51 protein-coding genes (2 of these 51 only partly in view) are annotated in these 57671 nt (G+C 57.7%); 16 read left to right on the top strand and 35 right to left on the bottom strand.

Annotation, left to right across the window (positions count from 1 at the left end; translation table 11 throughout):
• The 6 genes from EDF81_RS09435 to EDF81_RS09415 form a co-directional block, all read right to left on the bottom strand.
• Positions 1-20, bottom strand: partial view of a sel1 repeat family protein gene (locus EDF81_RS09435; RefSeq protein ID WP_260232693.1) — the 5' portion only. Its footprint begins 967 nt before the window's first position; the window shows 20 of its 987 coding nt (coding positions 1-20); it begins with the start codon at positions 18-20; the stop codon falls past the left edge of the window.
• Positions 20-1855 carry a phospholipase D-like domain-containing protein gene (locus tag EDF81_RS09430; RefSeq protein WP_123347896.1) on the bottom strand — a complete coding sequence of 612 codons (1836 nt, stop codon included), beginning with the start codon at positions 1853-1855 and terminating at the stop codon, positions 20-22. The genes EDF81_RS09435 and EDF81_RS09430 overlap by 1 nt, the downstream gene beginning before the upstream one ends.
• Positions 1848-1979, bottom strand: a complete 132-nt coding sequence (locus tag EDF81_RS24225; protein WP_260232692.1) for a hypothetical protein — start codon at positions 1977-1979, stop codon at positions 1848-1850. The genes EDF81_RS09430 and EDF81_RS24225 overlap by 8 nt, the downstream gene beginning before the upstream one ends.
• A 129-nt stretch (positions 1980-2108) precedes the next feature.
• Positions 2109-3074, bottom strand: a complete 966-nt coding sequence (locus EDF81_RS09425) for a YbhN family protein (RefSeq protein WP_123347895.1) — start codon at positions 3072-3074, stop codon at positions 2109-2111.
• Entirely contained in the window at positions 3074-4315 is a 1242-nt protein-coding gene (gene clsB, locus EDF81_RS09420) for a cardiolipin synthase ClsB (protein ID WP_123347894.1), read from the bottom strand. The genes EDF81_RS09425 and clsB overlap by 1 nt, the downstream gene beginning before the upstream one ends.
• A complete protein-coding gene (locus EDF81_RS09415) occupies positions 4312-5061 on the bottom strand; it encodes an endonuclease/exonuclease/phosphatase family protein (protein ID WP_123347893.1) in 750 nt (249 codons plus the stop codon). Before EDF81_RS09415 ends, clsB begins: the two co-directional genes overlap by 4 nt.
• A 133-nt stretch (positions 5062-5194) precedes the next feature.
• Here EDF81_RS09415 and EDF81_RS09410 point away from each other — a divergent pair, with 133 nt between their 5' ends.
• Positions 5195-5596 (top strand): YbhQ family protein, encoded by a 402-nt coding sequence (locus EDF81_RS09410; protein WP_123347892.1) that lies wholly within the window; start codon positions 5195-5197, stop codon positions 5594-5596.
• Between the two features lie 11 nt (positions 5597-5607).
• On the opposite strand, the gene EDF81_RS09405 is transcribed toward EDF81_RS09410, so the two are convergent.
• From EDF81_RS09405 to cecR, 5 genes are read right to left on the bottom strand one after another with little or no spacing between them, the layout of a single operon-like run.
• Positions 5608-6714, bottom strand: a complete 1107-nt coding sequence (locus tag EDF81_RS09405) for an ABC transporter permease (RefSeq protein WP_123349019.1) — start codon at positions 6712-6714, stop codon at positions 5608-5610.
• 8 nt (positions 6715-6722) lie between these two features.
• Complete coding sequence (locus tag EDF81_RS09400) at positions 6723-7856, bottom strand: ABC transporter permease (RefSeq protein ID WP_123347891.1); 1134 nt, start codon at positions 7854-7856, stop codon at positions 6723-6725.
• Entirely contained in the window at positions 7846-9585 is a 1740-nt protein-coding gene (locus EDF81_RS09395) for an ATP-binding cassette domain-containing protein (protein ID WP_123347890.1), read from the bottom strand. The genes EDF81_RS09400 and EDF81_RS09395 overlap by 11 nt, the downstream gene beginning before the upstream one ends.
• Complete coding sequence (gene hlyD, locus EDF81_RS09390; protein WP_123347889.1) at positions 9578-10570, bottom strand: secretion protein HlyD; 993 nt, start codon at positions 10568-10570, stop codon at positions 9578-9580. The genes EDF81_RS09395 and hlyD overlap by 8 nt, the downstream gene beginning before the upstream one ends.
• A complete protein-coding gene (gene cecR, locus EDF81_RS09385; RefSeq protein WP_123347888.1) occupies positions 10567-11238 on the bottom strand; it encodes a transcriptional regulator CecR in 672 nt (223 codons plus the stop codon). Before cecR ends, hlyD begins: the two co-directional genes overlap by 4 nt.
• A 226-nt stretch (positions 11239-11464) precedes the next feature.
• On the opposite strand from cecR, the gene rhlE reads away from it, so the two are divergent.
• Complete coding sequence (gene rhlE, locus EDF81_RS09380; RefSeq protein WP_123347887.1) at positions 11465-12835, top strand: ATP-dependent RNA helicase RhlE; 1371 nt, start codon at positions 11465-11467, stop codon at positions 12833-12835.
• Between the two features lie 46 nt (positions 12836-12881).
• Here rhlE and EDF81_RS09375 read toward each other — a convergent pair whose 3' ends face one another.
• Positions 12882-14273 carry a glycoside hydrolase family 1 protein gene (locus EDF81_RS09375; RefSeq protein WP_123347886.1) on the bottom strand — a complete coding sequence of 464 codons (1392 nt, stop codon included), beginning with the start codon at positions 14271-14273 and terminating at the stop codon, positions 12882-12884.
• 26 nt (positions 14274-14299) lie between these two features.
• On the bottom strand, positions 14300-16135 hold the full coding sequence (locus EDF81_RS09370) for a beta-glucoside-specific PTS transporter subunit IIABC (RefSeq protein ID WP_123347885.1): 1836 nt from the start codon (positions 16133-16135) through the stop codon (positions 14300-14302).
• Positions 16136-16529: 394 nt separating this feature from the next.
• Between EDF81_RS09370 and dinG the strand changes: the two genes are divergently transcribed.
• On the top strand, positions 16530-18671 hold the full coding sequence (dinG, locus tag EDF81_RS09365; protein WP_123347884.1) for an ATP-dependent DNA helicase DinG: 2142 nt from the start codon (positions 16530-16532) through the stop codon (positions 18669-18671).
• 27 nt (positions 18672-18698) lie between these two features.
• Positions 18699-19670 carry a DNA-binding protein YbiB gene (ybiB, locus tag EDF81_RS09360; RefSeq protein ID WP_123347883.1) on the top strand — a complete coding sequence of 324 codons (972 nt, stop codon included), beginning with the start codon at positions 18699-18701 and terminating at the stop codon, positions 19668-19670.
• A 113-nt stretch (positions 19671-19783) separates the two neighbouring features.
• Here ybiB and ybiJ read toward each other — a convergent pair whose 3' ends face one another.
• The 3 genes from ybiJ to EDF81_RS09345 all read right to left on the bottom strand — a co-directional run bounded on the left by ybiJ (position 19784) and on the right by EDF81_RS09345 (position 21273).
• The gene (gene ybiJ, locus EDF81_RS09355; protein ID WP_123347882.1) at positions 19784-20044 is read right to left on the bottom strand and encodes a DUF1471 family protein YbiJ; all 261 of its coding nucleotides are present in this window, start codon (positions 20042-20044) and stop codon (positions 19784-19786) included.
• Positions 20045-20329: 285 nt separating this feature from the next.
• A complete protein-coding gene (locus EDF81_RS09350; RefSeq protein ID WP_123349018.1) occupies positions 20330-20596 on the bottom strand; it encodes a DksA/TraR family C4-type zinc finger protein in 267 nt (88 codons plus the stop codon).
• Positions 20597-20658: 62 nt separating this feature from the next.
• Positions 20659-21273 carry a flavin reductase family protein gene (locus EDF81_RS09345; RefSeq protein ID WP_123347881.1) on the bottom strand — a complete coding sequence of 205 codons (615 nt, stop codon included), beginning with the start codon at positions 21271-21273 and terminating at the stop codon, positions 20659-20661.
• Between the two features lie 97 nt (positions 21274-21370).
• On the opposite strand from EDF81_RS09345, the gene rlmF reads away from it, so the two are divergent.
• Positions 21371-22297 carry a 23S rRNA (adenine(1618)-N(6))-methyltransferase RlmF gene (rlmF, locus tag EDF81_RS09340; RefSeq protein ID WP_123347880.1) on the top strand — a complete coding sequence of 309 codons (927 nt, stop codon included), beginning with the start codon at positions 21371-21373 and terminating at the stop codon, positions 22295-22297.
• On the opposite strand, the gene ybiO is transcribed toward rlmF, so the two are convergent.
• The 6 genes from ybiO to rhtA all read right to left on the bottom strand — a co-directional run bounded on the left by ybiO (position 22294) and on the right by rhtA (position 28872).
• The gene (ybiO, locus tag EDF81_RS09335) at positions 22294-24504 is read right to left on the bottom strand and encodes a mechanosensitive channel protein (protein ID WP_123347879.1); all 2211 of its coding nucleotides are present in this window, start codon (positions 24502-24504) and stop codon (positions 22294-22296) included. The genes rlmF and ybiO overlap by 4 nt on opposite strands.
• Positions 24505-24631: 127 nt before the next feature.
• Positions 24632-25354: a glutamine ABC transporter ATP-binding protein GlnQ gene (gene glnQ / locus EDF81_RS09330; protein WP_123347878.1), complete on the bottom strand. Its 723-nt coding sequence runs from the start codon at positions 25352-25354 to the stop codon at positions 24632-24634.
• Entirely contained in the window at positions 25351-26010 is a 660-nt protein-coding gene (gene glnP / locus EDF81_RS09325; protein WP_123347877.1) for a glutamine ABC transporter permease GlnP, read from the bottom strand. The genes glnQ and glnP overlap by 4 nt, the downstream gene beginning before the upstream one ends.
• A gap of 80 nt (positions 26011-26090) precedes the next feature.
• Positions 26091-26834: a glutamine ABC transporter substrate-binding protein GlnH gene (glnH, locus tag EDF81_RS09320; protein ID WP_123347876.1), complete on the bottom strand. Its 744-nt coding sequence runs from the start codon at positions 26832-26834 to the stop codon at positions 26091-26093.
• Positions 26835-27196: 362 nt separating this feature from the next.
• Positions 27197-27700 (bottom strand): DNA starvation/stationary phase protection protein Dps, encoded by a 504-nt coding sequence (dps, locus tag EDF81_RS09315; protein ID WP_123347875.1) that lies wholly within the window; start codon positions 27698-27700, stop codon positions 27197-27199.
• A gap of 284 nt (positions 27701-27984) precedes the next feature.
• Positions 27985-28872 carry a threonine/homoserine exporter RhtA gene (rhtA, locus tag EDF81_RS09310; RefSeq protein ID WP_123347874.1) on the bottom strand — a complete coding sequence of 296 codons (888 nt, stop codon included), beginning with the start codon at positions 28870-28872 and terminating at the stop codon, positions 27985-27987.
• A gap of 353 nt (positions 28873-29225) precedes the next feature.
• On the opposite strand from rhtA, the gene ompX reads away from it, so the two are divergent.
• The gene (gene ompX, locus EDF81_RS09305) at positions 29226-29729 is read left to right on the top strand and encodes an outer membrane protein OmpX (protein WP_123347873.1); all 504 of its coding nucleotides are present in this window, start codon (positions 29226-29228) and stop codon (positions 29727-29729) included.
• Between the two features lie 56 nt (positions 29730-29785).
• Here the strand turns inward: ompX and EDF81_RS09300 are convergent, their stop codons facing one another.
• Positions 29786-31369 carry a phosphoethanolamine transferase gene (locus EDF81_RS09300; protein ID WP_123347872.1) on the bottom strand — a complete coding sequence of 528 codons (1584 nt, stop codon included), beginning with the start codon at positions 31367-31369 and terminating at the stop codon, positions 29786-29788.
• A 277-nt stretch (positions 31370-31646) separates the two neighbouring features.
• Positions 31647-31775 (bottom strand): manganase accumulation protein MntS, encoded by a 129-nt coding sequence (gene mntS / locus EDF81_RS09295; protein WP_123347871.1) that lies wholly within the window; start codon positions 31773-31775, stop codon positions 31647-31649.
• 185 nt (positions 31776-31960) lie between these two features.
• On the opposite strand from mntS, the gene mntR reads away from it, so the two are divergent.
• The 3 genes from mntR to EDF81_RS09280 all read left to right on the top strand — a co-directional run bounded on the left by mntR (position 31961) and on the right by EDF81_RS09280 (position 34695).
• On the top strand, positions 31961-32434 hold the full coding sequence (mntR, locus tag EDF81_RS09290; protein ID WP_123347870.1) for a manganese-binding transcriptional regulator MntR: 474 nt from the start codon (positions 31961-31963) through the stop codon (positions 32432-32434).
• The gene (locus EDF81_RS09285; RefSeq protein ID WP_123347869.1) at positions 32431-33543 is read left to right on the top strand and encodes an anion transporter; all 1113 of its coding nucleotides are present in this window, start codon (positions 32431-32433) and stop codon (positions 33541-33543) included. The genes mntR and EDF81_RS09285 overlap by 4 nt, the downstream gene beginning before the upstream one ends.
• Positions 33544-33657: 114 nt before the next feature.
• Positions 33658-34695, top strand: coding sequence for an aldo/keto reductase (locus tag EDF81_RS09280; protein WP_123347868.1), 1038 nt, complete (start codon positions 33658-33660; stop codon positions 34693-34695).
• A 51-nt stretch (positions 34696-34746) separates the two neighbouring features.
• On the opposite strand, the gene ldtB is transcribed toward EDF81_RS09280, so the two are convergent.
• The gene (gene ldtB, locus EDF81_RS09275; protein ID WP_123347867.1) at positions 34747-35667 is read right to left on the bottom strand and encodes a L,D-transpeptidase; all 921 of its coding nucleotides are present in this window, start codon (positions 35665-35667) and stop codon (positions 34747-34749) included.
• Positions 35668-35879: 212 nt separating this feature from the next.
• Positions 35880-36662, bottom strand: coding sequence for a tyrosine-protein phosphatase (locus EDF81_RS09270; protein WP_123347866.1), 783 nt, complete (start codon positions 36660-36662; stop codon positions 35880-35882).
• Positions 36663-36832: 170 nt separating this feature from the next.
• Here EDF81_RS09270 and EDF81_RS09265 point away from each other — a divergent pair, with 170 nt between their 5' ends.
• Positions 36833-38428 carry an ABC-F family ATPase gene (locus EDF81_RS09265; RefSeq protein ID WP_123347865.1) on the top strand — a complete coding sequence of 532 codons (1596 nt, stop codon included), beginning with the start codon at positions 36833-36835 and terminating at the stop codon, positions 38426-38428.
• A 57-nt stretch (positions 38429-38485) separates the two neighbouring features.
• On the opposite strand, the gene EDF81_RS09260 is transcribed toward EDF81_RS09265, so the two are convergent.
• Both EDF81_RS09260 and EDF81_RS09255 read right to left on the bottom strand, forming a co-directional pair.
• Complete coding sequence (locus EDF81_RS09260; RefSeq protein ID WP_123347864.1) at positions 38486-40852, bottom strand: TIM-barrel domain-containing protein; 2367 nt, start codon at positions 40850-40852, stop codon at positions 38486-38488.
• Between the two features lie 15 nt (positions 40853-40867).
• Positions 40868-42169 (bottom strand): MFS transporter, encoded by a 1302-nt coding sequence (locus tag EDF81_RS09255; protein ID WP_123347863.1) that lies wholly within the window; start codon positions 42167-42169, stop codon positions 40868-40870.
• A gap of 298 nt (positions 42170-42467) precedes the next feature.
• On the opposite strand from EDF81_RS09255, the gene EDF81_RS09250 reads away from it, so the two are divergent.
• Complete coding sequence (locus tag EDF81_RS09250; RefSeq protein WP_123347862.1) at positions 42468-43541, top strand: LacI family DNA-binding transcriptional regulator; 1074 nt, start codon at positions 42468-42470, stop codon at positions 43539-43541.
• Here EDF81_RS09250 and EDF81_RS09245 read toward each other — a convergent pair.
• The 4 genes from EDF81_RS09245 to EDF81_RS09230 form a co-directional block, all read right to left on the bottom strand.
• Entirely contained in the window at positions 43538-44803 is a 1266-nt protein-coding gene (locus EDF81_RS09245) for a DUF1479 domain-containing protein (RefSeq protein WP_123347861.1), read from the bottom strand. The genes EDF81_RS09250 and EDF81_RS09245 overlap by 4 nt on opposite strands.
• Before the next feature lie 144 nt (positions 44804-44947).
• On the bottom strand, positions 44948-45763 hold the full coding sequence (locus tag EDF81_RS09240; protein WP_123347860.1) for a Cof-type HAD-IIB family hydrolase: 816 nt from the start codon (positions 45761-45763) through the stop codon (positions 44948-44950).
• 118 nt (positions 45764-45881) lie between these two features.
• On the bottom strand, positions 45882-48314 hold the full coding sequence (locus EDF81_RS09235) for a formate C-acetyltransferase/glycerol dehydratase family glycyl radical enzyme (RefSeq protein ID WP_123347859.1): 2433 nt from the start codon (positions 48312-48314) through the stop codon (positions 45882-45884).
• A gap of 6 nt (positions 48315-48320) precedes the next feature.
• Entirely contained in the window at positions 48321-49220 is a 900-nt protein-coding gene (locus tag EDF81_RS09230; RefSeq protein WP_123347858.1) for a glycyl-radical enzyme activating protein, read from the bottom strand.
• Between the two features lie 136 nt (positions 49221-49356).
• Here EDF81_RS09230 and fsa point away from each other — a divergent pair, with 136 nt between their 5' ends.
• A complete protein-coding gene (fsa, locus tag EDF81_RS09225; RefSeq protein WP_123347857.1) occupies positions 49357-50019 on the top strand; it encodes a fructose-6-phosphate aldolase in 663 nt (220 codons plus the stop codon).
• 6 nt (positions 50020-50025) lie between these two features.
• Here fsa and moeB read toward each other — a convergent pair whose 3' ends face one another.
• The gene (gene moeB / locus EDF81_RS09220; protein WP_123347856.1) at positions 50026-50790 is read right to left on the bottom strand and encodes a molybdopterin-synthase adenylyltransferase MoeB; all 765 of its coding nucleotides are present in this window, start codon (positions 50788-50790) and stop codon (positions 50026-50028) included.
• A 3-nt stretch (positions 50791-50793) separates the two neighbouring features.
• Complete coding sequence (moeA, locus tag EDF81_RS09215) at positions 50794-52026, bottom strand: molybdopterin molybdotransferase MoeA (protein ID WP_123347855.1); 1233 nt, start codon at positions 52024-52026, stop codon at positions 50794-50796.
• Between the two features lie 248 nt (positions 52027-52274).
• Here moeA and gsiA point away from each other — a divergent pair, with 248 nt between their 5' ends.
• From gsiA to gsiD, 4 genes are read left to right on the top strand one after another with little or no spacing between them, the layout of a single operon-like run.
• Complete coding sequence (gene gsiA, locus EDF81_RS09210) at positions 52275-54149, top strand: glutathione ABC transporter ATP-binding protein GsiA (RefSeq protein WP_123347854.1); 1875 nt, start codon at positions 52275-52277, stop codon at positions 54147-54149.
• 33 nt (positions 54150-54182) lie between these two features.
• Positions 54183-55721, top strand: coding sequence for a glutathione ABC transporter substrate-binding protein GsiB (gene gsiB, locus EDF81_RS09205; protein WP_123347853.1), 1539 nt, complete (start codon positions 54183-54185; stop codon positions 55719-55721).
• A 42-nt stretch (positions 55722-55763) separates the two neighbouring features.
• A complete protein-coding gene (gene gsiC, locus EDF81_RS09200) occupies positions 55764-56684 on the top strand; it encodes a glutathione ABC transporter permease GsiC (RefSeq protein ID WP_123347852.1) in 921 nt (306 codons plus the stop codon).
• Between the two features lie 2 nt (positions 56685-56686).
• Positions 56687-57598, top strand: a complete 912-nt coding sequence (gene gsiD, locus EDF81_RS09195) for a glutathione ABC transporter permease GsiD (protein ID WP_123347851.1) — start codon at positions 56687-56689, stop codon at positions 57596-57598.
• Positions 57599-57636: 38 nt separating this feature from the next.
• Here gsiD and rimO read toward each other — a convergent pair whose 3' ends face one another.
• Positions 57637-57671, bottom strand: the end of a protein-coding gene (gene rimO / locus EDF81_RS09190; RefSeq protein WP_123347850.1) for a 30S ribosomal protein S12 methylthiotransferase RimO. Its footprint extends 1291 nt past the window's final position; the window shows 35 of its 1326 coding nt (coding positions 1292-1326); its start codon lies beyond the right edge, outside the window — the gene reads right to left on this strand; the stop codon is at positions 57637-57639.

Raw genomic sequence — 57671 nt, 5'->3', positions numbered from 1 at the left:
CACTGAATTTTATTATTCACTAATCTTTATCCTCCAGTGCTTTGTTATTATCTATGAAGTTAATTACCGATGCGATAAGTTCTCCTCCATCAGGGGAGGACCATTTTTTACTATTATATTCGAGCAACCTTTTCCAGCTTTCAAAAGCTAACGCAAAGTCGTTTCCTGTACAGCCCCTATTATTATTCGTATGCAACCCCCATAGCTCATTTCGCATCTTTTTAACAATATTCCCCTGGTCCGTATCCTGAAGCGCAATCGCAATTTCACTGTCAAACGCCATACTTCTCAGGTTTATATTTGCCGATCCCTGGATCAGGAAAATATCATCAATCATCATTAGTTTGCTGTGAACATAGGTGCGTAGCCGCGAGCCCTGCGGGGAGTCGGGGCAGACCAGAGTGCAGATATGCGCTTTGAGTCCGGGAATATCCTGGATATCGACCTTGCTGGCTTCCCACTGGTCATCTTTATTGTTGGGGTCCTGATTATGCACCATGGCGGTATAATCGGGCATGCGGTCGCCACGGCCCAGCATATCTAACATTTCCCAGGTGCGTAGCCCGCCAGTCACCACGTCCGGATCGGTGGTGCTGTTGGTGACGACAAACAGATAGAGATAACCATGCTCTTCAGGGTTAACCCCGGCGCAGATCAGGTCTTTGGCTCTTTTTAATATTTGTTCCGCCAGCTCGGTAAAACGGAAGTACTGGTTTTCAATATAAATATAGTTTCGGGTTCTGTTTACGCTCTCCATATACGCCTTCAGAATATCGTAGGCTTTGTACTGTGGCTGTGTCCGGCATATTTTCCCCATCACGGGCGTTAGCGTAAAGTTAAATGCGCCGTCGCCAAGGCGGTTTTTAATTGTGGCAAGACGTTTCGCCGTGGGGATAAACAGATCTTTTTTTATCGATGCGCGAGTTTCCGTCAGGGATATAAGCTGTAAGGGCTGATAATCCAGCTCGGCTTTATCCCACGCCTGAACGAAATTATCATTCAGGTGTTTTAATACCTCACCATAAACACAGGATGAGATATCTTGCCATCCGGTATAACCATCCCGGCCCTGATCCGGTGCTGCGCTATAGCCTCTCTGCCAGGGGTGTTTTTGAGTATCCCAGTATTGAGACAGCATATTGTGACCCATAACAAATCCGACGGCTAATTCCGGATCTTCATAGTCAATTAAGATCATTTTTTGATGGTGCGTGGCGCCATGCCCAAGCGCCATTTTTCGCATCAGGGAGGAGTCATCACTAATTTTATAGGGCAGTTCATCTAACCGGAAACCAAATGAAACCATATTGCCCATCGTACGGGAAAGAACTTTTAGCCCCTTGATCTTGTGATTCCATGCCCGGTAATGCCATTTCTTATCGAATTCGTACTGTTCGGCGGTTTCGTAATCGAGTTTGTTACCTTTGGCGCTTAAATTCCATATCGTTTCTCCCTTCCTTTGTGCCACCGAGCCCCATGCACCCCAGCCGGGAAAACTGGGGCCTGCAAAATTCTGCGCCGTGCCGCTAAACCAGACTAAGAGACGGACCTGCACGCCCCGGTTTGCGGCCTCTTCCAGCAGCTCGCCCACCATTTTATGTGGCCCCTGTCCTCCGCGGGTTAAATACATCGATGCCTGAAAGCCCCAGGTAATGATATCAATGCTTTTCGTCGCGCTTTCAATGGCTTTGGCAATCACGGCGAACGTGTGTTCACCACAAATCAAAGGTGCATAGGCGGCTCTGCAGAGCGGATATTCTCCCTTTTCCGGTATCCACTGTGGCGTGAGGATGATTTCACGCGTCAGCCCCGGCACGGCCGTGCAGATTTGCACTGAAGGTTTAATGTTACTCATCGCGATTGTCCTTATCTTCCGTCTGATTCAGAAACCCGTGGAATAGATCCAGCGAGGTCATACCGCGTCTTGCGGTCAGGAGATGATGGCTGTGGCTGTAACGAATGGAGGGAGTTGTACTCATACCTCAAGTCCTTTTGTGGTGAGAAAGCAGCAAAAATCCCTTTTTTTGCTGTGGGTAAAAAAAGAACAATAGGGGAATAAAGCGGCAAGGTAACTGGGGTAAATGAAACAAATTGTAAAAATGAGAGGGTTATTCTTTCTCCATCGCCCTCTCATTCTTTTCCCTCAGCTTTTTCGCCCGACTCTCCAGTCCCAGATAGCAAATCAGCGCCAGCAGCAGCGGGGTAAAGTAGTACAGCACGCGCCACGCCAGCAGGGCGGCGATAATGGTTCCCTGGGTGCTGTGCGATCCCGCCAGCAGGGCGAGGAATACCGCTTCCAGTACGCCGATACCGGCCGGTATATGCACAATCACCCCGGCAATACTGCTGACCAGCAGGATCCCCAGCACAAAGAAGTAGTCCGGTTTCTGCCCCAGCAGCAGCCAAATCGCCAGCCCCATGACCATCCAGTTGGCCGATGAGATAGCCATCTGCACCAGGGCAAATTTCCACGATGGCAGAACCAGCTTTTGCCCTTTGATGGTGACGTGCCGACGGCGGGAAAAGGCGCAAAAGCCGAGGTAGAGCGTAATCATCACCAGCAGGACGATGCCAACAATACGCAGGGTGCCTTCGTCGATATACCAGCGCTCGGGAAGCTGTACCACGCCGAGGGTGAAGATCACTCCGCCCAGCAGAATATAGCCCAGCCAGTTAGTGGTAATGCTCAGGGAGAAGATACGCGTAATGGTGCTGCCGGGCAGGCCGAGTCGGGAGTAGAGACGATACCGCATCCCGATGCCGCCAACCCAGGTGCTGAGGGTCAGGTTAAAGGCATAGCAGATAAAAGAGACCAGCATCACCTGACGTTTTGCCAGCTTATGGCCGCAGTATGACCGGGCCAGCAGGTCGTAGCAGCCGTACAGCAGGTAGCTGACCACCACCAGACCCACGGCACCGAGCAGCACGCCACGGTTATAGTTAGCAATGACCTCCCGAACGTCCTCCCAGTCTACCTTACGGGCATAGACCACCAGCAGAACGATGACGGCGATAAAAAAGAGCCCGGTAAGGATTTTTTTTGCCAGACGCCAGCGCGGATGCGATTTCGCCATCAGGGTTTGACTCCGGGGTTATCGGTTTCCATTCGATCCTGCGTTTCCATCTCCGGCTGCACCGGAGGATCGACACGCGACAGATGCGGCGTATGGGCCGGTAGCCAGCCAACCAGCGCCGGGAAATGGCGTAAAAAGTGGAACACCACCACGCTTTTGGCCAGGTTCCACCCGCTCTGGCGCGGCACCATACTGGCATCGACCGGCAGACAGTCTTTCTCAATAATGGCGGAGAGGTTGTCGCGCAGAGTCTGGTTAAATTCACGGTCGTGGATAATCACGTTGGCTTCCAGATTCAGCGACAGGCTGAGCGGATCGAGATTGCTGGAGCCGACGGTGGCCCAATGGGCGTCCATCAGCGCCACTTTGCCGTGCAGCGGACGACGGCGATACTCAAAAATCTGCACCCCGCCTTTAAACAGATAGCTGTAGAGCAGGCGAGCACCGAAGGTGACGATAGGCATATCCGGCTCGCCCTGTACAATCAGCTTCACGCTGACGCCCCGACGGGCCGCTTTACGCATGGCGTGCAGCAGGCGATAGCCGGGGAAGAAATAGGCGTTGGCGATAATCACTTCCCGACGGGCGGTGGCCAGCATTTTCAGATAGTGGCGTTCAATATCGTCCCGGTGCTCATTGTTATCCCGCCAGATAAACAGCACCTGGGCATCGCCGGGGGCGCGGTTCTCTTCCGGGCGATGGCGGCGTCGCCACCAGCGGCGGCGGAGCTGTTCGTCGGGCAGATTGGAGAGTTCAAACTGCAGGATATCCTGTACCACCGGGCCTTCCAGACGCACGGCGTAATCCTGCTTCGCCTCGGGGCCGTAGTCGGACATATGTTCTGCGGAGTAGTTAATCCCGCCGACAAAGGCGACGGTATCGTCAACCACCACGATTTTACGGTGCATCCGGCGGAACAGATTGGTCCGCATACCCAGCAGGCGCGGGCGCGGATCGTAATAGCGAAACACCACGCCGGCGGTGGTCAGGGCGTTAACAAAGTCGTCGCTGAGATCCGGGGAGCCGTAGCCGTCCAGCAGCACTTCGATTTCCACGCCCCGACGGGCCGCCGCCAGCAGCACGGCGTGCAGCTGCTTTCCGACCTCGTCTTCGAACCAGATAAAGGTTTCGAGGATCACCTTATGCCGGGCGTGGTCAATCTCCTCAAACAGAGCCGGATAGTACTGGTCGCCGTTTTCCAGCAGGCGAATGCGGTTTCCCTCGCGCCACTGACATTTCATAGGTGGATCTCCGCGCTCAGGGGGGCATGATCGGACAGATGACGCCAGTTTTTCAGCGACAGCGCGGTCGGCGCGCTGGCGTGGGCATTTTTGACATAAATACGGTCGAGGCGCAGCAGCGGAAACTGTACCGGAAAGGTGCGGGCGGGTCGGCCATTGGCGCGGGTAAAAATCTCGTCCAGCCCGGCCAGATTTTTCAGCGGATAGTTGGCTCTCTGCCGCCAGTCGTTAAAATCGCCCGCCACCAGGACCGGTTCGCCTTCCGGCAGCGTGTTAACCCATTCGCTGAGCATCTCAAGCTGGGCCTGGCGATGGGCCTCCCGCAGCCCCAGATGCACGCAAATCACGTGGATGCGAAAGGGCAGATCCGGTGGTGCGATGCGGCAGTAGAGCAGCCCGCGTTTTTCGCTGCTGCCAACGGAGACATCGCGATTCTCATAGTGCTCAATCGGGTAGCGGGACAGCACCGCATTGCCGTGATGGCCTTCCGGGTAGACCGCGTTGCGGCCGTAGGCGAAGTCGCTCCACATGGTATCCGCCAGAAATTCATAGTGGGTGGTATCCGGCCAGTTCTCCACGTGGAGTGGGTGGACCTGGTGCGCGCCCATCACTTCCTGCAGGCAGACGATATCCGCGCCGACGGTGCGTACCGCGTCCCGCAGCTCCGGTAAAATAAAGCGTCGGTTGAACGCCGTGAAGCCTTTATGGGTGTTAATGGTCAGCACTTTTAATGAAAATGAGGGCATATTCTTCCTTTTTTCATCACGATCCTGTGAAAATAAAGTGTAGTCGGCATCACAAAAAGATGCGGTGTTACGGAATTTTCCGTAAAGTCCGGTACTCTCATTCAACGACGAATCTTCTTCAGGAGAGAAAGCCATGAGGTGGCAACAACGTGTTCGTGTCGCAACGGGTCTAAGTTGCTGGCAGATTGTGTTGCATATGCTGATAGTGGCCGGACTGGTGATGGGCTGGATGCACGGGGTGCTGGTGCATGTCGGCCTGGGATTATGCGTGGTGTACGGCGTCACCGTTTTGCTGATGCTGGCGCTGCAGCGTCACCACGATCCGCGCTGGCAGGAGGTCGCAGACGTACTCGAAGAGCTGACCACCACCTGGTACTTCGGTGCGGCCATGATCGTGCTGTGGCTGCTGTCCCGCGTACTGCAGAATAATTTCCTGCTGGCCCTGGCGGGTCTGGCTATCCTGGCGGGTCCGGCGGTGTTCTCCCTGCTGGTGAAAGAACGCCGCCGCGCTTCTAAGTCATATAAGTCTCACTAATGCACAACGGGTCAGGCGATCTTACGTCGAAACATGGCGTAGGCCGCTGACCCGGTTGTTATCGCAATCAGCAACAGCGGCCATAAACTCCCCCAGACAATCCCCAGACTGGCATCCTTGAGATAGATCTGCTTGGTAATATCGGTAAAGTGACGAATCGGATTTACCCACGTCAGATTCTGCAGCCAGACAGGCATATTCTCGACCGGCGATACATACCCGGAGAGCAAAATCGCCGGCATCATAAAGACAAACACGCCAATAAACGCCTGCTGCTGGGTTGAGCACAGCGCGGAAATCAGCAGCCCAAAGCCCACCAGCGACAGGCCGTAAATCAGCATGGTGAAGTAGAACAGCGCCAGCGAACCGGCGAAGGGGATCTCATAGGCCCAGATGCCGACGGCCAGCACGATTGAGGCCTGGAAGGTGGCGACAATCAGCGCTGGAACTGCTTTACCGACAAAAATTTGCCAGGTGGAAAGGGGCGAGACCAGCAGCTGATCGAGGGTGCCCTGTTCCCGCTCCCGCGCCACCGACAGGGAGGTGACAATCAGCACGCCGATAGTGGTGATCATGGCGATCAGTGACGGCACCACAAACCATTTGTAATCCAGATTGGGGTTATACCAGTTACGCACCACCAGCTCGCTGTTATTGGGCTTCGCCTTGCCGGTCAGCAGCTCCTGCTGGTAATCATTGACGATTTGCTGGAGATAGCGGGCGGCAATCTGGGCGCTGTTGGAGTTGCGCCCGTCAAGCAGAAGCTGGAGCGGGGCGGTCTGGAAGGTTTCAAGCTTGCGGGAAAAGTCCGCCGGGAAACGCACCAGCAGCAGCGCCTTCTGGGTATCAAGAGTCGGCTGAACCTCCTGCGGACTGTGCAGCCAGACGATATGGGTAAAGGCGTTGGCGCGGGCAAAGCGCTGGCTCAGCTCGACAGAGTGGCGGCCGCTGTCTTCGTTATAGATAGCGATGGTGGCGTTGGTCACCTCCAGGGTGGCGGCGAACGGGAACAGCAGCACCTGAATCAGCACCGGTAATATCAGAATCGCCCGGGTCTGCGGCTCGCGCAGCAGGGACTGGAGTTCTTTGCGGATCAGTGTCCAGAGTCGGTAAAAAATAGCCTCTCCTAATCCAGTCGCCGTTTGGTTTTCAGCCACGTCAGGCCGATAAACATCACCGCCGAGGCAATCAGAAACAGCACGTTAACCAGCAGGACCGGGGCGATATTGCCCGCCAGAAACAGGCTTTGCAGGGTGCTGACAAAGTAGCGCGCCGGAATAATATAGGTCACCGCCCGGATCACCGCGGGCATACTGTCTATCTGAAAGATAAAGCCCGACAGCATAATCGACGGCAGGAAGGCCGCGTTCAGCGCCACCTGAGCGGCGTTAAACTGGTTGCGGGTGACGGTGGAGATCAGCAGTCCCATCCCCAGGGTGCTAAGCAAAAACAGGCTGGTGATAAGAAACAGCAGCAGGAGCGAACCCCGGTAGGGTACGCCGAGAATAAACACGGAGACCAGCATACAGAGCAGCATCGCCAGCATGCCGAGGAAGTAGTAGGGAATCAGCTTGCACAGCAGCAGTTCGGCACGGGTCACCTCCGTGGAGAGCAGCGCCTCCATGGTACCGCGCTCCCATTCCCGCGCCACCACCAGCGAGGTCAGGATCGCTCCGATCACCGTCATAATAATGGTCACTGCGCCGGGAATAATAAAATACTGGCTGACCGCCGCCGGGTTAAACCAGTAGCGCATCTGGACGTCGATCAACGGTTCGAAGGTCTCGCCCCGGTCTTCCGCCCGCTGCTGTTGCCAGGTCTGCCAGATCCCCTCCACATAGCCCTGTACAAAGTTAGCGGTATTCGGCTCGCTGCCGTCGGTAATCACCTGAATCGGCGCCTCATCGCCCTCGCGATTCATTCGGGCGGCAAAGTCCGGGGCTATCGTGACCAGCCCGCGAATACGCCCGGCCTGCATCATCTCGATCAGGGCCTGGCGATTATCGCTGACGGTGGCGTCAATCCACGGCGAGGCGGTCATGGTATGGGTAAAGTCCATCGCCTCCTCGCTGCGCTGCTCCAGCAGAATGCCCACCCGCAGCTTGCTGGAGTCGAGGTTAATGCCGTAGCCAAAGATAAACAGCAGCATCAGCGGGATGGCCACCGCGATAAGCCAGCTGCTGGGATCGCGGATAATCTGGCGAGTCTCTTTAATACAGAGGGCGCGGACCCGACGCCACGACAGCGCTCTAATGCTCATCGTGATGCTCCTTATCCCAGTCCTGAATCAGGCGGATAAACGCCTGCTCCATGGTCGGGTCCGGCGTCTCATCATCGGCGCTTTGCGCTTTTAGCGCATCCGGCGTACCGCTGGCGATCAGCTTCCCGCGATAGACCAGCCCGATACGGTCGCAGTATTCCGCCTCATCCATAAAGTGAGTGGTCACCATCACCGTCACCCCTTTTTCAACCATGCTGTTGATATGCAGCCAGAACTCGCGGCGGGTGAGGGGATCGACCCCGGAGGTCGGCTCGTCGAGAAACAGGATATCCGGCTCGTGCATCAGGGAGCAGGCCAGCGCCAGCCGCTGCTTAAAGCCCAGGGGGAGATCGTCCGTGGCGTGGCGGGCGATGCTGGTCAGGCCGAAGGCGTCGCTCATGCTGGCGATTTTGTCGTTCTGCACCCGGCCGCGCAGGCCGTAAACGCCGGAGAAGAAACGCAGATTCTGCTCCACGGTCAGATTGCCGTAGAGAGAGAATTTCTGCGCCATATAGCCAAGATGCTGGCGGGCTTTACCGGAGCCGACCTTTAAATCCATCCCCAGCACCAGGGCCTGGCCTGCGGTGGGGACCAGCAGGCCGCACATCATCTTAAAGGTGGTCGATTTTCCCGCGCCGTTGGGGCCGAGCAGGCCGAAGATCTCCCCGCGTTTGACGGCAAAATTCACGTTGTCTGTGGCGGCAAAGTCGCCGAATTTCTTCGTCAGCGCCCGGGCTTCAATCACCGTTTCATCGGGTGTGCCTTCCACCGTGTGGAGAATCGCCCCGAGAGGCGATTCCGCCGTGCCCGCACCGCCCAGCAAATCGATAAAGGCGTCTTCAAAGCGCGGGGCCGTCTCTTCAATATAGATTTCCGGCATCCCGTCGGCATGGCGGATACTGTCGGCATCGGCGTCTTTTTTCACGATCAGCCGGACCGATCTGCCCTGAATCATCCCGTCGCTGACCGGCTCCAGCCTCAGCGTTTGCTGGAGCAACTGGCGGTTATTACGTTCAGGGCTGTTAAGCAGAAAGCAGCGTCCGGCCATGGTTTGCGTCAGGGTTCGGGGCTCGCCTTGCCACAGGACTTCGCCTTCGTTCATCAGCAGCACATCATGACACTGCTCCGCCTCGTCGAGATAAGAGGTACTCCAGAGTATTAGCATTCCGTCACCGGCCAGCTCATGCACCATCTGCCACAGCTCGCGCCGTGAGATAGGGTCCACGCCGACGCCGGGCTCATCGAGCAGCAGCACTTTTGGCTCGCCGACCAGGGTACAGGCCAGCCCCAGTTTCTGCTTCATGCCGCCGGAAAGCTTACCTGCAAGGCGGTCGGTAAACGGGCCCAGGGCGGTAAACTCCAGCAGGCGGGTAAAGGTCGCGCGTCGGGCTTCGCCCGTAACGCTGCGCAGGTCGGCGTAGAGAGTCAGGTTCTCCATCACCGTTAAATCTTCGTACAGGCCAAATTTCTGCGGCATATAGCCGAGGATCGCATGCAGGGCGGCATCGTCGGTCACCGGGTCAAAGCCCGCCACTTCCGCGCTGCCTTCATCCGGCTTTAGCAGTCCGGCCAGCATGCGCATCAGGGTCGTTTTCCCCGCGCCGTCAGGGCCGACCAGGCCGGTGACATAGCCCGCGTGCAGGGTGCAGTCGAGTTTCGCCACCGCAGGTTTATCCATTCCGGCAAAACGTTTCACCAGCCCGTGCAGGCGAATGGCCGCCTCACTCATTGCGCGATCCGGTCGGGAAACTCAGGGTCACCGGCATTCCCTGACGCAGGGTGTCGTCGGCATCGGTCACGACAATACGCAGGCGGTACACCAGGTCGGTGCGCAGGTCCGGGGTTTCAACGTTCTTCGGCGTAAATTCTGCGGTGGGGGAGACGAAGCCGATTTTGCCGTGATAGGGCTTATTCGGGCGGCCATCCGTATAGAGCAGCACGTCGCGGCCCGGCTGGGCCTGATTCAGGTTGGGTTCATCCACATAAGCCCGCACCCAGACCGGGCGGGTCAGGGACAGCGTCATCACGGTACTGCCCGCGTTAAGCATACTGCCCGGCTCAACGGCGCGGGTCAGCAGGGTGCCGTCGGAAGGCGAAACCAGCGTGGTGTCCTGCAAATCCAGCTCCGCCTGCGCCAGCCGGGCCTGGGCCTGTTCAAGACTGGCCTGAGCCTGGGTAATTTCCTGCGGGCGGTTACCGGCCTGGTACTGGTTCAGTTTATCCTGGGCCGATTTCAGGCTGGCCTGGGCCTGATCGCGGGAGGAACGGGCATTTTCCAGGTCGTTAGCCGACAGGGCGCGGCTGTTCCACAGCCCTTGCTGGCGCTGGTAGAATTTTTTCGCGTAGTCATACGCGGCCTGGGCCTGGGTCACCGCGGCGGCAGCCTGGGCAATCTCTTCTGCGCGATAACCGGCGGTCATCAGCTCATACTGCGCCCGGGCGGTGGAGACATCCGCCTTCGCCTGCAGAAGCGCGTTCTTGTAGGGAGCGGGATCTAACTGGCCCAGCGTCTGGCCGGCCCTGAGGGCATCACCCTCATCGACGCTTAATGCCTGGAGACGTCCGCCGACGCGAAAGCTCAGATTGACGGTGCGGATATCGACGTTGCCATAGAGGGTGAGGCCGTTGTCCTGTTTGCTCTGATACCAGAACCATCCGCCGCCGAGCGCGGCCAGCAGCACGATAACCAGTATGAGGATGACAGGTTTTTTCATGGCCGGGCGCTCCTTTGGGCGAGTCCTTGCAGAATAAAATCGATATGAGAGGTGATGACCTGAAAAATCAGCGCCGCCTTTTGCTCATCAAACTCGTTCCAGCCGGTGCGCAGAAGAATGGTTTCCCGCCCGAGGCGGAAGGCCAGCACCTCGCCCAGCAGGGCGTGGGTATGCAAAATGGTTTCGGTATCGTTGGCGTCGCGGTCGGTGCAGGCGGCGATCAGCCGGGTCAGACAGGTGTGCAGAGGGACAATGACCTGGTCATGCACCAGCTGGCAGGCGGCGGTTGGCGACAGCTGCTCGCGGGAGATAAATTTGCTCAGGCCGAGGGTGTTATCCTGAGTCAGGAGCAGGGTCATATTGTGACAGGCGCTGAGGATCAGCTCGCGTATCGCCGCTTTATCCAGCTCTGCTGCGCGGAGCAGCAGCTCTGCTTTATTTGCATAGGGACGGAAGTGCTCGCCGATAAAGTCAGCAACGGACTGGGCGCAGGCGAGATATAAATGCTCTTTTGAGCCAAAATAGTAGCTGATGGCGGCGATGTTAACCCCGGCGAGGGCGACGATGTCGCGGGTGGTGGCGTTCAGCCCGTATTCGCCAAACTGTTCCAGCCCGGCGGCGATCAGCTGTTTTCTGGACTGGATACCTTTTTCTGTGCTCGTTGCCATAGTCGGTTAGCTCACAAATCAATCAATCGATTGATTAAAAGTAGGTCGGGATCGGCACCCTGTCCAGAGGGTTATTTTGCAGATTAATCTTCACAGGATATTTTATGCGTCCGATCACAAAAGCTGCTACACTCCGCCCCCTTGCGACACCGTGGTTTTTGTCATCTGTTTGTTATTATCTCCCTGAAAACTACACCGGAAACGGTCGGGGCGGTTCGGAGTTGTTATGTCTTTTGATTCCCTGGGCTTGAACCCCGATATCCTGCGTGCCGTTGCCGAGCAGGGCTACCAGCAACCTACCCCGATTCAGCAGCAGGCGATCCCTGCGGTGCTGCAGGGACGCGATCTGATGGCCAGCGCCCAGACCGGTACCGGGAAAACCGCCGGTTTCACCCTGCCGCTGCTGCAGCGTCTGGTGGATCATAATCCGCACGCCAAAGGGCAGCGCCCGGTACGCGCGCTGATCCTGACCCCGACCCGCGAGCTGGCCGCGCAGATTGGCGAAAACGTTCGTGAATACAGTCGCTACCTCAATATTCGTTCGCTGGTGGTCTTCGGCGGCGTCAGCATTAACCCGCAGATGATGAAACTGCGCGGCGGTGTTGATGTGCTGATCGCAACGCCTGGCCGTCTGCTGGATCTGGAACACCAGAACGCCGTTAAGCTCGATAAAGTCGAGATCCTGGTGCTGGACGAAGCCGACCGCATGCTGGATATGGGCTTTATCCACGATATCCGCCGCGTGCTGGCAAAACTCCCGGCGCGTCGTCAGAACCTGATGTTCTCCGCGACCTTCTCCGATGACATCAAAGGGCTGGCAGAAAAAATGCTGAACAACCCGCTGGAAGTGGAAGTGGCTCGCCGCAACACCGCTTCCGAGCAGGTCACTCAGCATGTGCATCTGGTTGATAAAAAGCGTAAGCGCGAACTGCTTTCCCACCTGATCGGCCAGGGTAACTGGCAGCAGGTGCTGGTCTTTACCCGTACCAAACACGGCGCTAACCATCTGGCAGAGCAGCTGAATAAAGACGGTATCGGCAGTGCAGCTATCCACGGTAACAAGAGCCAGGGGGCGCGTACTCGTGCGCTGGCCGACTTTAAATCCGGCGATCTGCGCGTGCTGGTGGCGACGGATATCGCGGCCCGTGGCCTGGATATTGAAGAGCTGCCGCACGTGGTTAACTATGAGCTGCCGAACGTGGCGGAAGATTATGTTCACCGTATTGGCCGTACCGGCCGTGCGGCGGCGACGGGTGAAGCCCTGTCGCTGGTCTGCGTGGACGAGCATAAGCTGCTGCGTGATATCGAACGTCTGCTGAAAAAAGAGATCCCGCGTATCGCCATTGAGGGCTATGAGCCGGATCCGTCCATCAAAGCGGAACCTATCCAGAACGGTCGCCAGCAGCGCGGCGGCGGTGGACGCGGTCAGGGTGCAGGCGGCGGCCAGAGTCAGGGCCAGCGTCAGCGCTCTCCGCGCGCCGAAAACGGCGGCGGTCGTAGCGGTGCCCCGCGCAATTCTGCTCCGCGCAGCGCCGACGGCAAACCGGCGAACGGCAACGCACGTCGCCGTCCGCGTAAGCCTGCTGCGGCACAGTAAGACAACAGGGTTGAGGCCGCGGCCTCAACCCTGTTTTGCTTCTGCCTTACAGCGTCTCCCCGTTGCTGGCGATCACCTGCTTATACCAGTCAAAACTGCGTTTCTTACTCCGTTTTAATGTGCCGCTGCCGTCGTTGTTTTTATCGACGTAGATAAAGCCATAGCGTTTTTTCATCTCTCCGGTCCCGGCGCTGACGATATCAATCGGTCCCCACCAGGTGTACCCCATAATGTCGCACCCATCCTCGATGGCCTCGGCCATTGCGCGGATATGCTCCCGGCCATAGGCGATGCGGGCCGTATCATTGATCGTACCGTCCGCTTCAGGCTCGTCGGCACCTCCATAGCCGTTTTCAACGATAAACAGCGGCTTGCGATAGCGGTCGGCCAGTTCGTTGCAGACAATACGGAATCCGGTGGCGTCAATCGGCCAGCCCCAGGCGGTTTTCTCCAGATACGGGTTATCCAGCCCGACGGTACCACCGGTATCGATACGGAATTCGCCTCCGGCCTGATGCAGCACGCTGCGGTAGTAGCTAAAGGCCAGGTAGTCCGATGGATAATCGGCAATCAGCTGTAGATCGTCCTTTTCCATCACCAGTTCGATACCCTGCTCGCGGAACAGACGCGGCGTCCAGGCCGGGTAGTGGCCGTGCATCATCACGTCGGAGTAAAACAGCGAGCGGCGGCGCAGCTGCATCGTCGAGAAGATATCTTCCGGTTTGCAGGTCGCCGGATAGACGGTGCTGAGCGAGAGCATACAGCCGATCTGCGCCCCGGGAATAATCTCATGGCATAGCTTATTGGCGAGGGCGTTGGCAACAAACTGATGGTGGTTGGCCTGATACAGCTCCTGCGGGCTGGCGTCGGCGTCCACCGCGCCGGTCGCAAACGGCATCCGGTTCATATTGTTCAGTTCGTTAAAGGTCATCCAGTATTTGACCTTGCCGCGATAGCGCTGAAAAACGGTCTCACAGTAGCGGGTAAAGAAGGCGATCAGCTGACGGTTCTTCCAGCCGCCGTACTCTTCATACAGGGCCAGCGGCGTTTCGTAGTGGGAGAGGGTGATCACCGGCTCGATACCGTACTTCAGCAGCTCGTCGAACAGATTGTCGTAAAAGGCCAGCCCCGCTTCGTTGGGGGTGGTTTCATCCCCGCGCGGGAAGATGCGCGACCAGGCTATCGAGGTCCGGAAGCACTTAAAGCCCATCTCCGCGAACAGAGCCACGTCTTCTTTATAGTGGTGATAAAAGTCCACTGCCTCATGGCTGGCGTAATAGAGGTCAGGGTCAATCACCGCATCATGCTTGCCGGAGGCGATCCCGCCGCGCACCACGTCGGCAATTGACGGCCCCTTGCCGTCTTCGTTCCACGCGCCTTCGGCCTGGTTGGCGGCAATGGCGCCGCCCCATAAAAAGTGTTGCGGAAAAACAGACATAGTCACTCCTTCGTCGGTTAACATTTTCAGGCTGTCGCTGCGTTCAGCGTCAGAAAAGCGTCGCGGCTCTCAATCCTGCCGTCGGCTCTGGCCGGGCTGACCGCGGCATACTCATCGCTGTTGGTCACCACCACAATTACGCTCGGGTCGTACCCTTCGGCCTGCAGGGCGGCCAGGTCGAAGCTCACCAGCAGATCGCCCACCTCCACGTTCTGACCTGCCGTGACATAGCTGGTAAAGTGCTGCCCGCCGAGTCTGACCGTATCGATACCGATATGGATCAGGATCTCCGCGCCGGTATCGCTTTTCAGGGCCAGGGCGTGCTGCGTTTCAAACAGTGACTCTACCGTACCGTTGACCGGAGAGCGCAGCTCACCCTCGCTGGGGACAATCGCCAGGCCTTTGCCAAAGACTTCGTCAGCAAATATCGGGTCGCTAAGATGCTGCAGCGCTTTTAGCTCACCGCTGACCGGTGCGAAAAGCTGCTCTGCACCTTTGGGCGCGGGCGGCGCTGCGGCGACAGGCGCGGTGGATTCATCGAAGCCCAGCAGAACGGTAACAACGGCGGCGCCGATAAAGGAGATGGCAATACCCACCAGCGCCCACAGGAAGGTCGGGCCGACCAGCGCCGGGATCCCCGGCAGACCGCTAAGGGCAAAGGCGTAGGTTTTAACCCCCATCGCCATGGCGAAGCCGCCGCCGCAGGCCCCGCCGATCAGCGCGGCGGCAAAGGGGCGTTTATAGCGAATATTGACGCCGTACATCGCCGGTTCGGTGATCCCCATAGCGGCGCTAAAGCTGGTGGTCAGCGCCAGGGATTTCAGCTTTTTGTTGCGAGCGCGCAGGAACACGCCGAAGGCGGCACCCGCCTGGCCGAGGTTGGCGATATAGAAGAGGATTTTGAACGGATCGAAGCCCATCGTGCTGATGTTGTTGATCATGATGGGCACCAGCACATAGTGCATCCCGGTAATAATAATCAGCGACAGCGTACCGCCCACCACGATGCCCGCCACCAGGCCCATATTCTCGACCAGCCAGATAATGCCGCCGGAGAGTGCGTTACCGGCAAAAATACCCAGCGGACCGATGGCGATAAGCGTTACGGGGGCGACGATCAGCAGACTCAGCAGCGGAACAAACATGGTTTTCAGTGCGCCGGGCATGATTCTGTCAATCATCCGCTCGACGCGGCTCAGCAGCCAGACCGCCAGCAGAATCGGGATCACCGTTGAGGCGTAGGACACCGTCGGCACCGGCAGGCTTAAAAAGTGGACGGGATTGCCTGATTTAAACAGGGTTTGCAGCGCCGGATGGAAGAGCACTGCCGCCAGCGCCACCGCGACGTAAGGGTTTGCGCCGAACTTATGCCCCGCGCTGACGGCCAGCGCCAGCGGCATAAAGTAGAAAATACCGTCGCTTATCGCGAGCAGGATCTGGTAAGTCTGGTTGTCGGTCCCGAGCCAGCCCATCGCAACGGCCAGCGCCAGCAGCCCTTTCAGAATACCGGCTCCGGCGATGGCCGGAATAATCGGCGAGAAGATGCTCGACAGACCTTCCAGCACCACCGAAATCGGGTTGCGGCGCTTTTTCGGCTGGGCGGCGGTCTGATTTTCCAGACCCGGCAACTGCGCCAGCAGAGCCTGGCACAGGGGCACGACCTCATTGCCGATAATCAGCTGATACTGATCGCCGGAGATATTGACGCCAATCACCCCGTCGAGCGCTTCCAGCCCGGCCCGGTCAACCTTGTCGTTATCCTTCAGCAAAAAGCGCAGGCGGGTAATGCAGTGAAACAGGGACAGGATATTGTCCTGGCCTATCCGGTCAATAATTTGCCGTGCGGTATTCTGATAATCCATCGTCGTTCCTCCAGACTGAAGCCGGGCTTCATCCACAATCACCGACCGGGTCGGCGCCTTGTTTCCTCTGGGGTTTGCCTGATTGAACAGTAACAAGCCTGAACGGAAGAGTGCTGTTGTACAAAACAAAATCGGGCAAAACATAAATACAGAAACGGGCTAAAAATAGCCTCTGAGTCTGCATTCAGGTTTTGCCCGACGATGCGGTAACAAGCGAGATGCGATTCAAAACTAGCACCGGGTCAGGCAATGATCAACGCGTCGGTCGGCGCGCATGCTTAAGTTGTGATCGACTTTGCGAAACCGCTCCACGTGCCGCTGACAAAAAGGCATATCCCGACCCGCTGAAAAGTGTCACAATAGTGGCTGTTTATACAGTATTCAGGTTGTCTCCATGGCTCTTAACGCGGCGCTGAAGGCGCAAATCGCCGCCTGGTATAAGGCGCTTCAGGAACAGATCCCCGATTTTATCCCCCGTGCACCGCAGCGGCAGATGATCGCCGACGTGGCGAAAACCCTGGCCGGTGAAGAGGGGCGGCATCTGGCTATCGAAGCCCCGACCGGCGTGGGGAAAACCCTGTCGTATCTGATCCCCGGTATTGCTATCGCCCGCGAGGAGCAAAAAACGCTGGTGGTCAGCACCGCCAACGTCGCCCTGCAGGATCAAATCTTCACCAAAGATCTCCCCCTGCTGCGCAAAATCATTCCCGAGCTGCGTTTTACCGCCGCCTTTGGCCGTGGCCGCTATGTGTGTCCGCGCAATCTTAACGCGCTCGCCAGTACCGAACCGGCTCAGCAGGATCTGCTGGCGTTTCTTGACGATGAACTAACGGCGAATAACAAAGAGGAGCAGCAGCGCTGCGCCAGCCTGAAGGCGGATCTCGACGGCTATAAGTGGGACGGCCTGCGTGACCATACGGATAAAGCCATCAGCGACGACCTCTGGCGTCGGTTAAGTACCGATAAAGCCAGCTGCCTCAACCGCAACTGCATGTGGTATCGCGAGTGCCCGTTCTTTGTCGCCCGGCGTGAAATTCAGGAAGCGGAAGTGGTGGTGGCAAACCACGCCCTGGTGATGGCGGCAATGGAGAGCGATGCCGTGCTGCCGGAGGCAAAAAACCTGCTGCTGGTCCTCGACGAAGGACACCATCTGCCCGACGTGGCGCGTGATGCCCTGGAGATGAGCGCGGAGATCACCGCGCCCTGGTATCGCCTGCAGCTCGATCTCTTTACCAAACTGGTGGCGACCTGCCTTGAGCAGTTCCGGCCGAAAACCACGCCGCCGCTGGCTCTGCCTGAGCGGCTCAACGCCCACTGCGAAGAGCTGTATGAGCTTATCGCCTCCCTGAATCGTATCCTCGACCTGCTGATGCCCTCGGACCCGCAGGCGGAGTACCGTTTCGCCATGGGCGAGCTACCGGATGAGGTGATGGCTATCTGCCAGCGGCTGGCAAAGCTGACCGATATGCTGCGCGGCCTGGCGGATCTCTTTATTGGCGATCTCAGCGAAAAAACCGGCAGTCACGACATCGTGCGTCTGCACCGGATCCTGCTGCAGATGAACCGCGCCCTCGGCATGTTCGAAGCCCAGAGCAAGCTCTGGCGTCTGGCGGCGATGGCCCAGGCGTCGGGCGCGCCGGTCTCGAAATGGGCGACCCGCGACGTGCGCGAAGGCCAGACTCACCTCTGGTTCCACTGCGTGGGGATCCGCGTCAGCGACCAGTTGGAAAAGCTGCTCTGGCGTAGCGTCCCGCATATTGTGGTGACTTCGGCAACCCTGCGCTCCCTGAACAGCTTCTCCCGTCTGCAGGAGATGAGCGGCCTGCGCGAGAAGGCCGGAGACCGTTTTGTGGCGCTGGGCTCCCCGTTCAACCATGTTGAGCAAGGGCGTCTGGTGATCCCGAAGATGCAGCATGAGCCAAAGATGGAGCACGAAGAGAAGCATATCGCCGAAATGGCCGCTTTCTTCCGTCAGCAGCTCGAAAGTAAAGAACATAAAGGAATGCTGGTCCTCTTTGCCAGCCAGCGGGCGATGCAGCTGTTTCTGACCTTTGTCACCGACCTGCGTCTGTTGCTGCTGGTCCAGGGGGATCAGCCCCGTTATCGGCTGGTGGAACTACATCGTAAGCGGGTAGAGGGCGGCGAGCGCAGCGTGCTGGTCGGGCTGCAATCCTTTGCCGAAGGACTGGATCTCAAAGGCGATCTGCTCAGCCAGGTGCATATCCACAAAATCGCGTTTCCGCCTATCGACAGTCCGGTGGTGATCACCGAGGGCGAGTGGCTGAAAAGTCTTAACCGCTATCCGTTTGAGGTCCAGAGCCTGCCCAGCGCCTCTTTTAACCTGATTCAGCAGGTCGGCAGGCTCATCCGTAGCCACGGCTGTCGGGGAGAGGTGGTGATCTACGACCGGCGACTGTTGACCAAAAATTACGGGAAGCGTTTACTGGATGCGCTGCCGGTATTTCCGATAGCGCAACCTGAGGTGCCTGAGGTTATGATTAACAGCAAACCTAAATCTAAACGGCGCCGTCGCTAACGCCTGCGCATGATGTAAGGAGTTGTCATGGATTACCGCACCATTATTAAAGAGATTGGCCGCGGCAAAAATCACGCCCGCGATCTGGATGCTGATACCGCCCGTGCGCTGTACGGGATGATCCTCGATGGCGAGGTGCCGGACGTTGAGCTGGGGGCGATTCTGATTGCCCTGCGCATTAAAGGCGAAGGCGAGGCGGAGATGCCCGCGTTCTACCAGGCCATGCAACAGCATATGATGCGTCTGACGCCGCCGGTCGCAAAGCCGATGCCGATTGTGATCCCGACCTATAACGGCGCGCGCCGCCAGGCGAACCTGACGCCGCTGCTGGCGCTGTTGCTGAGCAAACTGGGTTATCCGGTGGTGGTGCACGGTATCAGCGAAGATCCCACCCGTGTCTTAAGCGAAACCATTTTTACCCTGCTGGGGATTGAGCCTACGCTGCATGTCGGTCAGGCTCAGGCGCAGCTCGACGGCAACCGACCGGTCTATATTCCGGTAGGCGTGCTCTGCCCGCCGCTGGAAACCCAGCTGGCTCTGCGCTGGCGGATGGGCGTGCGTAACAGCGCCCATACTCTGGCCAAGCTGGCGACCCCGTTTGCGGAAAATGAAGCTCTGCGTCTGAGCAGCGTCTCTCACCCGGAGTACGTTCATCGGGTCGGGCAATTCTTCGCCGGCATTGAGGGCCGGGCGCTGCTGATGCACGGTACCGAAGGAGAAGTCTATGCTAACCCGCAGCGCTGCCCGCAGATCAATCTGATCGATGAGCAGGGCGTGACGGTAATGGTTGAGCGGCAAACCGAGGCGTTGGAAGACGCTATCTCGCTGCCTGGGGCGAAAGATGCGGAAACGACCGCACGCTGGATTGAGCGCTGCCTGACCGGTAGCGAACCGATCCCGCATTCGCTGAAGCTGCAAATGGCCTGTTGTCTGGTGGCGACCGGCGAGGTGGTCACGCTGCAGGACGGGCTGGCGCGTATCGCCCGGAGCTGGGATTAAGCATAAAAAAAGCCCGTTCAGCGATGAACGGGCCAAATGCAAGGGTATCAAAAAGGTCAATGAGGGTTTGGAGCACCGCCAGTGGGTTAGCTGGCGGGTAAGACAGGATTCAATCAGTTATAAATAACCGCAGTACCGCTCATTCTGTCGTTGGTATTGGCAGAAGTGATGCTATAGCCTTTTGCACCGGCAGCCTCGGCTTTCTCAGCCAGTTTCGCTTCCAGACCGTCCAGCGTGTTTGCACCCTGTACTGATACAACACCGATTTTGTGCATGCTCTGAGCCTGAGCCGGCGTCACAGACTGTGCAGCGAAGGCACCGAAGGACAGGGTAGACAGGGCGATAGCGGCAACAGCATATTTGATGGTTTTCATAGTTAATCTCTCGCAGGTTGTTCTGTTAAAGGGACGATGTTCCGTCGATGTGATAAGTATCACGGTTTTTGACGAGAGATAAAATCGAAGAGAATTGACAGCCTTATTCGAAAAAATTGAATGATTAATAATGTATTGATTATTAATAAATTATTTTTGTCGTTTGGCTTAAGAATGACTGACGCGGATTAGCGGCGAGAGAGAGGGCACATTTTGCGACTTCTTTCGCCGTTTTTTATGTACGTAAAGGCAAGCGCTTGCGCTGTATTTTACGGTAAGGAAACGTCAACGTAGCTGGCTATCCTTGGAACCTCTGCGATTATATCCTGCAAATGTAGACTTGTGTAAATCTTTATCCTGTTGGCAGTTTACGCACAAACGTACGCCTGGAATCGCCTTGCGTCGGGCCTGCGGAATGGGGGCTTCACATTCTTCACAAAATTCGAGGCTTTCGCCTTTAGGCAGTTCATTTCGGACTCTGGCGACCGCATCTTCAAGCGTACTGTCGATCTGATCCTGAACCGCACCGTCGTTTGCCCAGCCTGAAGCCATCATTCACCTCCGCGCATAAAAACGTCTCTGCTTAATTATAGATAATAAAGCAGAGACCGGGATCAGCGGGCGTCCGGGCGGACCAGATCAAAACGCTGCTCTTCGCTGATGGTGTAATAAGCGGTCGGTCCTCCGGCACGCAGAACCGGTTGGGCTTTCGCCGTCTGGTAGATTCCGCCTTCCAGCAGCGTCTCATCAATATGTATTGCCACGACTTCACCGAGTACCAGCCAGGTCTCAAGCGCCGTGCCGTTGGCCGTGGTTAGCTGAATGCACTGGGAGAGCCGACATTCAAAGTGCACCGGGCTTTCTGCCACTCTGGACGCGGCGACAAACTGGCTGGCCAGCGGCGTCAGGCCCGCCCGGCTGAATTCATCTTCGCCGTGGGGCAGGCTGGCTGAGGTTTCATTCATCTGTTCCGCCAGCGGGCGAGTCGCCAGATTCCAGACAAACTCTTTGCTTTCGATAATATTGCGGACGCTGTCTTTCCAGCCGCTGCTGGCGAAGCCGATAATCGGCGGTCGATAGTTAAAGCAGTTAAAAAAGCTGTAGGGCGCAAGATTATTTCTGCCCTGAGAATCCGCTGAGGCGATCCAGCCGATAGGCCGCGGGCCGATAATGGCGTTAAGCGGATCGTGGGGCAGACCGTGTCCCTCGGAAGGTTGATAAGAATACATAGCGTACCTGGCGATAAATTAACGATTAGGCCAGACTCCCTTATTTACCGCGCCGCCGTCAACGGGTATCTTACGCCGCAGTTGAAAGGAGAATGCCATGACAGTCGATAAACCGGGGCTGCACCCGCGTAATCGCCACCACGATCGCTATGACCTGCCTGCGCTGTGCCAGGCCTGTCCGGAACTGACGCCGTTTCTCACCCTGAGTCCGGGCGGTGAGCAGACCATTAATTTTGCCGATGCCAAAGCGGTGAAAACGCTGAATAAAGCGTTGCTGGCACATTTCTACGGCGTCAGCCACTGGGATATCCCCGAGGGCTTCCTCTGCCCGCCTGTGCCGGGCCGCGCTGACTATGTGCACCATCTGGCGGATCTGCTGAGTGAAGCGACCGGCGATATTCCGCGTGAGGCTAACGTGCTGGACATCGGCGTCGGCGCGAACTGCATTTATCCGCTGATTGGCGTTCATGAATACGGCTGGCGCTTTACCGGGACCGAGGTTAACGCCGAGGCGCTCGCCAGCGCTCAGGCGATTGTGAATGGCAATCCCGGCCTGACCCGTGCGATTCGCCTGCGTCGTCAGCGCGATCCGCAGGCGGTCTTAGCCGGGATGATTCAGGCGAACGACCGCTACGAAGCCACTCTATGCAATCCGCCGTTCCACGACTCCGCCGAGGCAGCCCAGCGCGGCAGCGACCGCAAGCGCCGTAACCTGGGGCTCACCGAGGGCGACAAGCTTAACTTCGGCGGCCAGCAGCAGGAACTGTGGTGTGAAGGCGGGGAAGTGGCCTTTATTCTGCGCATGATCGAAGAGAGCCAGAAATTCTCTCGCCAGGTGATGTGGTTTACCACCATGGTCTCGCGTGGGGAAAACCTGCCTCCGCTCTACCGGGCGTTAAGCGAAGCCGGTGTGGAGAAGGTCGTGAAAAAAGAGATGGCCCAGGGGCAAAAGCAGAGCCGCTTTATTGCCTGGACCTTCCTCAGCGACGAGCAGCGCCGTCGCTTTGTTGCCCGCGCCCGCTAAAGGGTCGGCTCCGGAGGCGTTCTGTCAGATGACGGCGCTTCCGGAGGCGGCAGCACCTGCCAGCACTGAACCGGCGTGCGGATCCCGGCCCGATCGAAGTGCTTTTTCACCTGACTGTCGAGCGCGAAGCGTACTGTCCACTGCTTCAGCGGCAGGGTAGTGAAAGTGACGCGCAGGGTAAAGGCGGTGTCGGTTAAGCCCACCAGACCGGCAAACGACGGATTACCAATAATCAGACCGCGTACCTCTTCCATCTCCATCAGATCGTTAACCGCCTCTTTTAGCACCGCATTAGCACGGTCGGCATCCTCCTGACGATGCACATCATAATTCGCCACTACCGAACCGATACCACGCACAAAGTTGGCGAAGGTCGTAATCGATGACCAGGGAATAATATGGTAGGCACCCGTATCCTGACGCACGCCGACGGAGCGAATCGACATCCGCTCAACGGTCCCGGTTAGCGGGCCAATTGTGACCAGATCCCCGGTATTCATCCCGTTTTCAAACTGAATAAACACCCCGGTAATAATATCTTTGACCAGCGTCTGCGAGCCGAAGGAGATCGCCAGGCCCAGAGCACCGGCCCCGGCCAGCAGCGGGGCGATATTGACGCCAATTTCCGACAGCACAATCATCACCGTAATGGTGCTGATAATCACCGCCAGCGCATTACGGAATAGTGTCAGCAGGGTACGGGTCCGGGCGCTGGGCAGCGGACGACCGTGAATATCCGAGGAGAGCCGGTTCTCAATCAGGCAGGCCAGCGCCGTCCAGCCGACGGCGGAGAAGAAGAGGATCAGCGCAATGCGGATCAGAATATCGACCGTTTTCTCCCCGGCCCCAAAGTGCAGCCAGTGCCAGAAGTCAAAAATACCCCAGGCGTTCAGCAACAGCATCACCGCCACACAGACCGTCATAATACGCGCTACCTTCAGCGAGGCGGAGAGCCAGCCATTGAGGCGTTTCTGCAGCTCAGGGTAATTACGCTGGGTCTGTGGCGTCAGGGTGATGCTCTTGGCTATCCAGCGTGACAGCATCCCCGAGATAAAGGCGGCGATGCCGATAATCGCCAGGCTGTGCAGGGTCGCACCCATCATAAACTTCAGGCTGTTGCCCGGATCGAACAGGGAGAAGAAGAACAGCACGATAAAGTAGAGACTCGCCAGCCAGTGCCACACCAGCGCAAAGGCGCGGATAAACAGGCTAAAGAAGGAGAGGGAGCGGTTGGCAAATTGAATCAAGCTTTCGGTAATGGCGTGCTTATTCCGGTAAATCAGGTACATCGCCCAGCTGGTGATGCAGAGCATGATCACTACGTTAGCCATCGCCCCGAACTGAACGTTAATCTGATTGGAGATAATCGGCACCGCAACAATCAGCCCGTAGCCAATCAGGCTGCTCAGGGCGCTAAGGCGCAGGTTCCAGTAGCGGGCGGTCTGATCCTGAACCGGGAAGGGGCGAAGCTCCGGCACGCGAGGGCAGAAAATCAGCCGCAGAATCGCCTTAAAGAACTCGATAAGCGCAAAAGCGTTGAGGAACAGACTCTGCTGGAAGGCGATAGTGGGGTTACCGGCGTTGAGGTTGTCGCTGAGGACCTGGCCTGTGAACAGGGTCAGCGCCAGCAGAATCAGATCGATAATAAAGGCCCCGACAATCATCGCCGGAAGCTGGAGCCAGTTGCTACGATCGCGGTTTTTACGCCGTCCCCACTGGCCCATTATGCGGTACAGGGGAAGCGCGCAGAGGCGCAGCAGCCAGTAAAAGGCGAACACCAGTGCCGCCAGCATCAGAAAATGCCCGGCGGCGTTAGTAAAGGTCTGGTAATTGAAATGTTTGTGAGGGGCATCGGTGATATTGCGCCAGAGCTGGGCAAAACGTGTGGCGAAGGCTTCACCATAGAGGCGGCTCACGTCGGTGACGTTTTCCAGCACCGTTTTGTTTTCGGCAATCGCCGGAGGCGTGAGTGCGGGGACGGTTTCCGCAGGCGGGGCCGAGGCGACCTGGCGCAGCTGGGCGATCAGCTCCTCGCGCGAGGCGTCATTCTCCAGGACATCAGCCAGCGCCGCGTAGGCGGCCTTCTTCTGCTCTACGTTCGGCTCTGCGGCGGCGGGTGCGGGCTCGCTCGCGGTGACGCCAGGCAGCGTTACCGCCTGCAGCGGCGAACAAAACAGGCTGATAACAAGCAGCAGGATCCACGGCATCGATGCCTCCCTTAGAAAGTCCAGCAAAATGATAAGTATAGATAGCTGGTGGCGGGAAAGCGTTTTTGGGAGGATTCTGGCGGGGTTTTACGCCTCTCCCGGATGAGAGAGGCGTAGAGAGGCGCTATCAGGAAACGTGCTGCAGGAACTCCTGAAGGCGCGGGCTTGGCGGATTCTCAATCAGGGTCTGCGGGTTGCCGTCTTCGGCAATGCGGCCTTTATCGATGAAAATCAGACGCGAGGCCACTTTCTCGGCAAAGCCGATTTCGTGGGTCACGATCACCATGGTCATGCCTTCTTCGGCAAGATCCTGCATCACTTTCAGCACTTCGTGGCGCAGTTCCGGGTCAAGCGCGGAGGTCGGCTCATCAAACAGCATCATTTTCGGCTTCACCGCCAGCGCACGGGCAATCGCCACGCGCTGCTGCTGACCACCGGAGAGCTCGGACGGATAGTGGTGCGCACGCTCTGCGAGGCCCACTTTCGCCAGCAGGGATTGCGCCAGCTTTTCCGCTTCCGCTTTTTTGGTACCGCGCACGCGCAGCGGGCCAAACATCACGTTTTCCAGCGCCGTCAGGTGCGGGAAGAGGTAGAACTGCTGGAATACCATCCCGGCTTCCTGGCGGATCAGGCGGTCGTCCACTTTCGGGTCATTAACCTTCAGACCATCGACGATCAGATCCCCGCTGGTGATCTCTTCCAGCTTGTTAATGCAGCGCAGCAGAGTCGATTTACCGGAGCCGGACGGCCCGATAATGACCACCACTTCACCCTGGGTGATGTTCAGATCGATATTGTGCAGCACCTGGGTCGGGCCAAAGTGCTTGGAGACGTTTTTAAATTCAATCACAGGATTTTCATCCTTCTTTCAAGACGACGCAGAACAAAGCTCAGCACCAGGGTGATGATCAGATAGAAGACGGCAACGGCGCTCCAGATTTCCAGCGCACGGAAGTTACCGGCAATAATTTCCTGGCCCTGGCGGGTCAGCTCGGCAACGCCGATAACGATAAACAGCGAGGTATCCTTGATGCTGATAATCCACTGGTTACCCAGCGGCGGCAGCATACGGCGCAGCGCCAGCGGCAGGATCACGTGGCGAATGGTTTCGCGCGTCGACAGACCCAGCGCCAGGCCCGCTTCGCGGAATCCTTTGTGGATAGAGAGCACCGCACCGCGGGTGATCTCAGCAATATAGGCACCGGAGTTGATCATAATGGTGACCACTGCGGCGCTAAAGGGATCGATTCGTAAATCGTTGAAGGCCATTGGCAGGGCGAAGTAGATAAACATCACCTGCACGACGATAGGGGTTCCGCGAATCACTTCGATGAAAACCAGGGCGATGTGGTTGGCAATCCAGCCACCAAAGCTGCGGGCAAAACCGGCCACGAGGCCGATGATTAAGCCGCCAATCAAACCGAGGACCGAAATCCACAGGGTCATTTTGGCGCCTTCAATCAGAAGTGGAATGGCAGGCCAGATGGCGCTCCAGTCAAACTGCATGATGAATTCCTGTATACCGTGGTGAAAATAGCAGGGGCGAAGAACGCCCCCGAGATGTAGCTTAACAAATTATATAGTCATTATTTAGGTTCGGTACCGAACCATTTTTTGTAGATCTCGTTATAGGTGCCGTTCTCTTTAATGGTCTTCAGCGCGCCGTTCACTTTCTCACGCAGCTCGTCGCTGCCTTTCGGGAAAGCAATACCGTACTGCTGGGCTTCCAGAGAGTCGCCAACCGCTTTGAACTGACCGTTACCGGCAGTTTTGATGAAGTAAAGAATGTTCGGCGTGTCGTGCAGCACCGCGTCAGCGCGGTTAGTGCCCAGTTCCATATAGGCGTTATCGATATTCGGGAACTGACGCAGATCTTTGGTTTTGATATTGGCTTTCGCGTAGTCAACGGAGCCGGTGCCGCCTTTAACCGCAACCACTTTGCCATCGAGATCTTTTACGCTTTTCACGTCGTTGTTGTTGGCTTTCACCATCACCAGCAGGCCGCTTTTGTAGTAACCATCGGAGAAGTCGATCGCTTTTTTGCGCTCTTCAGTGATGGTGATACCGGCCAGCGCCAGATCGATGTTTTTGGTCTGCAGCGCCGGAATAATGCCGCTGAAATCCATTGGCTTAAGGGTGTAATCCAGCTTCAGTTCTTTCGCGACGGCGGCCCACAGGTCAACGTCGAAACCGACGTACTTGTCGCCTTGTTTGAATTCGAAAGGAACGAACGCAGTGTCGGTTGCCACGACCAGCTTTTCAGCGGCCTGGGAGGAAACTGCAAATGCGAGGGTCAGTGCAGCCAGTGAAACTTTTAATACAGACTTCATAGCATTTCCTTTTATATCCACGGGGCGATCCCCTGCGAGAACGTACGCAGTATGAAAAAATCATGCCAATTTTACAACGTCTTGTTTTCAAAAGAGGACAATCGGCTGTATTGCAGGAGTATGGCTGCAAACTCCCGTTTCTGCACCATATAGGGGCGTTATTTTGGTGCATTGGCGGTACATTGGTCACTGTGCTGCAATTTAGCGCGGATAACGGTGGGAAAACAATCCCGGGTTAACAGTTGTGTGATGTGATTATTACAAATGATTTACTTTGCGGGGGTGTTGAGGGGCGTTCTGTGCACTGATTTGGTGCAGAGCTCCCGCCCTGGCGGACGGGAGCGATAAGGCAGGCTTATGGATTATTCGATGTTGGATTCGATAAACCACAGGAACTTATCGAGATCGCGGGAGGCTGCGGTCAGGATATCTGCACTATCTTCGTCTTTGGCTTCGCCAACGGCTTTACGTACGTCGTTAGCCACGACCGCGTAGCGATCTGCCAGCTCTTTCAGGTGATCCTGAACGGAGTGGATATCCAGCGGGTAGCTTTTCAGCGGTGTTTTGCTGTTAATCACCTGGGTTGTACCCAGCGCCACGCCACCCAGCTGCACGGCACGTTCCGCCATGGTATCCAGATGTTCAGTTAGCGCGCTGCGGAATCCGTCCAGCATTTCATGCACGGCAATAAAGTTAGCGCCGCGCATATTCCAGTGGGCCTGTTTGGTGATTAAGGACAGGTCAATGAACTGGATCACCTGGCGATTCAGCAACTCCACCGTCGCTTTTTTCTCGCTGTCAGAGACATCGTTACGGGTGTATAGCAGATTAGACGCTTTTGTTTTTACCAGTTTAGCGGTACTCATAATTCATCTCCTCTTAATGGTGCTTTCCAGTATTTAACGAGAACAAGTATAGCACCGGTTTTTGAGTCTGCCTTTCTGGCTCTGCCTATCGGTTTAATAGCGAACAGTAGCGTGATTTTTAAAATTCATTTCAAAACATGTAGTTATAATTATTATGCTGAACAATTCTTATTTCTGTCTTTATGGGCATAACAGAAGGAGCGCACGGTAAATTATTTCAGAGAGAGGACGTATGGGGTGCGGAAAATATGACATGGCGTCACCACCATGTCATAAATGAAATATTAATTTACATCAACAGGTTTAATTTTTGTCTCACGCCGCAGGGTCAGGGTCGATCCTATAGAGGCGGCAATAATCGACATCAGCGCCAGGCTCTGGGTCAGGGTCAGCGTTTCGCCGAGGAAGATCATGCCTGATATGGCTGCCAGCGCGGGTTCCATGCTCATCAGCGTACCAAAGGTGCGGGTCGGTAAGCGCGTCAGGGCAATCATTTCCAGCGAGTAGGGCAGCGCCGTGGAGAGAAGCGCAACGGCCACGCCCAGCGGCAGCAGCGACCAGTGCCACAGCGCCTCACCGGCCTGCAGCGCGCCGAGAGGGACAAAGATAATCGCGGCAATCAGCGATCCCATCGCCACGGTCGCCGGGCCGTGCTCCTCACCCGCCCGCTGGCCGCTCAGAATATAGACCGCCCAGCAGGCACCGGCCAGCAGAGCAAAGGCCGCGCCGGTTAAATCGACATGGGCCACGTCCTGGCCCAGCGGCAGCAGGAACCACAGGCCAAGCACCGCCAGGATCACCCAGATAAAATCGACCGCGCGGCGGGATGAAAACAGCGCTACCGCCAGCGGGCCGGTAAACTCCAGCGCCACGGCGATCCCCAGCGGGACGGTCTGAATAGAGAGATAGAAGAAGTAGTTCATGGCGCCGAGGGAGAGGCCATAAAAGATCAGCGGCAGCCGCTGCTCTTTGCTGAAACGGAGTCGCCAGGGTTTAAAAATCACCACCAGAATCAGCGTCCCCAGCGCCAGACGCAGGGCGGTCACGCCCGGCGCGCCAACCAGCGGAAACAGCGACTTCGCCAGTGAGGCACCGCTCTGGATAGAACACATAGCAATAAGCAGTATGGCGATGGGGACCCAAACGGGGAGTTTACGCGACAAGCCTGGCATTCCTTCTCCTGTCAATTTCTGTCAAAAGGGGTAAAGCTGGCAGTGTAATGGAAATATTTTTTTATGGTTGAGGATTTGTTGAGAAAAACGTGGCGGGAAGCATCTACAATAAGTTCAATGTGATGGATAAATCACCGATGAATTAGGAATAATCTGGATGAATGTACTGGGTTATGGCGTTATTAATAGCGCGCTTGTCGTGGAAATACCTGTTTTTTGAAAGGGATAACTGAAGGTGGAAATGTTCTGTTACAGGAAATCCGCCCTTAGACCACAACAGGTCCAAAGAGTTTCTCATTGGTTTTTGATATATTTATAAACGTAGGACTTACTGAAGCACATTTGAGGTGGTTATGAAAAAAATTGCATGTCTTTCCGCTCTGGCCGCTGTTCTGGCCTTCTCCGCAGGTACTGCTGTAGCTGCAACTTCTACCGTTACCGGTGGTTACGCTCAGGGCGATATGCAGGGCGTTGCTAACAAAGCTGGCGGCGTTAACCTGAAATACCGCTACGAGCAGGATAACAACCCGCTCGGCGTGATTAGCTCTTTCACCTACATCCAGAAAAGCCACACCAACGATGACGGCTACAACAAAGGCCAGTACTACGGTATTACCGCAGGTCCGGCTTACCGTCTGAATGACTGGGCAAGCATCTACGGCGTTGTGGGTGTTGGTTACGGTAAATCTCAGCAGCCTGAAGTAGCTGGCAGCACCAGCGACTACGGCTTCTCTTACGGTGCCGGTCTGCAGTTCAACCCGATGGAAAACGTTGCTCTGGACTTCGGTTACGAGCAGAGCCGTATCCGTAGCGTTGACGTCGGTGCCTGGGTTGTTGGCGCAGGCTACCGCTTCTAATCACTCCGGTGATAATAAAAAATCCGCCTGAACGGCGGATTTTTTTTGCCTGAAACTTAGCGGCTGCGGGTCTCGAAAATATCGGTCCCGAGGTGGGTATAGTCGACTTTCTGCAGACGGAAGTTGGTGATCGTAATCGGTCCGGCCTTCTGTTCTGACATAAACCGGTAGCGGTTCTTAATCTCTTTGGTGGCGATACCGGTCCACTGGGAGAAGAAACCTAAAAAGTCATTGGCCGAGCGGCGAGCTTTAATCACCCGGTGGGCTTTGTCATCGCTGGACAGCACCATAAAGGGAACCTGGAAGTTCTGCTGATACTTATCGTCGTGCGCCAGATACTGCACGTCGGTGCCGCGCTCTTTAAACGCCAGCCCGTGGTCGGAAAAATAGACCATTGAGAAGCTGTCCCCGGTGTTGCGCAGCTGGTCATACAGCTTGCCGAGCAGCGCATCGGTCTGGGTCATGGTGTAGAGATAGCAGGACGTTTCCTTCGACTGGACAAAATCCGCGTATTTTCCCTGGGTGCGATCGCAGGCCTGTGGATGCGATCCCATCAGGTGCAGAACGATCAGCTGCGGCTGCGTACGCTGCGTCTCAAAGACCTGTGCGGTCATCTTTAACAGCGCCTCATCCTGGGTATTTTTATCCGCTTCAAAATTCCCGCTTTTCAGGAAGTGTACTTCGTCTGCGCGTTTGGCGATGCTGGCAATCGCCGTATCGTACTCGCCAATCTGCCCCTGATTAGAGAACCACCAGGTCTGGAAACCTGCGCGGTTCGCCAGGGTGACAACGTTATCCTGGTACTGTGGCTTGCCGTCCACCACCCGGTTCAGGGTCAGGCCCAGGGATTTCTGCGTCGAGCCGCTGGCGGCAATATAGTCGGTAAACAGGGTACCGTTGACCGCGCTGGCAAACGGCGTGTTGTTCCAGTGACCGCCAAAGGCACCGAGGGCATCGCGGCGTGCGCTTTCGCCGATCACCACCACATAGGTGTGATAGCGCGGCTTCACGGCCGTGACCGTCCAGGTATCCTTCATGGTCGACAGTTCCGCCATCCGCGCCTGCTCTTCCTGCACTTCACGATGATTGACCGCGATATCCTTGACGAAGCGGAACATGGGGTAGCCAGTATCTTTCAGCTTAAAGACGCCGCCCCAGGCCAGGTTCTGCACCGGCGTGACAAAAATCGCCGCTGCGGCGACCAGCAGACAAAGGCTATCAAACCGGTTCCAGCGCGCTTTTTCCGTGGGGCGACGGCGCACGGCCTTAACGCCCAGGGCAAAGATAAAGAGCGCCACTACGTAGCTGTACCACGGGAAGATCGTCATGATCTCCGTAGATTCCTCCAGGTTAGTGGAGTGCAGTGCCAGCAGCGTATTAAAGTTTGGCGCGCCGTAGGCCTGACCAAACGGGTAATAGCTGGCGGCGACCAGCGAATAGAGGCCGAGCAGGCATTTCTGCACGCCGGGGGCGTAGCGCCACAGCAGAAGCAGGACGCAGGTCGTGGCCACGGCATACAGCAGGCTGAAGGGGTAACCCAGCGCCAGGTTAATCAGTAATGACTGTAAAAAATAAAAACCGGTCCACGGGCTCAGGGTCAGGCCGCGGGCTGCCAGCGATTCTTTCAGGGTTAGATTCATATGTCACGATCGTAAAACGCCATGTGCTTACCCTGGCGTCGAGGGTCAAACCTGCCGGACAGTGCGTGGAAGAGGGAAGGAGGTCCGCATCTGCGAGCCGCAATATTGCAGGGCTGCACGAAGATAGTGCCGGGCTGTCAGAAGGTCAATCCTTCATAAGGAATTGTTTTGAGAGAATGATTACAAAATCGACAAATAGCGAAGGGAAACTGCGTTACGGGCAAGCTTAGCCGGTAAAAATGACAGAAAAATGAAGCGGCGTACCGCGACGCCGCTTTTATTTGGAAGGTTTATCGTCCTGCTGCGGTTTGCCGCCGATCAGATCGCACAGCATGTTCAGCAGCATCAAACGCACTTTAAAGGGGGAATGACTAAACACGTTTATACACCTCCGGAACTCGTTCATAAGAGACCTCCTGTTTATTGCGGGTTTTTACAGCTAAGGATGTCTGCATTACATACAGATATAGCACAGGCTATATTTTATAGCTATGGCTAAAACGTTAATTTTTTGTCCTTTCGTGACTCTGGTTTACACTGTGCGCTCTTTACTTATGACGCCGGGTTGCGTCAACCGGATGAGGAAGCACAATGAGCCGTCGCACAGGTCAGTCCATAACAAAAAAAGTGACGCAATTAGTTGATGTCGAAGAGCACGTTGAAGGCTTTCGCCAGGTCCGCGAAGCGCACCGTCGGGAGCTGATAGATGATTACGTTGAGCTGATCTCCGATCTGATCCGCGAGGTGGGCGAAGCGCGCCAGGTGGATATGGCCGCGCGTCTGGGGGTTTCTCAGCCGACGGTTGCCAAGATGCTGAAGCGTCTGGCGTCGGTAGGGCTTATCGAGCAGATCCCGTGGCGCGGCGTATTTTTAACGCCGGAAGGCGAAAAGCTGGCTCAGGAAAGCCGCGAACGTCATCAGATTGTGGAAAACTTTTTGCTGGTGCTGGGCGTCAGCCCGGAAACCGCCCGCCGCGATGCGGAAGGGATGGAACACCACGTCAGCCAGGAGACGCTGCAAAAATTTAGCGAGTTCACCCAGAAATACGGTCCCGCGACAGAATGAGTCTGCCTTTTCTGCGCACCCTGGTGCGCGATCGGTTTCTTCATCTGTTAATTCTTATCGGTATTGCCCTAAGCCTTGCGGTGCCCTTCGCCCCGCAGCACTGGCCAAAGGCCATCGACTGGCACACCATTATTACCCTCAGCGGGCTGATGCTGCTGACCAAAGGCGTGGAGCAGAGCGGCTACTTTGACGTGCTCGGGCGGCGGATGGCCCGACGCTTTACCCATGAGCGCTCCCTGGCCCTCTTTATGGTGCTGGCCGCCGCGCTGCTGTCGACCTTTCTGACCAACGATGTGGCACTGTTTATCGTGGTGCCGCTGACTCTGACTCTGAAGAAGTGGTGCGCCATTCCCGTCAACCGGCTGATTATCTTCGAGGCGCTGGCGGTGAACGCCGGTTCGCTGCTGACGCCGATTGGCAATCCGCAAAATATCCTGCTGTGGGGACGCTCCGGCTTGTCCTTCACCGCCTTTAGCGCGCAGATGCTGCCGCTGGCGGTGGCGATGATGGCGACGCTGCTGGTGCTGTGCTGGTTCTGCTTCCCGGCAAAAGCCCTGCGCTTCCAGAGCAGCGACCTGACACCGGAATGGCAGCCGAAGCTGGTCTGGAGCTGCCTGGCCTTTTATGTGCTGTTTTTGTTCTCTCTGGAACTGAAGCAGGAACTGTGGGGGCTGGCGCTGGTGACGGCTGGTTTTCTGCTGCTGGCGCGACGGGTGGTACTGAGCGTCGACTGGACGCTGCTGCTGGTGTTTATCGCCATGTTTATCGATGTCCATCTCATGACCCAGCTCCCGGCGCTGAACGCGGTGCTGCAGCAGGTGGGCGAGCTGCCCGCGCCCGGACTGTGGCTGACCGCGATTGGCCTGTCGCAGGTGATTAGCAACGTGCCGTCCACCATTCTACTGCTGAACACGGTTCCTCCCTCCACGCTGCTGGCCTGGGCCGTCAATATTGGCGGATTTGGTCTGCTGCCCGGCTCGCTGGCGAACCTTATCGCCCTGCGGATGGCCAACGATCGTCGCATCTGGTGGCGATTCCATCTCTACTCCATTCCCATGCTGCTGTGGGCGGCGACCACCGGCTATTTACTGCTGCTGGTGCTGCGCTAAACCTCACATTCAGAGGATCGGGCAAGAAACGGGCAGGAACCGCACATTCGCGACCTGTCCGTAATCGTTATAACTATAGGGCACTCACGAAAACCTTTATTCAGGAGCTTCCCTATGCGTTATCACAAGTTAGGTCATACCGGTCTGTTTGTTTCCGAACTCTGCCTCGGCACCATGACGTTTGGCGGGGAAGACGGGATGTGGGGACAGATCGGCCAGCTACGACAGAACGACGCCGAGCGTCTGGTGGGTCAGGCGCTGGATGCCGGGATCAATATTATCGACACCGCCGATGTTTACTCCGACGGACGCTCGGAAATCATCACCGGCCAGGCGCTAAAAAACCTGAAAATCCCCCGTGAAAACGTGGTCGTTGCCAGCAAAGTGTTTGGCGAAACCGGCACCGCAGGGGTCAACTCCCGGGGCAGCTCGCGCTATCACATTCTCTCCGGGGTGAAAGAGAGCCTGCGCCGTCTACAGCTCGACCACCTCGATCTCTATCAGCTTCACGGTTTCGATCCCGCCACGCCGATGGAGGAGATGCTCTACGCCCTGGACAGCCTGGTCCAGCAGGGACTGGTGCGCTATATCGGCGTCTCCAACTGGGCCGCCTGGCAAATTGCGAAGGCGCTGGGCATCTCGGAACGTCGCGGGCTGGCGCGTTTTTCCTCCCTGCAGGCTTATTACACCATTGCCGGACGCGATCTGGAGCGGGAGCTGGTGCCGATGATGCAAAGCGAAGGGGTCGGGCTGCTGGTCTGGAGTCCGCTGGCCGGAGGCCTGCTCAGCGGTAAATATGGCCGCGATGGCGAAAGCGAAACCGGAGGCCGCCGTCAGACCTTCGATTTCCCGCCGGTACAGCGAGATCGCGCCTTTGACTGCGTGGACGTCATGCGCACCATTGCCGATAGCAAAGGCGTTTCGGTGGCGCAGATTGCGCTGGCCTGGCTGCTGCATCAGCCGGTGGTCAGTAGCGTGATTATCGGCGCGAAACGGCCTGAACAGCTGGAGGATAACCTTGCCTCGACGGCGGTGCGTCTCAGCGAAGAGGAGCTGCGTATGCTTGATGCGGTCAGCGTACTGCCGCGGGAATATCCCGGCTGGATGCTGGAGCGTCAGGGGGAATACCGTCGCCAGCAGCTGCGCGGATAAGCCATAAAAAAGGCGGGCCATCAGGCCCGCCTTGTCTTTATCGGTTGAAAATCAGTTCAGACGAACCGGCATCCCGGAGCGGGCCTGAATCGCCTGATCGACGATGGTCTGCTCAACGTCCTGCTGGTCAGTCACTTTCTGCACCACTTTGGTCAGGGTTACCGGCACGTTTTCGTCGCCGTTAAACTGCGCTTCGGTGGTGGAGAGCGGGTTGTGAACCTCGATATAGCGGGAACCATCCGGCTCGGTAGTGGCTTTTACCGGCTCATCAATAAACTGAACGCGGGTGCCGACCGGCACATTCTCGAACAGGAATTTGATATCGTCGTTACGTAGACGCACGCAGCCGTGGCTGACGCGCAGGCCGATACCGAAGTTGGCGTTGGTGCCGTGGATGGCGTACAGACGACCGATATAGAGCGCGTACAGACCCATCGGGTTATCCGGGCCGGCCGGAACAACCGCAGGCAGCGGCTCGCCCGCAGCGCGGTATTCCGCGTGCATTTTGGCGGTCGGGGTCCAGGTCGGGCCCGCTTTCTTACGCTCAACCTTGGTGGTCCAGTTAATCGGGGTATCTTTACCCAGCTGGCCGATACCGATAGGCAGCACGATCACCGTGTTGGTGCCTTTCGGGTAGTAATAGAGGCGCATTTCAGCACTGTTGATCACAATGCCTTCGTGAACGGTATCCGGCAGGATCAGCTGCTGAGGGATATTGAGCACGCTACCGGCTTTTGGCAGGTAGGCATCAACGCCCGGGTTAGCTTCCAGCAGGTTAGAGAGGCCCATCTGATACTCGGCCGCAAAATACTCCAGCGGCTGGGTGTTGCCTTCCGGCACGGTGATGACCTGGTTCTGACCAATAACGCGGCTTCCGTCGGTCGGAAGCGGATAGGTGACTGCAGATGCGGTGTTGCAAAAGCCCATAACAGCAAAAGCCGCCGCGAAAAGCGTTGTTAATTTCATATTCATGTTGTGAGAAGTGCCAGACGCCACACGGGCGGTTGTTTGAGAATTCAGACAGTCGATAGGAGCGCATTATATGTGCATTCCCGTAAACAGGGAATTCAGATGTGTATTAAATCACATTTTTTCACTGTTATTTTTAGTGTAGCGGCGGGCAGGCGCGGACGGGGAAAATTAGGACGACAGGAAAGCGGGGCGTTGCCGCCCCGTCAGGGATTTTACTCTGCCAGCAGGCGGGACTGGATCTCAGCGCGCACGGCGGGCGTCAGCTGATACTCCTGCTCAAGCCAGGCATCCGTACTGGGGTAACGCTGGAGGATCGCCTCAAGGGCCGCGCTCAGGTAAGACTCGCGCACCGTCAGCAAATTTGACAGATTATGGCGTGCGCGGTCGCTCAGTTCGTCGCCGAGCCAGCCAACGATCTCCTCTTCGACCTGGGTCAACATCCCGTGGGTCAGCAGATACTCTTCCATCACCGTCGCGCTGTCGCAGCCGAGGGTTAACAGCGTCAGCGCCGAACCGACGCCGGTACGATCTTTGCCGACCGCGCAGTGCTGAAGCAGGGCGCCGTCAAAGGGATTCGTCAGCAGCTGCGCCAGCTGCTTATAGGCCGGATTATTAAACGGCAGCTGGCGGTAGAGTTCCAGCATGTACTGCTCGCCGTCGACCTCATCCAGTTTATCTGCCGAAAACGCGGTGATTTTCGCGCTGGCGTCGGTCGTCAGCGGGTTGGCCGGGGCGTTGATATAGCGTGCGTTGACGCTCAGGCGGTTGGGGCTGCGGCTGACCTCGGAGGGATCGCGGTAATCCAGCACCACGCTAAGCGGGATCGTACCGAGATAGCTGAGATCCTCCGGCGTCACCTGGTGCAGCGCGCCGGAACGCAGCAGCTTTCCTTTGCGGATTTCGCGCCCGTCAGCGCCGCGCTGGCCGCCCATATCGCGGAAGTTAATTCCGCCCTGCAGCGGCAGAAATGCGGGATGTTGTGAAAGTCTGGTCATCGGTTCCTTTCCTGTTTCGCGGGTGAGAATGGGTGAGGCTTCCTTACACTCACGCGGCAGTATGCCGCAGGCTGCGGGCAAAAGTTATACCGAATTGTGCCGCTGCCCGTGAAAAATGCGCCATCTAATGGCATAATGCCGCGTTCATCACACTTTTTCAGGATATTACCGTGTTAGTAAGCAGCAACGTCACCATGCAGTTCGGCAGCAAGCCGCTATTTGAGAACATCTCCGTCAAGTTTGGCGGCGGCAACCGTTACGGTCTGATTGGCGCCAACGGCAGCGGTAAATCCACCTTTATGAAGATCCTCGGCGGCGATCTGGAGCCGACCTTGGGTAACGTCTCTCTCGATCCTAACGAGCGCATCGGTAAACTGCGCCAGGATCAGTTTGCGTTTGAAAACTTCACCGTTCTCGACACGGTCATTATGGGCCACGGCGAACTGTGGGAAGTGAAGCAGGAGCGTGACCGCATTTACGGTCTCGCGGAAATGAGCGAAGAAGACGGCTATAAAGTGGCCGATCTCGAAGTGCTGTACGGCGAGATGGACGGCTACTCTGCCGAGTCTCGTGCCGGCGAACTGCTGCTGGGCGTGGGGATTCCGGTTGAGCAGCATTACGGCCTGATGAGCGAAGTGGCGCCGGGCTGGAAGCTGCGTGTTCTGCTGGCGCAGGCGCTGTTCTCCAATCCAGAAATTCTGCTGCTCGATGAGCCGACGAACAACCTGGACATTGACACCATTCGCTGGCTGGAACAGACGCTGAACGATCGTGACAGCACTATGATTATCATTTCGCACGACCGTCACTTCCTGAATATGGTCTGCACCCATATGGCCGATCTCGACTACGGCGAGCTGCGCGTCTATCCGGGCAACTACGACGAATATATGACCGCTGCCACCCAGGCGCGTGAGCGTCTGCTGTCCGATAACGCCAAGAAAAAAGCGCAGATTGCCGACCTGCAATCCTTCGTCAGCCGCTTTAGCGCCAACGCCTCGAAATCCCGTCAGGCGACCTCACGTGCCCGTCAGATCGATAAGATTAAGCTGGATGAAGTCAAAGCGTCCAGCCGTCAGAACCCGTTTATTCGCTTCGAGCAGGACAAGAAACTGTTCCGTAACGCGCTGGAAGTGGAAGCCCTCACCAAAGGCTTTGATAACGGCCCGCTATTTAAAAATGTCAATCTGCTGCTGGAAGTTGGCGAGAAAGTCGCCATCCTCGGGGCTAACGGCGTGGGTAAATCGACCCTGGTGAAAGCACTGGTGGGCGAATCACAGCCTGACAACGGCACCGTTAAATGGTCTGAAAACGCGCAGATTGGCTATTACGCGCAGGACCATGAGTATGAGTTCGAAAATGACCTGACGGTCTTCGACTGGATGAGCCAGTGGAAACAGGAAGGCGATGACGAGCAGGCCGTGCGCGGTATTCTGGGTCGTCTGCTGTTCAGCCAGGACGATATCAAAAAGCCTGCGAAGGTGCTGTCCGGTGGTGAGAAAGGCCGTATGCTGTTCGGTAAACTGATGATGGAAAAACCGAATATCCTGATAATGGACGAACCGACCAACCACCTGGATATGGAATCTATCGAGTCACTGAACATGGCGCTGGAGATGTATCAGGGTACCCTGGTGTTTGTCTCGCATGACCGTGAGTTCGTGAGCTCTCTGGCGACGCGTGTGATCGAAATTACGCCGACCAAAGTGATCGACTTTACTGGCAACTACGAAGACTACCTGCGTACCAAAGGTGTTGACGCGTAATCCGTTCTTCTTCGTGCTGCAGGTGCCATCCGTGCACCTGCAGTGCGACCTATCAGGCTAGCTCAGTTGCCATTCCTTTCCGGCTTCACCGTTAATCAGCAGCGTCCTTTTTTCCCCTTCAGGCAATGCCACCTTCAGCGTGCCCCATCCCGGACGGTAGTCGCCGCGCGTTGAGAGCGTCAGGTTGATGCTTGTTGCCGTGCATTCCATTTGCCAGGTCAGCCACAGGGCGTTGCCGGTCCGGTAGCCCCAGGATTCACCGTCATCTTCAAACAGCAGCCCTTCAGTGCTACCCGTGCCTTTGAGCGGGAAGAGTTTTAGCTCGCGGGTCGTGTCGGCAGCCGAGTCGACATGGGCCAGGCGCTCGCTCAGCGGCAGACCTGCACCGGCGCGGACCAGCAGGGGCAGTTTTTCCAGCGGGGCATCGAGGGTGACCCACTGACCGCCGCTATACCAGGCGCTGCTGTAAAAATCGTACCAGCCGTGGGTATTTTCCGGCAGCCAGATCCGGCGCTGGCGCTGATCCGGCTCGACAACGCTGGCAACCAGCAGATCCCGGCCAAGCATAAAGTCATCGCACTCCTCGAAGGTCTGCGCGTCGTGCTCGTGGTCGAGGAAGGTCGGACGCAGCATCGGCTCGTCGTCGGCGTGCGCCTGCCACAACAGAGTGTAGAGATAGGGCAGCAGACGATAGCGTAGCTGAATGGCCGCGCGGATCGCCGGAGTCACCGCCGGATACATCCAGGGTTCATTAACCGTCTGGTCATCGTTCCAGGAGTGGATGGTAAAGCGCGGATGCATCACCCCGTTCTGTACCCAGCGGATAAACAGTTCCGCGTCCGGCTTGTTGCCGGAGAAACCGCCGACGTCGTGGCCGATATTGTAGAGGCCCGACAGGCTCATCCCCAGACCCATACGGGTGTTGTAGCGCAGCGTATCCCAGCTGGTGCGGTTATCGCCGCTCCAGGTCTGGACGTAGCGCTGCATCCCGGCGCAGCCGGAGCGGGAGATCAGGAAGGGGCGTTTTTGCGGAGCAAAACGCTGCTGTGCTTCCAGCGATGCCCGCATCATCAGCAGCGGCATCACCGGACGGATATGCTTGATCGCAATCTCGCTGCCAAAGCCGTGACAGCGAGCCTCGCCGTCCCACACTTCAAACTCGTTATTATCATTCCAGGTTGAGTCGATCCCCATCTCCAGCAGCTGAGTGGTGACGCCGTTCTGCCACCATTCGATAGTTTGCGGATTGGTGAAGTCGAGGTTAGAGCCTTCGTCATCCCAGAAGCTGGAACGTTCCGGGGCGTCGGTTTCAGAGTCGCGAATAAACAGGCCCTTTTCTGCCACTTCGTTATAGCGGGGATGATCCTGTAGCAGGCAGGGTTTGATATTGGCCGCCAGCTTCAGTCCGGCGTCGTGGAACGCCTGGCTCATGACCTTCGGCTGCGGCACCTTGTCATAGTTCCAGTTAAAGACGTAGCGCTTGCCGTTAATGGAGGTATAGCCGGACGAGAGCTGGAACGAGTCGCAGGGCAGGGCATGCTCTTCGCAGAGGCGGATAAAGTTCATCAGCTGGTTCTGGGCATCTGGCGCGTCGGTGTAGTGCATGGTTGAGCCGCTGTAGCCGAGGCTCCATTTCGGGCCGAACAGGGTTTTCCCGGTCAGGCGTACAAACGCCTTGCTGACGTCCAGTACCCGCTCGCCGGTAAACAGATAGTAATCAATATCGCCCGCTTCAGCCTGCCAGCGGCGGTAGGCGGTGTGGTAGTTGTCGATCTCATTGCCCAGATCCAGCCAGCAGCTGCTCAGGTTGTCGTAGAACAGGCCAAAGCTGACATCATCCCGGCGGGTAATGGTAAAGGGAATATGCTTGTACAGCGGGTCGGTGCTGACCGCGTTATAGCCCATCGCATCGAGATTGCGCATCTCAAAGCGTCGGCCGGTGCGCTGAAGATTACCGGCCTTTTCGCCGAGACCATAATAGCGTTCATCGGCCCGGCGACGCTGGTAGTGCGCCACGCCGTCGCCGTGGGCGTTAAGCAGATAGGCGCTGGTCGGACGGTCGGCAGCCAGCCACAGCCACTCGCCGTCGTCATTCAGGTAGTGCCACTCCAGCCACAGAGGCTGGTGGACGGTGACCCGCAGACGTGCGCTCTGCACCGTCAGCGTGTCGTCCTGCTGCTCCAGGGTCCAGGCCGGGAGGCTAAAGCCGGACAGACCCTCGCGCGGGCGGCCTTCAAATGGTACATCCTCGGCCGGGGCAATACTCCAGGTGCGGTCCAGCGCCAGCTCGCCGTTGCGTTTTAGCAGCACGCGAAACAGATTCTCTTCCAGCACGTACAGGCAGAAAGTGTGCTGCCCGTCGACCCGCAGTTCAACGTGGTGAGCCGCCTGTTTTTGCAGGGTCCAGTTCTTCAATGTTTTCATATCAGACATCCATAATCATGCGCGCTTGGCGCGACGTTCAGCAATAAATGCCACCAGGAAAAACGCGCCAATCAGGTCAAAAAAGCCCATGGCGATAAACAGCGGGTTGAAGCCGATTTTGTCGGCGGTCACCCCGATCAGCAGAGAGAAGAGGAAACTGGCGATCCAGGCGGCGGAGCCGCGCATCCCGTTAACGGTCGCCATCTGGCCTTTATCAAAGGACTCGACCACCAGCGCGCTGAGCATGCAGGAGATAATCTGGTGGCCGAAGCCGCCAATCGAGATCAGCGCGATGGTGATATAGGGGTCGCGGGTGACAGCCACCAGACCTAAGGAGATCATCAGAAATGCGCCGGTCACCGAGCTGGCCACCACCGAATTCACGCGGGTACAGCCAAACCAGCGGGTATAGACTTTGGTCAGATAGCCGCTGGCGATACTGCCGAGGTCGGCGGCGAGGAACGGCAGCCAGGCAAACATGGCGATCTGTTTCAGATCCATCCCGTGCTCTTTCGCCAGATAGAGCGGCACCCAGAAGCTGAGCACGGCCCAGGCAGGTTCCGCCATAAAGGCCGGGATGGCGATACCGTAAAAGCGCTTATTTTTCGAGACGGTTTTCAGGGCGGTAAGGAAGGGGAGTTTGACCGCTGGCGGTTCGTTATCCTGCTGAATAAACGCCAGTTCCTCTTTGCTCAGATTCGGGTGTTTATCCGGGTTGTGGTAAAACGCCCACCACAGGATCACCCACAGCAGCGCCAGCACGCCGGTAAACATAAACGCGCCCTGCCAGCCAAAAGAGGCGTGAGCAAAATAGATAATCGGCGGGGCCAGCATCGCGCCGATGGAGAAGCCCACGCCCGCCCAGCCAGCGGCGACCGGACGTTCCGATTTCGGGAACCATTCGCCCAGGGTTTTGGCGTTCGCTGGGGTCGCCGCGGCTTCCGATGCGCCCATGGTAAAGCGCAAAATCGCCAGCTGGATCCAGCTCCCCGCGCCGGCGTGGAAAATACAGGCCAGCGCCCAGATAATAGCGCATACCATAAAGCCGACTTTCAGACCAATCACGTCAATCAGCCAGCCGCACAGAGGCTGGAAAATGGTGTAGGCCAGCTGAAATGCGCCGACAATCCAGGAGTACTGTTCGGTGGTGATCCCGAGGCTGGTTTTCAGTTCCGGGGCCAGAATGCCCAGCGAGTTACGGGTGATGTAGTTCACCGTCACGCCAAACAGAAACAGCACTAAGATCCACCAGCGTAATTTTTTCACTACCCGGCGACTCTTGCCGACCGCCATTTCATTATTAATACCCTGACTCATTCTTTACTCCGCTCATCTTCTTGTAGGGAAGTCGAAGCGCGCCGTTGGAATGTGTTATACCGAACGGCTTCGCGTGATGATTTTTTTTACGGTTTTTTTTAAATCACGCATACAACTAGTATGGAAGTTGTACGACAGGTTTACGTTAGGTGAGAAAACCGGTCGGCCAAAGCGGATTCTGTGCAAGGATTCTCATAAAGGGCGGAGAAAAAAAGGCAAACTCCTCCCTTGCTTATCTATGACAGGGTTTTCAGCTCATGAAAATTTTCCCATCAGGCAAACGGAGCAAGATCACAGAATGAATAAAAAGCTGAAAATCGCCGAGATTGCCCGGCAGACCAACCTGTCGACCAGCACCGTTTCCCGGGTGCTGGCGGGCAAAGCCAATACCAGTGAAAAAGCCAGAGTCGCCGTGCTGGCCTGCGCCCGCGATCTTGGCGTTATGGAGGGGATCGCCGCCGGGCGACTGCTGCTCAATAACCTGCTGGTTTTTGCCCCACAGCGGGCGTTCGACGAACGCTCTGATATCTTCTATTACCGGGTGATTCAGAGCATTAACAAGGCGCTGGACCCGCACGAGGTACGTCTTCGCTACTGCGCGCTGGAAGAGCTGGACAGCGATGCCAATGAATTTCTGGCGCGGATGAAGTCGCCGGAAACGCAGGCGGCGATCCTGCTGGGCATCGACGATCCGCATATTCACGATCTGGCGGCGGATCTGGCGATCCCCTGCGTGCTGATCAACTGCCGCGATACCCGGATGCGTCTGCCCTCTATTGCGCCGGATCACCGGACTATCGGGGAGTTTGCGGCCCGCTATCTGTTTGAGATGGGCCATCGTGAGGTGGTCAACGTGATGTGTCTGCGTCGCTACACCATGGACCTGCGTCTGGCGGGCATTAAAGAGGCCTGGCTGCGGCAAAACCTGCGTTTTCAGAGCAAGCGGGATCTGATCACCGTCCCCAGCTTTAGCGCCCGAGAAGCCCGGCAGCGGGTGGCGGAGTGGCTGGATGTTCCGGCGCATAAAACGCCGCCGACCGCGTTTCTGGTGGGCGGGGATTTTATGGCGGAAGGGACCGTTCGCGCCTTGCAGGAACGAGGGCTGCGAGTGCCGCAGGATGTGTCGGTGATGAGTATCGACGCCTTTAATCTCGCGGCGATTCAGGATGTCCCCTTAACGGCGGTGCATGTTCCTCGCGATGAGCTGGGGGTGGAGGCGGTGCATCTGCTCCAGCAGCGGCTGATTCGCCCGCAGGCGACGGTCGGCTCTCTGCTACTGAACGGCACCCTGGCGGTGCGGGAGTCGGTACGGCGGATACGTCCGGGACCGCGACGCACCGCCGTTGAGCGGGAAGGGCTGTACGACGTTTAAACCTCGATGCCCAGCGCGCGTCTGCCGTGAATATTGAGATCGCTCAGGGTAAAGCGGCCTGACCAGTCGCTTTCGTAGTTCTCACGCGGGAAATCGCCCGGCGAAGCACCCTGCTCCAGGGCCTGTTTTACCTTGTGGGCATAGGCCAGGTTTTTCTCGCACATCGGGGCGGCGGGAATATACATCACGTTGCCCCAGCCCTGCTGGTTATCGACCGCCGCCACTGCGTGGATTACATCGCAGTGCCACCAGACCGAATCCCCGGCTTCCAGCGCTGGAATCGACGTCAGGGCGCGCATCAGCAGCGGATGCCAGCGTTCAGAAATGGGCAGAACCCTACCCGGCGCGACGCCGCAGAGTTCGTCCTCCGGCACGTCGCTCAGCAGCGGGCGCAGCAGAACGTACGCCATCGCTTCCGGGATCGGCACCACGTGCAGCAGTCCCTGACCGGGGATCATATCCGACAGCGCCGTCCAGCCCTGGAAGGTGCGGAAGACCGAACATTTGGTGGTGTTATCCACCGTGTACTCTTCCACGTCGGTGCGGTGGGCCGCATTCCAGGGATCGTACTGCTCAATATCGCCGTTAAAGACGCTGGCGAACACCTGCTGCCAGGCGGGCAGCAGCCAGCGCTCCAGCGCACCGGAATCCGTATGGGCGCCGAGTCCCTTCGAGGTGGTGCCCGGCGGGCGGCGGCGGATACGGTCCGGGTAGATCACGCTGACGTCCGGGTTAAACCACTGTTTCCCTTCGCTGTCGAAGCGCCACAGACGATTCAGAAACGACTGCGCCGCGGCCATTTCGTCACTCTGGCGGGCCTGCATCTGCGCCTGGGACCAGTAAATCGGGAAAATTTCCGGGCGCGACGCCTCCAGCGAGCCGAAAAAGCTGTCTCCGGGGCCTTTATAGACCTCATCGAAGCGGTTGAGATCCAGGTAATCCAGCATGGATCGATCCCAGTCCAGAGCCTGCTGACGCGGGAAGTGCCCTTTGATCACCGCGCAGCCCCGGCGTTTGATCAAGGCCTTTTGTGCTTCGCTCACCTTGCCTTCAGTAATATCCGCCGCAGGAATAATGGGCCAGACCGGATCGCCCGCGGCTTTCAGGGCTTCGATTTCATCCACGCGGGCGGCAATACGGGCGCTCAGGCGTTCAAAAACTGCCTCGACATCGCCGATCTGCGCCCGCAGGTGCTGTTTCATCTGACGAATCGCCGCCTTGTGATCTGCCGGCAGCGTTTCATGAGTAAAGGTTATAGCCATACTGACCTCACTTTTCTTTCATTCGAAAGTCATTTGCATTTCGTATGGGTAATATAAGTTAAAGAATGGTTAATGCAAGTTTAAAGAATTGATGGGGTTCACAGAAAGGTAAAGCAGCCGGAGCGGGCGCTCCGGCGGAGGCAATCAGTCAGCGAACGGCGCTTCGCCGTCGAGCACGGCCTGAATCACGTTCAGCGCGCCATGATGATTATTGTTATCGGCGGAATACGTGGCGATCTCTTTAATCGCCGGGGCGGCGTTACCCATGGCAAAAGAGTACTTCACCAGCTTCAGCATTTCGGCATCGTTGCCGCTGTCGCCGATAGCGACGCATTCCTGAGGGGAGATCTGCCAGCGCTTGAGCAGACGGCTGATGCCGTTGGCTTTATGCAGGCCGGGGATAATCAAATCGATAAAGCCAAAGCCGCTGGTGACCGGCTTCATAATACCGTCGAGAGCAACATGCAGTTTGTCGACCAGCAGCGGGATTTCATCATCCGGCAGGTTCAGGGAGAACTTAAACAGGGTATCGTCGATATCCTGATAATCGCGGATACGCGCCAGTCGATGATAGTGGTGGGACATCAGCTCGACAAAATGGTCCGGCGCGGTATCGCTTATCCAGGCACTTTTCAGGCCGCAGGCGACAAAGTTAAGGTTTTTATCCTTCAGCAGTTCACCGATCACCACCTGAGATTCATGGCGCGTCAGCTCCCCGTGGAACAGCTGCTGGCCGTGCTCGAAGACCAGCGCACCGTTCTCGGCAACGAAGGAGATTTGATCTTTGATTTCCGGGAAGAAGGAGATGAGCTGGTAGTACTGATTCCCGCTGGCGACGACAAATTCGATCCCGCGTGCTTTTAGCTGAGCAAACTGGGCCAGGAAGCGCTGGCGGTCGTACTGCTTGGCGTCATCAAGGAAAGTTCCGTCCATATCCGTGACGATAACTTTTACGGTCATACATTGTACTCCTGAATGTAACTGCGACGCGGGATATTCTAGTTACCGCAGGAGGGAATGCAAAAATTTATTTCATATGAAAGTGGGCGAGGGGAACCCTGTTCCCCTCGCCGCGTGCTTATAAAACGTGTTCCGTACGGGCGATAATATCGTCCTGCGCATCGGGTGACAGGGCGGTGAAGAAGGCCGAGTAACCGGCGACGCGCACCACCAGATCCCGGTACTGGTCCGGATGCTTTTTGGCTTCCAGCAGGGTATCGCGTGACACGATGTTGTACTGGATATGCCAGCCTTTGTGCACTTCAAAGAAGGTACGCAGCAGGATCATCAGCTTCTGGCGGTCGCTGTCGTTATCCAGCGTGGACGGGTTAAGTTTCTGATTCAGCAGCACGCCACCCAGAATCGCGCCGGTCGGCAGCTTCCCGACAGAACCGATTACCGCCGTCGGACCGAGATGGTCGGTCCCGGAGGCCGGGCTGGCCCCTTCTGCCAGCGGAGTGGTGGCCTTGCGTCCGTCCGGGGTGGCCATGGTGGCGGCGCCAAAGGGGACGTTGGCCGAGATTGAGGAGGTGCCGGCATAGTAAGTGCCGCCGACGGGACCCCGACCATAACGCGGATTTTGATACTGCTTCAGCTCGTCAATATAGGTCTGATAGGCGCGGGTCAGGAGCAGGTCAACGTTGTCGTCGTCGTTGCCGTATTTTGGTGCGCCGTTAATTAAGCGCTGGCGCAGCTGTTCGTGGGTCAGCCCTTCGTAGTCCGCCGCCAGCGCCTCGGCCAGTTCCTGTTGGCCAATCGTACCCTGTTCAAACACCAGCTTTTTCACCGCAGCCAGACTGTTGCCGAGGTTGGCGATACCGACCTGCAGACCGGAGACCCAGTCATATTTTGCACCACCCTGTTTGATGCTTTTGGCCCGTTCGATGCAGTCATCCACCAGCGCCGAGCAGAGAATATCGTGGGCGTTCTCCTCCAGCATGGTGTCGACGACATATTCAATTTCAATCGATTTACGGGTGTAGTAGCGGATCTGGCTATCCCAGGCCGCCAGCACCTCGTCGAAGTGAGCGAAGTTTGCTACCGACAGCGCTTTCTCCTGCGGCAGGAAGATCTTGCCGCTGGTGGCGTCGCGCCCGCCCTCCAGCGAGGCCAGCATCACCCTGGCGAAATTAATAAAGCTCATCCCTGTGCAGCGATACCCCCACTTGCCGCCGACGGCGGTTTCAATACAGCCGATGGCGGCATAGTCATACGCGTCCTGCGGCTCCACGCCGAGCTTAATAAATTCCGGGATCACAATTTCGTCATTGTTAAAGGCGGGCATCCCGAAGCCGCAGCGGATCACCTGCACGCAGGCGTCGAGGAAATCGTTGCTCATTCCTGCATGGTAGCGAACGCTGAGGTTCGGCTGGGTCGAGCGCAGACGGCCGCAGGATTCCAGAATAGCGTATGAGAGCGGGTTCACCGCATCCGACGGCTGACCGTCAGTCAGTTGCTGGCCGCCGATGGTCACATTCTGATACAGCGGGCTGCCCGCCGAGGCTTTGGAGTGGGAGCCGGAGCGGATTTTATTGACCTCCAGCAGCTTCAGCCAGCAGCTTTGCAGCAGTTCGATAGCCTGCTCGCGCTCAAGGGATGCCGCCAGCTCCACGTCGCGGCGGTACCAGGGGTAGAGGTACTGGTCCATCCGGCCAAAGGAGACCGAATGACCGTTGGACTCCACCTGCAGCAGTAGCTGGATAAAGTAGCAGAGCTGTAGCGCCTGCCAGAAGGTTCTCGGCGGCTCATGGGCGATCAGATCGCAGTTTTCGGCGATGGTCAGCAGTTCATCCCGACGTGCGCTACGGGTTTCTGTCCCGGCCATTTTGCGGGCCAGATCCGCAAAGCGTTCAATATGCTGGCTGACCGCGGCCAGGGTGATATCAATGGCTTTTAAAAACTGCTCGCCGTGGAGGTCGTCGAGCCGGGTGAGGTTGATCCGCGACCGGCGTTCATCGACCTTGTGGCGCAGACCGTCCAGCCCTTTTTCCAGCAACAGCGGGAAATTGACCGCCAGATGGGCGTCACCGGAGGTCATATTGCCTTCGGCTTTGATAATCCCGGTGGCCAGCAGCGCCTGCTGTTCATCGGTAAACATGCCGTAGCAGCGATCCTGCACCGTCTGGCCGCGCCACCAGGGGCAGATCTCGTGCAGAACCCGCTTATTCTCTTCGCTGACGGCAAAGCCCGCACCGGGTCGGTCCGCCAGGTCATCGATTTCATTCTCTATCCAACTGACGGTATATTCCGGGAAAATCGGTGCGGCGCGCACTTCGCTGGCCTGGTTGCCGATAATCAACTCGTCGTGCTGGATCCAGATGGTCCGCTGGGCCAGGTGGTGGGCCAGCGCCAGGGCACGACGGATCGGCAGGGGTTTATCCAGATGCTGCTGGTACATCTCGGTGTAGTGACGGGCGCGTTCGGTACAGACCGGCGGCTTGACGATATGAACCAGCGCGGCTTTATGGGCCTGAATGCGCGGGCTGAGGGTGTCGAGAGTCAGAGTGGTCATCGTGTTTTATCCTCTTAGCGTTGCGGTCAGGCCGCAGTCGCGAGCGTACTCCTGCGCAAAGGCAAGGAGTTCCGGTGCGTCGAGCGGCTTGTCCGGCGCGGTGTAGGTTTCGCCGAGCAGATGGTATTTATTGATGCCCAGCGTGTGGTAAGGCAGAAAATGGATCTCGTTAACCCGTAGCCGGTCGGCTGCAAAGCGGGTAATGGCTTTAATACTGGCTTTGTCGGCGTTAAAACCGGGGATCAGCGGGACGCGAATAATCATCTTTTTACCGGCGTCGGCGAGGCGAACCAGGTTATCCAGCACCCGCTTCGCGCTGCCATCGGTCCACTGCCTGAAGCGCGCGCTGTCGACATGTTTTAGATCGGCGAGAAACAGATCCACCAGCGGCAGGGACGGTTCCAGATAGCGCCAGGGCACGTGCAGGCAGGTTTCTACTGCGGTATGAATGTTTTGCTGACGGCTGGCCTGCAGCAGAGCGAGACTCAGGGTCGGATCCATAAAGGGTTCGCCGCCGGAGAGCGTGATCCCGCCGCCGCTGCGGTCGTAAAAAGGTTTATCGCGCAGCACGGTTGCCATAATGTCATCCACCGTCTGCGTCTCGCCGCAGACGCTCAGGGCCTGAGTCGGGCAGCAGTGGGTCAGGGTAGTAAGGTCGTCGTCGGTCAGGCGCTGTCGGTCGATCAGCAGACCGTTCAGCGCACGGGAAATCGCCGCAGGTGCCGCCTGCTGACAGAGCGTGCAGCCATCAAGGCACAGGCGGGCGTCATACAGCAGGTCGCGCGTGCGGGCGCGGCTTTCCGGGTTCTGGCACCAGCGGCAGCTGAGAGAACAGCCTTTGATAAACACCACGGTACGAATACCGGGGCCATCATGGGTGGAGTAGCGCTGAATATTGAAGATCATACGGCAACCCTTTTTATTTCGTTCGAAGATTAAATAACTTTCGAATGAAAGTTAAATTGACGCAAATCAACGGACGTCGCTTTTGCGGGCGTATAGTGCGAAAGCATGCGAACCCTCACACTTTCAGGAAACCTCTATGGAACTCTATCTGGATACCTCTGATGTTGGCGCGGTGCAGAAACTGGCCCGCATCTTCCCCCTTGCGGGCGTGACCACGAATCCGAGCATTGTGGCAGGCGGTCAACGTCCGCTTGATTCCCTGCTGCCGGAACTGCATGCGGCGCTGGGCGGCCAGGGTCGTCTGTTTGCCCAGGTACTGGCGACCACCGCAGATGCGATGGTGGAAGAGGCGCGCAGGCTACGGACGATGGTGCCGGATCTGGTCGTGAAGGTGCCGGTTACGGCAGAAGGGCTGGCGGCAATTAAACTGCTGAAGGCGGAAGGTATCCCGACGCTGGGCACGGCGGTTTACGGCGCGGCGCAGGGATTGCTGGCGGCGCTGGCCGGGGCGGAGTATGTCGCGCCCTACGTGAATCGGGTGGATGCTCAGGGCGGAGACGGAATTCAGACGGTGGTGGAGTTACAGCAGCTCCTGAGCCTGCATGCGCCGCAGACAAAGGTGCTGGCCGCCAGTTTTAAAACCCCGCGTCAGGCGCTGGACTGCCTGCTGGCCGGCTGCGAAGCGATCACCCTGCCGCTGGACGTGGCGCAGCAACTGATCGCCGCCCCGGCGGTCGAGGCGGCGGTGGTGAAATTTGAGCAGGACTGGCTGAACGCGTTCGGACGTACCACGCTGTAACGGCGTTTAGCGGGCGTTATCCGCGCTGCACACTTCGCAGTGCGGATGGCGCGCCAGTTTCATTTCGCGGAACTGGCAGGTCATCGCATCATAGAGCACGATTTTCCCCGTGGCCGGTCGGCCATAGCGGGTCAGAACCTTAATCGCTTCCATCGCCTGCAGGGAACCGATGATCCCCACCAGCGGCGCCATCACGCCCGCTTCCGAGCAGGTCAGCGCGTTCTCGCCGAACAGACGGCTCAGGCAGCGGTAGCAGGGCTCATCGTCCTGATACGTAAAGACGCTGATTTGCCCCTCCATGCGGATTGCCGCCCCGGAAACCAGCGGCGTGCGGGTAACAAAGCAGCCCTGATTGAGCTGATTGCGGATCGCCACGTTATCGGTGCAGTCGAGCACCAGATCGTGCCCGGCGATTTGCGCCAGCAGGGCGTCTTCATCCAGCAGGGCGTTGAGAGGGGTGAGCTGAACGTGCGGATTAATACGCGACAGCGACTCACGGGCGGATTCCACCTTTGGCTGACCAATATTGGCATCGCCGTGCAGCGTCTGGCGCTGAAGATTGGACAGCGCCACGGTATCGAAATCCAGCAGCGTCATCTCGCCGATCCCGGCCGCCGCCAGATACTGGGCTGCCGCGCAGCCCAGTCCGCCCAGACCGACCACCAGCACCCGGGAAGCTTTCAGGGCTTCCTGACCGTCGAAATCGAAGTCGCGCAGGATGATCTGCCGGTTATAGCGCAGCATCTCCTGGTCGCTCAGCTCCTCTGCCATCGCTTAGCCTCCAAACAGGGCGTTGAAGGGTTCAACCTCGACCCACTCGCCCGGCTCGACGTTGCCGCGATCGCGCTCCAGCACGATAAAGCAGTTGCCCTGGCTGAAGGAGCTAAAAATATGCGAGCCCTGATGGCCGGTCGTGGTCACTTCCGCTTCGCCGTCGGCGTTGCGCTGAAGAATTCCGCGCTGGAAATCGAGACGGCCGGGGGATTTTTTCAGCCGGGTCGCCGCACGGACCCGCAGGCGCGGCGGCAGCGCGTTGCCGCTCTGACCGCTCAGCTTCGCCAACAGCGGCTGCACCAGTTGATAGAAGGTCAGGGCTGCAGAGACCGGGTTGCCCGGCAGGCCGCAGAACCAGCTCTTGCTTAGCTTGCCGAAGGCAAAAGGTTTGCCCGGCTTAATGGCCAGCTTCCAGAAACCGACTTCGCCCAGCTCTTCGAGCAGGGCTTTCGTGTAGTCCGCTTCGCCAACGGAAACGCCGCCGGAGCTGATCACCACATCGGCCTGCTGGTCCGCTTCGATAAAGGTTTTCCGCAGCTGGTCGGGGTTGTCACGAATAATGCCGAGATTGATCACTTCGCAGCCAAGCTGCTCCAGCATCAGATGCACCGCCAGGCGGTTAGTATCATAAATCTGGCCGTCGGCCAGCGGCTGGCCGGGGAGCTGTAGCTCGTCTCCGGTGGAGAACAGGGCCACACGTACCTTACGCACGACGCTAACCTCAGCGATGCCCAGCGAGGCCAGCACCGGCAGCTCTGCCACGCTCAATTTTGTGCCGGCCGGGAACACCACGGCACCCGCCTGGATATCCTCGCCGCTGCGGCGAATATTTTGTCCGGGAAGGACGGTGGCGGTAAAGCGGATACCGTCAGGATGTTGCTCCGTCTCTTCCTGCATCACCACGGCATCGCAGCCGACGGGGATCGGCGCGCCGGTCATAATGCGAACACAGGTGCCGGTGGGCCACTCGCCGTTAAACGGCTGACCGGCGAAGGCTTTTCCGGCGACCGGGAGCGGCGTCTGTTTTTCGAGGTCTGCCAGTCGGACGGCGTAGCCATCCATTGCGGAATTATCAAAACCGGGCACATTGAGCGGCGAAGTGATATCGTCAGCCGTTACGCGACTGAAGCCGTGCACCAGCGGCACAGGCTCTGACGCGCTGAGCGGCAGGATACGGGAAAGCATCTGTGATAACGCCGCATCAAGTGGCATTAGTCCGGCATTAAAATCCATGGAAAACTCCAGCAGGGCAAAAAGTTCAGGGCGCTATTATGGCAGAAAAGCCCGTCAGACTGTATGGGTAGAGAGCGCCCGTTGCCTTTACATTAGGTTTATGACTTTCTATAGTCAGAAATTGTCTGAAGCGAAGACCACGATGATGATATTTATAGAAAAAGCGGTTACTTCGTCGACAGGCACAGGAAAAAGGGATGTACACCCCGTCACTATGACAGGAATTTACCGCCAATGAGGAGTATGCCGTGCCGCACAGTGATCAATTAGCTGCCCGTGATGTGCTGGCCGTTCAGAACCTGAACGTGACCTTTCAGCACGACCAGCAGCGAACGCATGCTGTGCGTCATCTCTCATTTCACCTTCAGCGTGGTGAAACGCTGGCGATTGTTGGTGAATCCGGCTCGGGAAAATCGGTTACCGCGCTGGCGCTGATGCGCCTGCTGGAACAAACTTCCGGTCAGATACAGTGCGACGAGATGCTGCTGCGGCGGCGCAATCGTCAGGTGATCTCCCTGCCTGAACAGAATGCCTCCCAGATGCGCGGCGTGCGCGGGGCGGATATCGCGATGATTTTTCAGGAGCCGATGACCTCCCTCAACCCGGTCTTTACCGTCGGGGAGCAAATCGCCGAGTCGATTCGCCTGCACCAGCATCTGAGCCGCGAGCGGGCGCTGGTAGAAGCGCGCAATATGCTCGATCAGGTGCGTATTCCTGAAGCGCAGACGGTCATGTCCCGCTATCCGCACCAGCTCTCTGGTGGTATGCGCCAGCGGGTGATGATCGCCATGGCGCTGTCGTGTCGCCCGGCGGTGCTGATTGCCGATGAGCCGACCACGGCGCTGGACGTCACCGTGCAGGCGCAGATCCTGCAGCTGATCCGCGTCCTGCAGCAGGAGATGGACATGGGGGTGATTTTTATCACCCACGATATGGGCGTGGTGGCGGATATTGCCGACCGGGTGCTGGTGATGCATCAGGGCGAGGCGGTAGAGACCGGCGGCGTGGCGCAAATTTTCCAGGCGCCGGAGCATCCCTATACTCGCTCTCTGCTGGCTGCGGTGCCACGACTGGGCGCGATGCATGGCAGCACTCTGCCGCGCCGTTTCCCGCTGATCCTGCCGACCGGCAGTCCGCAGGCCCAGTCGGAAAGGGAGCAGGATACGGTGGTGGAAGGCGAGCCGATATTGCAGGTCCGCGACCTGGTGGTGCGTTTTCCGCTGCGCAGCGGCATTCTCAACCGCGTCACCCGAGAGGTGCATGCGGTAGAGAAGGTGAGCTTCGATCTCTGGCCGGGGGAGACCCTGTCGCTGGTGGGCGAGTCAGGCTGCGGGAAGTCGACCACTGGCCGGGCGCTGCTGCGGCTGGTCGAAAACCAGGGCGGCAGCATTATCTTCAACGGCCAGCGGATCGATACCCTGCCGGATAGCCGGCTGCAGCCGCTGCGGCGCGATATTCAGTACATTTTTCAGGATCCCTATGCTTCTCTCGATCCGCGTCAGACGGTGGGGCATTCGATTCTTGAGCCGCTGCGGGTCCACGGCCTGCTGGCGGGGGACGCTGCGCATAAGCGGGTGGCGTGGCTGCTGGAGCGGGTCGGTCTGCGGCCCGAACATGCCTGGCGCTACCCGCATGAATTTTCCGGCGGCCAGCGGCAGCGTATCTGTATTGCGCGCGCGCTGGCGCTGAACCCGAAAGTGGTGATCGCCGATGAGTCTGTTTCGGCGCTGGATGTCTCCATTCGCGCGCAGATCATCAATCTGCTGCTCGATTTGCAGCGGGATATGGGGATCGCATTTTTGTTTATTTCGCACGATATGGCGGTGGTAGAACGCATCAGTCATCGGGTGGCGGTGATGTACCTTGGACAGATCGTCGAGATCGGTCCGCGACAGGCGGTCTTTGAAAATCCGCAGCATCCCTACACCCGCAAGCTGATGCGGGCGGTTCCGGTCGCCGACCCGATGCACCGGCATCCGCAGCGGGTCCTGCTGTCGGATGAGTTACCGGGCAATATTTATAAGCGAGGCAGCAAGACGGAAAACGTGCTGCTCCAGCAGGTGAGTCCAGGGCACTTTGTTGCCCGGGGGCCTGCGGTGGGCGATCCGTTATCGCGTTTATGATTTTTTTTACCAGGCAGGGTTCAGGAGAATAACATGACAAAGTTTGTTTCCGGCACATGGCTTACGGCGCTCGGTGTCGCCGCAGCCCTGGCAACAGCACCTGCCATTGCGGCGAAAAACGTCGTGGTTGCCGTGGGGTCTAACTTCACCACGCTCGACCCTTACGATGCGAATGATACCCTCTCCCAGGCGGTGGCGAAGTCGTTCTATCAGGGGCTATTCGGCCTTGATAAAGACATGAAGCTAAAAAACGTGCTGGCCGAGAGCTACAGCGTTTCCGATGATGGTCGGGTCTATACGGTGAAACTGCGATCGGGGATTACCTTCCAGGACGGTACCGACTTCGATGCCGCCGCGGTGAAGGTGAACCTCGACCGCGCCAGCGATCCGGCAAACCATCTTAAACGCTATAATCTCTACAAAAATATCGCCTCAACCGAGGTGGTCGATCCGACGACGGTCAAAATCACGCTCAGCCAGCCCTTCTCGGCGTTTATTAATATTCTTGCCCATCCGGCAACGGCGATGATCTCCCCGGCGGCGCTGGAAAAATACGGCGCGGAGATCGGTTTCCATCCGGTCGGCACCGGGCCGTACCAGCTGGAAACCTGGAATCAGACCGATTTTGTGAAGGTGAAAAAGTACGCCGACTACTGGCAGTCCGGGCTACCGAAGCTGGACAGCATTACCTGGCGTCCGGTCACCGATAACAATACCCGCGCCGCGATGCTGCAAACGGGTGAAGCGCAGTTTGCCTTCCCCATTCCCTATGAGCAGGCCCGGCTGCTGGAAAAGAACAGCAAGCTGGAGCTGGTGGCCAGCCCGTCGATTATGCAGCGCTATATCAGCATGAACGTAACGCAGAAACCTTTTGATAATCCGAAGGTGCGCGAGGCCATCAACTACGCGATTAACCGCCAGGCGCTGGTTAAAGTCGCCTTTGCCGGTTACGCTACCCCTGCCACCGGGGTGCTGCCACCGGCTATCGGGCTGTCACAGCAGTATCAGCCATGGCCTTACGATCCGGCGAAGGCGCGGGAACTGCTGAAAGAGGCGGGCTATCCCAACGGATTCAGCACCACGTTGTGGTCATCCCACAACCACAGTACCGCGCAGAAAGTGCTGCAGTTTACCCAGCAACAGCTGGGCCAGGTGGGCATTAAGGTACAGGTCACGGCGATGGATGCCGGGCAGCGTGCGGCAGAAGTCGAAGGAAAAGGTCAGAAAGAGAGCGGGGTGCGGATGTTCTACACCGGCTGGACCGCCTCAACCGGCGAAGCGGACTGGGCGCTGTCGCCGCTGTTTGCCTCACAAAACTGGCCGCCGACCCTGTTTAATACCGCCTTCTACAGTAATTCGCAGGTGGACCACGATCTGAGCGCGGCGCTGCAAACTACCAACCCGCAGCAGAAGGCGAAGCTGTATAAAAATGTCCAGGACACCCTGTGGAAGGAAGCCCCCTGGGTGCCGCTGGTGGTGGAAAAACTGGTTTCTGCGCATAGCAAAACCCTCACCGGTTTCTATATCATGCCGGACACGGGTTTTAGTTTTGATGAGGCCGACCTGAAGTAAGGTCCGCCCGCGCCGATGCATCGGCGCGCAATGGAAGATGTGATGCTGAATTATATCGTTAAGCGCCTGCTGGGTTTGATCCCGACGCTGCTGCTGGTGGCGGTGCTGGTGTTTTTGTTTGTCCATATGCTACCGGGCGATCCGGCCAGGCTTATCGCCGGGCCGGAGGCTGACGGCCAGGTGGTGGCGCTGGTACGTGAGCAGCTTGGCCTCGACAGGCCGTTGTATATTCAGTTCTGGGACTATATGACCAGCGTCGTACAGGGCGATTTTGGGACGTCAATGGTCTCGCGCCGCCCGGTGGTCGATGAAATTGCCAGCCGCTTTATGCCGACGCTCTGGCTGACGGTATGGAGCATGCTGTGGGCGATGCTGTTTGGCCTGGCGGCCGGTATCGCTGCGGCGGTCTGGCGCAACCGCTGGCCAGACCGGCTGGGTATGATGCTTGCTATCACCGGCATCTCATTTCCGGCCTTTGCGCTCGGGATGCTGCTGATGCAGATTTTCTCGGTGGAGCTGGGCTGGTTACCCACGGTCGGCGCCGATACCTGGCAGCACTATATTTTGCCTTCGCTGACGCTGGGTGCGGCGGTGGCGGCGGTGATGGCCCGCTTTACCCGCGCCTCCTTCGTTGAGGTCCTTAACGAAGACTACATGCGTACCGCCCGGGCGAAGGGTGTGAGCGAAACCTGGGTGGTGCTGAAGCACGGCCTGCGCAACGCGATGATCCCGGTGATCACCATGATGGGCCTGCAGTTTGGTTTTCTGCTCGGCGGCTCTATCGTGGTTGAGAAAGTGTTCAACTGGCCGGGGCTGGGCCGTCTGCTGGTGGATTCGGTGGAGATGCGCGACTATCCGGTGATTCAGGCGGAAGTGCTGCTGTTTTCGCTGGAGTTTATTCTTATCAACTTAGTGGTGGATATCCTCTATGCCGCCATTAACCCGGCAATCAGGTACAAGTAAGGATGCGACTGTTTAACTGGCGCCGTCAGGCGATCATCAACGCAATGCCGGTGGTCAAACCGGACCATGTGCGGACGCCGTGGCTTGAGTTCTGGCGTCGCTTCCGTCGTCAGAAGGCGGCAATGCTGGCCGGTCTCTTTGTCCTGCTGCTGATCGCTGTGGCGCTGCTCGCGCCCTGGATAGCGCCTTTCAATGCGGAAACCTATTTTGACTATGACCGGCTCAACGACGGCCCGTCGCTGCTGCACTGGTTTGGCGTCGATTCGCTGGGAAGGGATATTTTTAGCCGGGTGCTGGTCGGGGCGCAAATCTCGCTCGCGGCCGGGGTCTTTGCGGTACTGATCGGCGCGCTCATCGGCACGGTACTCGGGCTGATCGCGGGCTACTACGAGGGCTGGTGGGACCGCATTATTATGCGTATCTGCGACGTGCTCTTTGCCTTCCCCGGCATCCTGCTGGCGATCGCGGTGGTGGCGGTGATGGGCAACGGCATGGCCAACGTGATTATCGCAGTGGCGGTCTTTTCCATTCCTGCCTTTGCCCGACTGGTGCGCGGCAACACCCTGGTGCTGAAGCAGCAGACCTTTATCGAGTCGGCACGCAGCATTGGGGCCAGCGATATGACCATCCTGTTCCAGCATATTCTGCCGGGGACGGTCTCATCGATCGTGGTCTACTTTACGATGCGTATCGGCACCTCGATTATCTCCGCGGCCAGTCTGTCGTTCCTCGGGCTGGGCGCACAGCCGCCGACGCCGGAGTGGGGCGCGATGCTCAATGAAGCGCGAGCGGATATGGTGATTGCGCCGCACGTGGCGCTGTTCCCGAGCATGGCGATATTTCTCACCGTGCTGGCGTTCAATCTGCTGGGAGATGGCCTGCGCGACGCGCTGGACCCGAGGATTAAAGGGTAGGTGTTCCTCTCCCGTGAGGGAGAGGAAGGACACGGGGGTTAGATCAGGCTGCCCCACATATCGTACTCGTCGG

The organism is Enterobacter sp. BIGb0383 (assembly GCF_003751845.1).
GTDB lineage: Bacteria > Pseudomonadota > Gammaproteobacteria > Enterobacterales > Enterobacteriaceae > BIGb0383.
This window is presented reverse-complemented; position numbering and strand designations above follow the sequence as displayed.

Bases quoted from the DNA above. Each gene is read 5' to 3' on its own strand.
- ybiJ (WP_123347882.1), bottom strand. From the start codon at position 20,044: ATGAAAACCATCAAATATGCTGTTGCCGCTATCGCCCTGTCTACCCTG.
- EDF81_RS09230 (WP_123347858.1), bottom strand. From the start codon at position 49,220: ATGATCTTCAATATTCAGCGCTACTCCACCCATGATGGCCCCGGTATT.
- gsiB (WP_123347853.1), top strand. From the start codon at position 54,183: ATGACAAAGTTTGTTTCCGGCACATGGCTTACGGCGCTCGGTGTCGCC.
- EDF81_RS09270 (WP_123347866.1), bottom strand. From the start codon at position 36,662: ATGACCAGACTTTCACAACATCCCGCATTTCTGCCGCTGCAGGGCGGA.
- EDF81_RS09240 (WP_123347860.1), bottom strand. From the start codon at position 45,763: ATGACCGTAAAAGTTATCGTCACGGATATGGACGGAACTTTCCTTGAT.
- EDF81_RS09255 (WP_123347863.1), bottom strand. From the start codon at position 42,169: ATGAGTCAGGGTATTAATAATGAAATGGCGGTCGGCAAGAGTCGCCGG.
- EDF81_RS24225 (WP_260232692.1), bottom strand. From the start codon at position 1,979: ATGAGTACAACTCCCTCCATTCGTTACAGCCACAGCCATCATCTCCTG.
- EDF81_RS09395 (WP_123347890.1), bottom strand. From the start codon at position 9,585: ATGAGTGAGGCGGCCATTCGCCTGCACGGGCTGGTGAAACGTTTTGCC.
- rhtA (WP_123347874.1), bottom strand. From the start codon at position 28,872: ATGCCAGGCTTGTCGCGTAAACTCCCCGTTTGGGTCCCCATCGCCATA.
- EDF81_RS09400 (WP_123347891.1), bottom strand. From the start codon at position 7,856: ATGAGCATTAGAGCGCTGTCGTGGCGTCGGGTCCGCGCCCTCTGTATT.
- EDF81_RS09245 (WP_123347861.1), bottom strand. From the start codon at position 44,803: ATGGCTATAACCTTTACTCATGAAACGCTGCCGGCAGATCACAAGGCG.
- dps (WP_123347875.1), bottom strand. From the start codon at position 27,700: ATGAGTACCGCTAAACTGGTAAAAACAAAAGCGTCTAATCTGCTATAC.
- ybiO (WP_123347879.1), bottom strand. From the start codon at position 24,504: ATGCCGTGGATCCTGCTGCTTGTTATCAGCCTGTTTTGTTCGCCGCTG.
- cecR (WP_123347888.1), bottom strand. From the start codon at position 11,238: ATGGCAACGAGCACAGAAAAAGGTATCCAGTCCAGAAAACAGCTGATC.
- EDF81_RS09285 (WP_123347869.1), top strand. From the start codon at position 32,431: ATGAGTCTGCCTTTTCTGCGCACCCTGGTGCGCGATCGGTTTCTTCAT.
- EDF81_RS09410 (WP_123347892.1), top strand. From the start codon at position 5,195: ATGAGGTGGCAACAACGTGTTCGTGTCGCAACGGGTCTAAGTTGCTGG.
- mntR (WP_123347870.1), top strand. From the start codon at position 31,961: ATGAGCCGTCGCACAGGTCAGTCCATAACAAAAAAAGTGACGCAATTA.
- EDF81_RS09250 (WP_123347862.1), top strand. From the start codon at position 42,468: ATGAATAAAAAGCTGAAAATCGCCGAGATTGCCCGGCAGACCAACCTG.
- EDF81_RS09375 (WP_123347886.1), bottom strand. From the start codon at position 14,273: ATGTCTGTTTTTCCGCAACACTTTTTATGGGGCGGCGCCATTGCCGCC.
- gsiC (WP_123347852.1), top strand. From the start codon at position 55,764: ATGCTGAATTATATCGTTAAGCGCCTGCTGGGTTTGATCCCGACGCTG.
- moeA (WP_123347855.1), bottom strand. From the start codon at position 52,026: ATGGATTTTAATGCCGGACTAATGCCACTTGATGCGGCGTTATCACAG.
- ompX (WP_123347873.1), top strand. From the start codon at position 29,226: ATGAAAAAAATTGCATGTCTTTCCGCTCTGGCCGCTGTTCTGGCCTTC.
- glnP (WP_123347877.1), bottom strand. From the start codon at position 26,010: ATGCAGTTTGACTGGAGCGCCATCTGGCCTGCCATTCCACTTCTGATT.
- mntS (WP_123347871.1), bottom strand. From the start codon at position 31,775: ATGAACGAGTTCCGGAGGTGTATAAACGTGTTTAGTCATTCCCCCTTT.
- EDF81_RS09260 (WP_123347864.1), bottom strand. From the start codon at position 40,852: ATGAAAACATTGAAGAACTGGACCCTGCAAAAACAGGCGGCTCACCAC.
- rhlE (WP_123347887.1), top strand. From the start codon at position 11,465: ATGTCTTTTGATTCCCTGGGCTTGAACCCCGATATCCTGCGTGCCGTT.
- EDF81_RS09370 (WP_123347885.1), bottom strand. From the start codon at position 16,135: ATGGATTATCAGAATACCGCACGGCAAATTATTGACCGGATAGGCCAG.
- clsB (WP_123347894.1), bottom strand. From the start codon at position 4,315: ATGAAATGTCAGTGGCGCGAGGGAAACCGCATTCGCCTGCTGGAAAAC.
- EDF81_RS09280 (WP_123347868.1), top strand. From the start codon at position 33,658: ATGCGTTATCACAAGTTAGGTCATACCGGTCTGTTTGTTTCCGAACTC.
- gsiD (WP_123347851.1), top strand. From the start codon at position 56,687: ATGCGACTGTTTAACTGGCGCCGTCAGGCGATCATCAACGCAATGCCG.
- fsa (WP_123347857.1), top strand. From the start codon at position 49,357: ATGGAACTCTATCTGGATACCTCTGATGTTGGCGCGGTGCAGAAACTG.
- glnH (WP_123347876.1), bottom strand. From the start codon at position 26,834: ATGAAGTCTGTATTAAAAGTTTCACTGGCTGCACTGACCCTCGCATTT.
- EDF81_RS09345 (WP_123347881.1), bottom strand. From the start codon at position 21,273: ATGTATTCTTATCAACCTTCCGAGGGACACGGTCTGCCCCACGATCCG.
- EDF81_RS09430 (WP_123347896.1), bottom strand. From the start codon at position 1,855: ATGAGTAACATTAAACCTTCAGTGCAAATCTGCACGGCCGTGCCGGGG.
- EDF81_RS09300 (WP_123347872.1), bottom strand. From the start codon at position 31,369: ATGAATCTAACCCTGAAAGAATCGCTGGCAGCCCGCGGCCTGACCCTG.
- EDF81_RS09415 (WP_123347893.1), bottom strand. From the start codon at position 5,061: ATGCCCTCATTTTCATTAAAAGTGCTGACCATTAACACCCATAAAGGC.
- ldtB (WP_123347867.1), bottom strand. From the start codon at position 35,667: ATGAATATGAAATTAACAACGCTTTTCGCGGCGGCTTTTGCTGTTATG.
- EDF81_RS09425 (WP_123347895.1), bottom strand. From the start codon at position 3,074: ATGGCGAAATCGCATCCGCGCTGGCGTCTGGCAAAAAAAATCCTTACC.
- EDF81_RS09350 (WP_123349018.1), bottom strand. From the start codon at position 20,596: ATGGCTTCAGGCTGGGCAAACGACGGTGCGGTTCAGGATCAGATCGAC.
- EDF81_RS09235 (WP_123347859.1), bottom strand. From the start codon at position 48,314: ATGACCACTCTGACTCTCGACACCCTCAGCCCGCGCATTCAGGCCCAT.
- dinG (WP_123347884.1), top strand. From the start codon at position 16,530: ATGGCTCTTAACGCGGCGCTGAAGGCGCAAATCGCCGCCTGGTATAAG.
- hlyD (WP_123347889.1), bottom strand. From the start codon at position 10,570: ATGAAAAAACCTGTCATCCTCATACTGGTTATCGTGCTGCTGGCCGCG.
- ybiB (WP_123347883.1), top strand. From the start codon at position 18,699: ATGGATTACCGCACCATTATTAAAGAGATTGGCCGCGGCAAAAATCAC.
- rlmF (WP_123347880.1), top strand. From the start codon at position 21,371: ATGACAGTCGATAAACCGGGGCTGCACCCGCGTAATCGCCACCACGAT.
- moeB (WP_123347856.1), bottom strand. From the start codon at position 50,790: ATGGCAGAGGAGCTGAGCGACCAGGAGATGCTGCGCTATAACCGGCAG.